The organism is Nocardia sp. Tas62D01, assembly GCF_055232035.1.
This window is the reverse complement of the sequence record NZ_JBUYUZ010000001.1, coordinates 4394471-4452141: the sequence shown is the minus strand read 5'-3', so window position 1 is coordinate 4452141 and position 57671 is coordinate 4394471. Positions and strand designations below refer to the sequence as shown.

The 57671-nt window shown below is 65.4% G+C and carries 22 protein-coding genes and 3 pseudogenes (2 of these 25 running past the window's edge); 16 read left to right on the top strand and 9 right to left on the bottom strand.

What is annotated here, in order from left to right:
* From ACV7NQ_RS21160 to ACV7NQ_RS21150, 3 genes are all read right to left on the bottom strand, one after another.
* Positions 1-1087, bottom strand: partial view of a GAF domain-containing protein gene (locus ACV7NQ_RS21160; RefSeq protein ID WP_463361255.1) — the 5' portion only. It extends 38 nt beyond the left edge of the window; 1087 of the gene's 1125 nt are visible here — the first part of the coding sequence; it begins with the start codon at positions 1085-1087; its stop codon lies beyond the left edge, outside the window.
* A gap of 497 nt (positions 1088-1584) precedes the next feature.
* Positions 1585-2496: an ROK family protein gene (locus tag ACV7NQ_RS21155; protein WP_463361254.1), complete on the bottom strand. Its 912-nt coding sequence runs from the start codon at positions 2494-2496 to the stop codon at positions 1585-1587.
* A 48-nt stretch (positions 2497-2544) separates the two neighbouring features.
* Positions 2545-3003 carry a hypothetical protein gene (locus tag ACV7NQ_RS21150; RefSeq protein WP_463361253.1) on the bottom strand — a complete coding sequence of 153 codons (459 nt, stop codon included), beginning with the start codon at positions 3001-3003 and terminating at the stop codon, positions 2545-2547.
* 264 nt (positions 3004-3267) lie between these two features.
* Here ACV7NQ_RS21150 and ACV7NQ_RS21145 point away from each other — a divergent pair, with 264 nt between their 5' ends.
* Positions 3268-3984: a MerR family transcriptional regulator gene (locus ACV7NQ_RS21145; RefSeq protein ID WP_463361252.1), complete on the top strand. Its 717-nt coding sequence runs from the start codon at positions 3268-3270 to the stop codon at positions 3982-3984.
* Between the two features lie 243 nt (positions 3985-4227).
* Here the strand turns inward: ACV7NQ_RS21145 and ACV7NQ_RS21140 are convergent, their stop codons facing one another.
* Entirely contained in the window at positions 4228-5679 is a 1452-nt protein-coding gene (locus ACV7NQ_RS21140) for a class I adenylate-forming enzyme family protein (protein WP_463361251.1), read from the bottom strand.
* Between the two features lie 967 nt (positions 5680-6646).
* Here ACV7NQ_RS21140 and ACV7NQ_RS21135 point away from each other — a divergent pair.
* On the top strand, positions 6647-7612 hold the full coding sequence (locus tag ACV7NQ_RS21135) for a TauD/TfdA family dioxygenase (protein ID WP_463361250.1): 966 nt from the start codon (positions 6647-6649) through the stop codon (positions 7610-7612).
* Between the two features lie 36 nt (positions 7613-7648).
* On the opposite strand, the pseudogene ACV7NQ_RS21130 reads toward ACV7NQ_RS21135, so the two are convergent.
* Positions 7649-8101 (bottom strand): annotated as a pseudogene (locus ACV7NQ_RS21130) (sugar phosphate nucleotidyltransferase); the annotation flags it as partial.
* A 264-nt stretch (positions 8102-8365) separates the two neighbouring features.
* Here ACV7NQ_RS21130 and ACV7NQ_RS21125 point away from each other — a divergent pair.
* The 3 genes from ACV7NQ_RS21125 to ACV7NQ_RS21115 all read left to right on the top strand — a co-directional run bounded on the left by ACV7NQ_RS21125 (position 8366) and on the right by ACV7NQ_RS21115 (position 11213).
* Entirely contained in the window at positions 8366-8653 is a 288-nt protein-coding gene (locus ACV7NQ_RS21125) for a transposase (RefSeq protein WP_463361249.1), read from the top strand.
* A 312-nt stretch (positions 8654-8965) separates the two neighbouring features.
* Entirely contained in the window at positions 8966-9997 is a 1032-nt protein-coding gene (locus tag ACV7NQ_RS21120) for a phage tail tip lysozyme (RefSeq protein ID WP_463361248.1), read from the top strand.
* Between the two features lie 886 nt (positions 9998-10883).
* The gene (locus ACV7NQ_RS21115; protein ID WP_463361247.1) at positions 10884-11213 is read left to right on the top strand and encodes a hypothetical protein; all 330 of its coding nucleotides are present in this window, start codon (positions 10884-10886) and stop codon (positions 11211-11213) included.
* Positions 11214-11287: 74 nt separating this feature from the next.
* Here the strand turns inward: ACV7NQ_RS21115 and ACV7NQ_RS21110 are convergent, their stop codons facing one another.
* Positions 11288-11440, bottom strand: a complete 153-nt coding sequence (locus ACV7NQ_RS21110; RefSeq protein ID WP_463361246.1) for a hypothetical protein — start codon at positions 11438-11440, stop codon at positions 11288-11290.
* Positions 11437-11610 (bottom strand): hypothetical protein, encoded by a 174-nt coding sequence (locus tag ACV7NQ_RS21105; protein WP_463361245.1) that lies wholly within the window; start codon positions 11608-11610, stop codon positions 11437-11439. Before ACV7NQ_RS21105 ends, ACV7NQ_RS21110 begins: the two co-directional genes overlap by 4 nt.
* Before the next feature lie 495 nt (positions 11611-12105).
* Here ACV7NQ_RS21105 and ACV7NQ_RS21100 point away from each other — a divergent pair, with 495 nt between their 5' ends.
* The 3 genes from ACV7NQ_RS21100 (at position 12106) to ACV7NQ_RS21090 (ending at position 14402) form a co-directional block, all read left to right on the top strand.
* Entirely contained in the window at positions 12106-13335 is a 1230-nt protein-coding gene (locus tag ACV7NQ_RS21100) for a helix-turn-helix domain-containing protein (RefSeq protein WP_463361244.1), read from the top strand.
* Between the two features lie 142 nt (positions 13336-13477).
* The gene (locus ACV7NQ_RS21095) at positions 13478-13888 is read left to right on the top strand and encodes a tyrosine-type recombinase/integrase (protein ID WP_463361243.1); all 411 of its coding nucleotides are present in this window, start codon (positions 13478-13480) and stop codon (positions 13886-13888) included.
* Positions 13791-14402 carry a Uma2 family endonuclease gene (locus ACV7NQ_RS21090; protein ID WP_463361242.1) on the top strand — a complete coding sequence of 204 codons (612 nt, stop codon included), beginning with the start codon at positions 13791-13793 and terminating at the stop codon, positions 14400-14402. Before ACV7NQ_RS21095 ends, ACV7NQ_RS21090 begins: the two co-directional genes overlap by 98 nt.
* A gap of 116 nt (positions 14403-14518) precedes the next feature.
* Here the strand turns inward: ACV7NQ_RS21090 and ACV7NQ_RS21085 are convergent, their stop codons facing one another.
* Positions 14519-14944, bottom strand: coding sequence for a type II toxin-antitoxin system VapC family toxin (locus ACV7NQ_RS21085; protein ID WP_463361241.1), 426 nt, complete (start codon positions 14942-14944; stop codon positions 14519-14521).
* Positions 14932-15159, bottom strand: a complete 228-nt coding sequence (locus tag ACV7NQ_RS21080; protein ID WP_463361240.1) for a ribbon-helix-helix domain-containing protein — start codon at positions 15157-15159, stop codon at positions 14932-14934. The genes ACV7NQ_RS21085 and ACV7NQ_RS21080 overlap by 13 nt, the downstream gene beginning before the upstream one ends.
* A gap of 179 nt (positions 15160-15338) precedes the next feature.
* Between ACV7NQ_RS21080 and ACV7NQ_RS21075 the strand changes: the two genes are divergently transcribed.
* From ACV7NQ_RS21075 to ACV7NQ_RS21040, 8 genes and pseudogenes are all read left to right on the top strand, one after another.
* The gene (locus ACV7NQ_RS21075; RefSeq protein WP_463361239.1) at positions 15339-15545 is read left to right on the top strand and encodes a transposase; all 207 of its coding nucleotides are present in this window, start codon (positions 15339-15341) and stop codon (positions 15543-15545) included.
* 411 nt (positions 15546-15956) lie between these two features.
* The gene (locus ACV7NQ_RS21070) at positions 15957-18215 is read left to right on the top strand and encodes a hypothetical protein (protein ID WP_463361238.1); all 2259 of its coding nucleotides are present in this window, start codon (positions 15957-15959) and stop codon (positions 18213-18215) included.
* Positions 18216-18302: 87 nt separating this feature from the next.
* The gene (locus tag ACV7NQ_RS21065; protein WP_463361237.1) at positions 18303-18494 is read left to right on the top strand and encodes a hypothetical protein; all 192 of its coding nucleotides are present in this window, start codon (positions 18303-18305) and stop codon (positions 18492-18494) included.
* A 453-nt stretch (positions 18495-18947) separates the two neighbouring features.
* Positions 18948-20624: a WXG100 family type VII secretion target gene (locus ACV7NQ_RS21060; protein ID WP_463361236.1), complete on the top strand. Its 1677-nt coding sequence runs from the start codon at positions 18948-18950 to the stop codon at positions 20622-20624.
* The gene (locus ACV7NQ_RS21055) at positions 20621-21616 is read left to right on the top strand and encodes a hypothetical protein (RefSeq protein WP_463361235.1); all 996 of its coding nucleotides are present in this window, start codon (positions 20621-20623) and stop codon (positions 21614-21616) included. Before ACV7NQ_RS21060 ends, ACV7NQ_RS21055 begins: the two co-directional genes overlap by 4 nt.
* Positions 21617-21702: 86 nt before the next feature.
* A pseudogene (locus tag ACV7NQ_RS21050) lies at positions 21703-44118 on the top strand (LuxR C-terminal-related transcriptional regulator); the annotation flags it as partial.
* A 4563-nt stretch (positions 44119-48681) separates the two neighbouring features.
* Positions 48682-50727: pseudogene (locus tag ACV7NQ_RS21045) on the top strand (prolyl oligopeptidase family serine peptidase); the annotation flags it as partial.
* On the top strand, positions 50728-57671 hold the 5' portion of the coding sequence (locus ACV7NQ_RS21040; RefSeq protein ID WP_463365760.1) for a CdiA C-terminal domain-containing protein. The gene runs 388 nt beyond the window's last position; the window shows 6944 of its 7332 coding nt (coding positions 1-6944); its start codon is at positions 50728-50730; its stop codon lies beyond the right edge, outside the window.

Sequence of the window (57671 nt, the reverse complement as noted above, 5' to 3'; positions counted from 1 at the left end):
AATGGCGCAGCTGATCGTCGTAACCGATCGGCGTACGCGTGCGCCGCGACTCGAACGCCTGCCGGTGGGGTTCCAGCATGGGAACGTCGTCGGCGACCCGCACCAGCTGCGCGATCGCCAGCTGCTGGGTCGAATATCCCGGATACGGGTACAGCAGCAGTGACGTCGGCGTATAGCCGCCGCCGTAGTTGAGCACCCGCATCGTGACTCCCGCGGTTTCACCGGCGCGCAGTCGGTCGCTGAGCTCGATCAGCCGAACCCGATCGTCCGGGTGAAATACGTCGACGGGTTGGAACAGATAATCCCACCGCACCCATGGCGCCGGATCGGTGAGCCAGTGCGAGATGCTGGTGTGCGCGAGTTGGACGATGGCCAAGTGGGTCCCGGCCCGGCGGTGGGCTTCGCGCAGCCCGACCTGTTCGAGGGTGGCCCACGATGCGGGCTGGTCGTCGGAGGAGATGTCCTCGATCAGCCACCACGCACCCCGGGTCCGCTCGTCGTCACGGGCGCGGATGGTGAGGCGCCACCTCCCCGCCCGCCCGGAGCCGTGCGGCACCGTGACATCGAATTGCAGCTTGTCTCCCGATTTGGGTTCGTAGAGCAGGTCGAGCACCTCGGCGTGCCGATCGAAGGCCGACATCCGGTGGAACAGCTCCGCAATCGACATCCTGGGCACGTATTCCTCCGGCGAGATGCCGGAGAGCCGGGTGACGCCGCTGGGCTGCTGAATAGTCTGCGAGTGCAGGTCCCAAATCACGCCTACCGCGGGACGCAACTCGGGTACCTGTGCCGCCGCTGGTCCGAGCCACAGCTGGATCGCGTGCACATCGCCGGCCGGCCCGAATACCGGCCGGATCTTCAGCTCGTGCGGAACCGAACGGGTCGGGATCCGCAGATCCACCTCCTCGGCCTGTTCGCGCGCCGCCTGCATGGCTTCGGCCAGGCGCGCGGTGGTGAGACTGTCGTAGATCGCGGGCGTCTTCGCCAGTTGCCGTTGCAGCACACGGGGCCAGCCCGCGAACTCGCGCGGTGCTTCCCCCACCGACGCCACCGACATCGCATCTGGCGTCAACGTTTCAATGGTCACCCATGGGATTACTGCGTCGCTCCGCATCGCGATTGCCTGTACCAGCCGTTCCTCCGGATTCATGACCCAGATAAGCCAAAATCGTGACCTAATCAATGTACCGCTATCCAGCGGTACATTCAACAGGTCGGCACCGGCTCACCTGAATGAAGTCTCGCGATTCGACCGGAGCCGAGCAAACCGAATGTCTGTTTCTTAACATAGCCCTAAGACAAGATGCCGAGCGGCACAGGCGATCTGCCGCCACAGGCAGGCACCAGCCCGCTACGAACTGGCACAGGTTTCGAACCCGGCACAGGTAGGAACCCGAGCCGATCGAGAGGCAATCCCCGACGACTGGCCCAGCTCGGATGCGCGCGACTGCGGTCGAACAGCATTGAGCGTCGCCGACGGAACACCAGGTGGCGGCCCGCGATCGAACGCCTCACCGCGACGGTCCTCGTCACGAACTGCTCTGATAACCGCCGGTTTCCAGCTGACCGTGTCAGGCCGGATGCCTAGTCGCCGAGGCTGGTTGTCGGCCCCTGGGCCATCAGCGCGAGCACACCCGCACCCGCCAGGACGCCGACCGCATCCAACTCCGAGGGGACCACTCGCAGCGCGGTCAGAAAGCCGAGCCGGGCGTGCGTCGCCACGGCCGCAGTGAGCGGCTTCCACAGCGCCGGGCCGGACTGCGCCACGGTGCCGCCGATGACCACCAGATCGATGTCCAGCAGTGGCGCCACCGACGCGATCGCCCGGCCGAGCGCCGTTCCGGCCCGGTTCAGAGCGGATCCGGCAACCTCGTTGCCTGCTAGCGCGGCCTGGGCAACAGCCTCGATGGAGTTTCCACTCCACCCCTGGCGGTGCGCCCAACGCAGGATGGAGTTGCCGCTCGCGACGGCTTCCAGGCAACCGCGACCCCCGCATTCGCAGGGGTCGTCGAAACCGGGAACCAGGACGTGGCCGAAATGCCCCGCATTCCCGGTACGCCCCACCACGACGAAACCACCGACCATGACGCCAGCGCTGATCCGGCGCGAGACCGTCACCGACAGGGCGTCCATGACCTCGTTGGTCGCGCCGAAATTCCGCTCGGCCAAGCCCAGACATACGCCATCGAGAGCGAGTTGCACCGCCGCTACCGGAAAGACCTTCTGCACCGCCGCTACGATAGCGAAACCCGTTCGCCACTCCGGGATCTCGGCCGGAGCCACCACCCCGGCCGACATGTCGATCGGCCCCAACGAGCCGATGCCAACGGCTGTGATCTCTGTATCCTGCGCCACCTCGAGCAACAGATCGCGGCAGGCGGCCCACGCGGCGCCGGAAGGTATGGGAATTCTCCGGATGTCCTCAGCCTCGACATCGTCGGCCACGCGAGTCGCCGCGAACCCCTCGGGACCGATCTCCAAAGCCAGAATTGTCATAAGTCACCCACCGCCAGAAGAGTTTGCACTTACCGTCCGGCCGCCAGTTCAGTGGCCGCTGGTCCCGGCCGACCGCAGCCGGTGCCCGAGCACGATACGCCGCCGGGGCGTCGGGGGCGCAGGTTCGACGCATACCGGCCGAGCACCGTTGCGGATGATGCGCAGTGGCCGTTTGGGATCGATCGGGGTGGCACGGTGCCGGTCCAGGTTCTCAACGACCCTGCCTGCGCTGTCGTAGGCGATGCCGGCCCAAATCATTGCCCGCGGACCGTCGCCACGTGCGGTGAGCGTCTGCGCCAGCTGCCCGCACTTGGCGAACAAGAGGCAGTGGTGGCAGGTCTGTATGGCAGCTCGCCAGGAGTCCGGGGTGCCGACGTCGAGATCCCAATTGTCTGGACCGTCCGCACATGCCGGCCGGTGCGGCGTCTTGGCCGTGGTGGGGATCATCGAAATCTGCGCGGCCGTTTGCGATCCGATCGCGGGCCGACGTGCCTGAATGATGCTCATAGCCGTCTCCGAGACTGCCGAGGGCACACGCCACGCACGGCGTGTCCCGTTGTCGGGCGGGCATCAGGGCTGCTCAACAGTCCCCGGAAACCAGCAGCGAACTGCTGTGCAACGCACGTTAACCCACGAATCGGCGCCCGGCAATAGGTTCCGCCGCTATGTAACGGCACATTGACCAAGTGGTTATGTCGACGTATCGTTGATTAACGGCCCGTTTACTCACGGTCCGCGTTCCTACGGGTAAGTTGTGGTTTCCTGTGAGGTATGGCTGTGCAGCCGGAATACACCATCGATGAATTGGCCCGGGTAGCCGACACCACCGTGCGCAGTGTCCGCGTCTACCACGAGCGCGGTCTCCTGCCGTCGCCTGAGGTGCGTGGGCGGATCGGCTACTACCGGTCGGATCATCTCGAGCGGTTGCAGACGATCAGTCGGCTGCTGAGCCGCGGCATGAAGCTCAACGGGATCCGGGAACTGCTGGAAGCCTGGGATCGCGGGGACGGCCTGGCCGATGTGCTCGGCGTGGCGGCCGAGCAGGCCACCATCGAGACCCCGGGCACGCCGCCACCAGAGGTTGCCGGCACCGAGCGGGGCGAGCACATGGCCGAGCTTCCGGACTACGTGAAGCGGGCCCTCGCCGCCAGTGACGACCCGCTCGAGGCTTACCGCCTGACCAATCCACGCTGCTGCGATCTGGCCACCCGGCTCGTTGACGTCGGACTGCCCGCAACCGCCGCCTTCGAGGTGATCGAGCGGCTGCGCGCCGATTGCGATCGGATTGCCGATCGCTACGCCACCGAACTGTTCTACAGCCTGGCCGGACACAATTACGAGCGATCCGAGCGCACCCCTAAAGACCGCACCAAACTCGAGACCGATCTGGCCATCGCACGGTTGATCGCCACCCGCGCCACTTCGGAACTGATCGACCAGGCCTTCGCCCGGCACTCCGAGCTGCCGGCACCCCCCGACCCGAGCTGACAACCGGCGCCCGCGAGCGCCGGGCCCGGTGAGCAGGCGGTACCCGGGGCAGCGGTGCACACACCGCCGGATCGCCGGCAGAGCTCACAACCCGGCGCTTACCGATCCGTTTCACCCAGATGAAATGCCGTGCTGGACGAGACGATTCGTCCGCCCAGCACGGCATTTGCGACTCTCGTCCAGCGCAACGGAGCTGAGTCCGTCAGGGTAGGGGGATCTACTGACCGAAGATCCAGAAGCCTGTCATGGCTGGGCCTCGAACAGTGTTGCTGCCATGCGACGGCTGGGTTTTCCGTTCGGTAATTGCGGCAGCCGTTCCACGATCCGGATTTGCCCGGGGACTTTGTAGTCGGCGAGGTGGGCGTGGCAGTGCTTCAGGATGTCCCGCGTTGTGGCGTGCGAACCGTTGCGTAGGTGGACGACTGCCGCCACTTCGTCGACCAGGTGTGGGTGCGGTATACGGGTCGCGAGGGAGGATACGACATCGGGATGTTCGCCGAGCACGGCTTCCACCTCGGCCGGCGCGACCGCGTTGCCGCCGCGGTGCACGATTTCGCTGAGCCGCCCCAGGATTCGGAGCTGCCCGCCGGCCTCCCAGCGGGCCACGTCACGGGTCCGGAACCATCCGTCCGCCGTGAAGGCCGCCGCAGTGGCCGTTGGATTACCGAGATATCGACTGAACAGTGCCCTACCGCGCACCTCCAGCTCGCGACCGCCCGCTACCTCCTCGCCGGCCAGCCGGAATTCGACGCCGGTCGGTGTTCCGACCGTGCCCGGAACCCGGTCCCACGACGGCCGATCGGCCGCGGCCTGGTGGCTGGTCTCGGTAAGCTCCAACGCCTCGACGACCGGACAACCCAGCAGCCGTTCCGCGCGCTCGAGCAATGGCGGCGGCAGCGGCGCTGACGCAGTACGCAGGACCCGCATGCCGGGTAACTTCGCGCAGGAAGCTTCCAGCCCCGAAGTGAGATCAGCCAGTTGCGATGGCACCATCGTGAGCCACGTCGGCCGCGCCGAATCCAGTAACGTATGCGACCGCATCGCTTCGGTCACCGTAGGCAATACGACGGTGCACCCGGTCTGCTGGGCTGCCAGCAAGTTCGCGAAGAGACCATGACTATTCGACCACGGCAGCAGTGCGATGGTGCGGTCGTCTGGTTTGAGTGCGAAATGGCCTGTCACCGCGGCGATCCCGGCCGCCACATTGGTCTCGGTGAGTGTGACCGCCTTGGGCGGGCCGGCTGATCCCGATGTGAACAGAATCAGCCGGTCGCGTTCTTCCACCGCAGGATCGGGCATGGATGGGGTCCACCCGGTCTCGGCCGGGGATGAGATCCACTCGATCCCGGTTGGGGGCTCGAACGGATCGTGCCACAGCAGTGTCGTCAGGCCCGTCGGCGCCGGGGTGGTCGCTACCACGACCCGCGGGCAGGCCAAGGCCAGGATCGCCTGTTTCTCCCGAGCACTCAGACGCGGATCCAGCGGAGCGAAAACCGCGCCGACATTCCAGGTAGCGCACAACACGGCCGCGAACGCCGGCGAATTCGGTAGATCGGCGACCACAACGTTTCCCGGCCCGATCCCATTTCTTGCCAAACACCTCGCGACTGTCTCGGTCCAGGCTTCGAGTTGCGCGAACGATAGCAGCGGATCCGAACCAGAGGAAATGAGAAACGATCGGTCGAGTGCGTCCATCAACTGTCCTTCCGATGGCGCGAAGCAACGCACGGAGCCAGCTCTCGCAGGCTCGCAGGGTAAGGCATTCAGCCTATGCCCCACCGGCCGCCGACTCCGGATGACGCTTCCCATTACCGGGAACACCGCCCCGCGGGAGTGGGTCCGCCGATCCGGACTATGTCTAAACGCCGGTAGACGACCCGGCGTGCACACACCGGATCCTGGTCGGCGGCCGAGTCGATCTTGTTCTGCGGCGTCGCCGACATCGACGACCTCGCATACAGTTTCCGCAGCGGCGAAATACTCCATTTAACACTGTGACTGCGCCATTCCCGATATTGGGGATAGCGCTGGGCATGACCGGATCGCTGGCCCGACGTCATACGCAACCAGAATTAAAGATTAAGCAATATGATTACATTGCATCGAAGTGGCCCCTACGTTTACAGCGACCGCAAGGCGCTATTAATACCCCTGTTAAGTAGATTTAACAAGTTGTGAGATCCGTGTCGATGATGAATAAGCTGAGGCGAGGATCCCACTCCCGTTGCGGAGAGCAAGCCACAACGGGAGTGGGGTCACGAGCGGACACAGCCGAGGGTTCCCGATGCTGTCCCCAGCACCTCTCAGCAAGGGGGCGAGAGGTGAGGCATCGGGCCAAAGATATTGCGACCCAAGAACATCCGCATCGTGACATACCCCGGCATCGACTGTGAGGCCCATTTCTTAGTCGTGCCAGATGGTGGACAGTACCTTCGAAACTCAGGCGTGCGAATATCGGCAGTTCCCATCACTGGGAGTATTTCCCGAGCGACGTCGGTAACGCGGGTAACCGCAGCGAGACCACCTGCGCCGAGGTGGCCGCACACGACCTCCCCGCCGCCGACTAGCTCGTTCGTATCCGATGCACCGCTAACTATTGTATCGTTGTATGACGGCACGATATTTGTGACGTATGTGCTTCCCGAACGTAAAGAGGACCAGAATGCCCCCGGCGCTGCCACCATTCCCCACTCACCTCGGTCCCATCACCGGGACGCTAGAGACCAACGGGCAGACCTACCTCGTCACCTACTCGCTAGCCGAATCGGATCTCGATCCGATTCGATGGATCAAGCAGTATCGAGCCCAGTTCCGCGCCGACCTGCGGCGGTACGGCGCCGTGCTGCTGCGACACCTACCGGTGCGTCCCGAGGTTTTCGAGGCAATCGTGGCCACCATCGGCCGAATACCCCAGCTGAACCCGCAGCTCACGACACCCCGACCGCGTGCGCGCGGGAACCCTCATACCTCGACGGAATACCCTGCGGATCAACGTATTCCATTGCACAACAAGGACTCCAATATCGATAATTGGCCGGCGCTGCTGTTCTTCCTGTGTGAGACCGCCGCGGCATCCGGCGGCGAGACACTCCTCGCCGACAGCCGAGCCGTCTTCCAGATGATGCCCGCCAAGATCCGCGGACGGTTCGCACCCGGCGTTTTCTACTCCCACGTCTACCGAACGGACCTGGGTCTCAGCTGGCAGGATGCGTTCCAGACCGACTCGCAAGCCCTGGTGGAGAGCTACTGCCTCCAGCACTCCCACGAGTTCGAGTGGGACGGACCGATCCTGCGAACCCGATACTGTCAGCCGGCCTGGCGCTTCACGCCGGAACCACGATGCCCAGTGTGGTTCAACCAGGCTCACCTGTACCACCCCGCCTCGAGGGACCTACTCCAAGCCCCGCCCACGGCGACCTTGGAGCGGGACTTCCCCGACAACGTCCTGCTCAGTGATGGAACACAAATCTCCGAGGAAGACATCGCCACGATCAACCGGGTCTACGCCGATTGCGCCCTACCCATCTCGTGGCGGCCAGGCGATCTGATGATGGTCGACAATATGCTGACCGCACACGGGCGAATGCCGTATACCGGGAACCATCGAATGCTCGTGCGGATGGCCTGAGTCACGCCGCACCGGGTTGCCGCGCGCGATCATGTCGAGCCGGTGTATGAGCCATGCACGCAACGCCTCGCCGTACTCCTCGCGATCCAACGCGAAATCCACAGCGGCACGCAGATATCCACCGGGATTGCCGATGTCGTGCCTTGTCCCTCGGTTCGCGGCGACGTGCACGGGGTGACCCTCGGATATGTGCAGGGCGACAGATCGGTCAATTGGAGCTCCCCGCCCGCACCGGGCGCCGTCCGGCGCAGCGCGTCGAAAATCGCGCGGTCGAGCAGGTAGCGTCCCGCGGCCGCGGACGTCGGACGGCGCATCCCCCACAGCAGGTTTCTCCACCATACCGTTGACCTGCAACACATTCGGATCGCCCACCTCGGACACCCGCTCGACATCGAATACGCCATACGCGCCCACCTGGTCCTCGGGCACATCGATCGTGCACAACACGCTGCCACCCCGTTGACGCACCCGCGCCATCGTGTCCAGCAATCGAGTGCTGAACCCGCGTTCATCGATACGGGACGGCCGCGCGATCTCGTTGAGATGCGCCACAGGCTGCGGTCCATCCAAGGCGGCACCCTCGGATGCGATTCCCAACGTGGCCACGAACCTGACAACCACACCGGTTGCCACCGCGTCCCAGGCCGACTTTCACCGACCAGCCACAGCGCCGACATCACGTATGTGTGAGGTGCCCGAATCTTCTCGGACGGTGACCCCAAGTAGAGTTGGGGTTTACCGAACGGAGTTGTTGTGGCACAGAAGAAGTCGCACAACACCAACCCGGAGTTTCGGGAGGCGGCGGCCATGGAAGTGGTCGAGAAGTCTCGCGCGATAGCCGATGTGGCGCGCGATTTGAGGGTGTCGGAGCAGACGATCAGGAACTGGGTCAAGACGTATCGGGAGACTCATGCCGGTCTGCTCCACGTAGAGCAGGAAATGCTCGTCGAGCCCGCCGCCGATCACCTCGTCGCACACCTGACAGATCACCTCGGTCTTCCACGGGGTCCATCGGTGCAGTTCCCGGAGGCCGGGTGGTAGGACGGATCTTCCTGCTCGGCGGCGCTGCCCACCTCACACGCTGGACGGTTGGGCGCGGCGTCAGCGATCTGGAGTATCTCCAGTAACCCATCAAGGGAATCAGCGGATTCCGTCTCGATCGCGGCAATCTGGGCCGACACAAATTCTCGTTCCGCTGTACTTCGCGCGTCCACTGTTCCCATTCCTGGGATACGTGCCACCGTGCATTCCCACTGGCGGGAATATGGGTGGCGATATACAGATGGAGCCCGGCTACACTACCGGACAGGTGTCGGCGGAAGGAAGTCCCCCAGTGGTGACGGAAAGTGAATCATGGCTGCCTCGGCCTCAGTGACGTTGCCGCAGCGTGCCGATGCTCCCATCCTGGACGCCTACCGCGCCCACACGCAAGCGGTGCTGCAGGGATTGATGAAGGGACTCGGCGACGGCCCTTTGGAACCCATTACGGTCACGAGTCTGCACGAAATGGGCCCAAATCCCCTTGCTGCCAGCGACATGAAGACGAAATACCACGCTCAGCAGAGCCAGGTCAAGAAATACCAGACCGACTTGAACTCGATGGACACCAACGTCGCCGATATCGCAGCGAAATCGGCTGATGTGATAAACACCGCGCGCACTGAAGTCTCGAATCTGGTGGAGACCATCAAAGGGATTTTGAAAAGCGTTCCGGGCAAGCCCAGCGTACAGCAGCAGCTGAAGGCCATGGACAGCATCGACAAGGCTGTTGGCGAAGCAGCGAAAACAATTGCGGACGCGCACGACCATCTGGCCAAAAGCGCCGGTAACATGACCAACCCGGATCCAGTGACTACCAATTACAGCCCGGTGAATTCAGGGAGTGGAAGGTACCCCAACAGCTCAGGTAACGGCGGCCTTTCTACCGGCACCGCCACAACTGCTCAGCCGATTGCTGCCAGCCATCGAGTACAGGTGAACGAGATTTATCAGTATCTCATAAAGAAGGGATTTACACCGGCGCAAGCAGCAGGCATCTTGGGCAACATGCAGGTTGAATCAGGCTTCAATACCGGTGCCCTGAACTCGAAGGAAGGTGCCATAGGTCTAGTTCAGTGGGAAGGTGGGCGACGACAGAAACTCGAGCAGTTCGCCGCCTCCCAAGGTAAGGCTGTAACCGACTGGCATGTCCAGGTTGATTTCATGATGAGCGAATTGCAAGGCAGTGAATCGGGCGCATACGGACAGATCAAGGCTGCGCAAACGCCCGCCGCTGCGGCGGCAGCCTTTGATCAGTATTACGAAAGAAGCTCTGGTGCTAGCCGAGGCGAACGCGTCGCGAATGCAAATAACATCGCGTCATCCATGAGCAACATCTCCGCTTAGGCCTCGATTTTGCGTGCCGATCGGTCTAGTTTCTGTCGCGGCCGACAAAGCGGCATCCAGAATCCACACCCGTTTGGCTCGTGGCCCTTTGAGCGTCAGGTACAAGGAGTCGATCGCGTCGGCGCAACTGCGCCCAGGACGAAACCCGTAGGAACGAGGCTCGAACCGGGCTTCCCACTCGGGCTCCAACGCGTTGCGGACCCGCGCCTGATGGCACCGATCCATCACAACAGGGACAATCCAGTCGCACGACTCCAACATCCTGGCGAAACTCGGCCTGAGCTCCCGTCTGGAGATCGCCGCCGCGATGTCCGACGGTCACTGACACCGATTCCTCCCGCAGTTGGGAAGTTCGGTGTGCACGGCCTCCGATACCCTCCCTGAGCGGCAAGGAGGATCGTGTGGCAGGCGAATCGAGTGGGCTGAACTTCGAACACCCGCTCGCCCGCGCGTTGGCGGAACCGGCTCCTGTGGGCTGGCATCAGGCGGATGCGGTCTTCGCGGTCACGGTGGCCGCCGAGATCGGTCATGTCGTGTATTCCGTTGGTGAGCAAACGGTGTCGATGACACCATCGGAGGAGATATTCACGATCGTGCGGGAGCAGCGGGCGATCGCGGCGCGGTCCGGTGCGGGACCGTGGTGGCGAATACTGGTGGTGCTGGCCGGTTCCGGCGACATCGAGATCGAGTACGACTACGGCGAGGATCCGTTCCCGCCGGGACAGCTATTCGAGCCGCAGGTGTATCGCGCCGACCTCGAGGCGTATCCGCGCGAGCGGGTGCCGATCTGGCTGGCCGCGTATGTCGATCACGACGGCCGGCAGCTGCGTAGTCCGCAACAGGCGGCGGCGCAGGCGCGCGCGGACCGGTCCGGCCGTGGGCGGTGTTGGCGGAGGACGAGTTCCCGCCGTTGCCCGCGATGTGGGCGCGGTGGGCCACGATCGCCGCGGCGTTCGTGGCCGCCGGGGCCGAGCGTGGCCCGCGGATGCTGCCGTGGACCGGCGTATTCGAATCCAGCGCGCGCAGTGGGGCGACGCTGCATGCGCTCCCGGCCGGGCGCGCGGTGCTGTCGGGCGGTGTGTGGCATGCGCCCTCCTTGACCGCGGTGTACAACGGTGGCGCACCGATGCCGGATCTGTATGCGGGCGCACCGGATTGGGTCGCCGACCCGGTGCTGAACCCGCGCGCCGCATCCGGGCTGCTGTCGTTCTGCTAGTTCGCCTCCCTGTAAACGACGAGAGGGGTACTCGATTGCGAGTACCCCTCTTGTGGCGTAACCGGTCTGATCGGTTACCGGTCGTCGTCGACCGGGACCGCGCGGCCGTCGACTACCTTGAACCGGCCGTGAACCGCCCCGTACTCGTCGACCACCGACCATGTCCCGTCGTGGTGTTCCAGCCATCCGGCCGGGCGTTCGTGGTCGTCCTCAGGCCCGTCCGTCATGCGTCCCCCCGGAGACCGGCTGCGACGCGCTCGGCGAGGTAGAGCAGGGCCGCACGCTTGCGCGGGCACGGTGGTTCGCAGTCCTCGTGGATTGCGACGATGCCGCTGGCGCGCTGCGGTGTGATCGGGTGGATGCGGGGGTTGTCGCAGTGGTCGTCCCAGCGGTTCATCGGGCCGCCCGCCGCGAGGCTGGCAGGACCTTGCCTGCGTCGACGAGGACCTGACGGGCGGCGGCCTTGCGGGGGCATGCGCCGATGTCGCACCCGCGATGGCGTTGCATCACGAGGTGCGCCTGCGCAACCGTGAACGGCTTGTCGGGTGCTTCGTGCGGCCAACCATCTGGCCACATATAGGGCTCCATCCCGTCCTCTCTGACGACCCGCTCGACTACCTCGCCGACAGGTACCTGATTCGGCCGCTTGAGGGCTGGCCATAGGCAGACCGCCAGTGTGATAACCGCTAGCGCGCAGATGAGCGCAATGACAGGCCAGGTGAACGACATAGTGGGTCCGCCTTGGTGTACGTCCGATGTTTGGGGGCACCCGGCGCCGGGGATGTTCACGATCCGACCCGGCGCCGCGTGCTTCCTCAAGCGTCGCGTTGTGTGGTCGGCTTCAGTACCGCTTCCCGTCTCCAGCCGTCTACAAACGGCCTACGATGACGCCATGGGCGAAAGCGGGCACCCTCAGCAGTCCGACTACGCCGCAATCGTTGGCGCTCGACTGCGGGAGGTTCGCGAAGCGGCTGGACTATCACTGTCCGCACTCGCCGCTCAGATCCCGTATGGCCGTGCCACTCTCGGCCACTACGAGACTGGCGTACGCACACCGCCGACCGAAGTCGTGACATGGTACGAGCGCGTCTGCGGGCCGTTCGCCGACCCGGTGACCTCTGTAGCCGCTCTGGGTCGAGCCGACGTCGACAGGCGGTCATTCCTGCGCAAGTCGGTCTACAGCGCCGCATTCAGCGCGTCGGCTCTGGTCTCCCTGTCGGACATGTCACGACTCATCCATATCGACAGCGCCACCCAGGTAGGCATGGCGGAGATACACGCTGTACACGGCATCACCGAGGCATTCCTGCGGCTCGATGAAGTGAGGGGCGGCGGCATAGGCCGGACTGCGATCGCGGAGTTCATCTCCACCGATATCGCGGCCCTGCTGCGGTCGCGGTTCGCCAGTTCCGATGTCCGGGCCGCAGCGTTCTCCGCGGCCGCCGAACTGGCCTACCTGGCTGGGTTCAAAGCCCACGACGCTGGCGCCGATGGTGTGGCGCAGCGGTACTACCTGTCAGCTCTGCGGCTCGCTGAAGAATCCGGGACGCCGGGACAGGACGGCTTTGTGTTCCGCATCCTGGGTCTGCACGCCAACGACGTTCGCCAACCGAAACACAGTGTGGCCCTTGCCGAACGGGCCGTCATGGCAGCGCGCGACAAGGTCAGCCAGGACACCATGTCGTTGTTCTTGGTTGCCCTGGCGCGCTGCTATGCCGAGACCGGTGAGCACCGCACTGCCGTCAACACTCTGCGGCAAGCGGAACCATGGATCATCTCGGAGGTCAGCACCGAACTACCGCGCTGGGCGCGGTTGTTCTGCCCGAATAAGGCCAGCGTTGCCCGGCAGACTTCGAAGGCATTCGGGGCATTGGGGGATCTCGCCGAATCTGAGCGGTACCTGTATCTGTCGCACACCATGTGGCATCCGCAGACGCATACCCGAATTCATGCGCTATCCGCTGCCGAGACTGGACTGATCCGCTGGCGGATGGGCAGGCATGAGGATGCCGCGTCGCTGTGGCGTCCTGCGCTGCCGATTTTGCAGGCGGTGGACTCGGACCGCACGACAAGAGTGTTGAAGAAGGTGCGGCGCGCTGCGCCGGAGTTATTCGTCAATTGAGGCGGCCGGTTCGTCCAACTTGGACGAACCGAGTGGCGAGGACGGTCCGGAGCGCGGCCGGAGCGTCGGAAATTTCCGACATCGAGCTGGCACCAAGCATCTTGGCACCGGGTCAGGGTGGTGGGATCGCGCCCAGGCACACGTGGGAACCGAGCGGGTCCGTATCCACGACCTACGTCACACTACCGCGTCGCTGGCGGTGAACAATGGTGCCTCGGTGCTGGCGCTGGCGAACATGCTGGGCCATTCGGACCCGGGGTTCACGCTCAAGGAGTACGCCGCCTGTTCGATGACAGCATCGACGCGGTGGCCGCGGCGCTCGATGCGGTGCGCGCCGAGACGAAACGTGGGCAAGATGTGGGCAAGACCCCCAATCGATGCCCTACCTGTGGGCAAGAAACTGCCGCCTGAACTGCGAGGGAACGATGGAACCACCTGTAGACCTGCCGGATCACATGACCTGGGAGGGGTTGGAGCGGCTCCCGGCGGAGATCGCCGAACAGATAGAACTGTGGAATGGTCGTGTGGTGTGGGTGCGCCGCGGTCCCGGTGAACATCAGCGATTCACGCGTCGACTGACCAATTCGATCGAACAGCGCGCGCACAAGGCGATGTCGGAGCACGCAGAGACTTGCCGGCTCGCCGACCTCGAGACCAACATCTTCCTGGGGACCAGCGGGAAGTCCGACTTCGTGACACCCGATTTCCTGGTATATCGGTGCCTCGAATCGCCCTACCAAGATGTCCGCGCAAGCGACGTCCTTCTGGTCGGCGAGGTCCTGTCGCCATCCAACACACAGACCGATATCGAAGCGAAGAAGGGCCGCTACGCGGGAGCCGGGATTCCGTGGTACTGGGAAGTCACCTTGGCCCGCGAATCGAGCGCGATTGCGACGATCCGCGCCTACGGCCTCGATATCGGACACACCCACCTCCCCGATGGCGTCCATCCATTCCGCCCGGCCAACTACATCCTCGCCCGCGAATGGACGCACGAGAACCCCGACGGCATCCAGATCGACTCCCCGTTCCCCATCGCCATCCCCTGGACCGAACTCGAGTACTGACGGCCGGGGACGGTGCGGACATCTATTCCGCTCCGAACCTCGATCAGATCGAGCGGTGGCTCGATGAGCTAGGCGCCGGTCTATCGGCGCCGACCGCTGCGGCCGACCACCTCGCGTTACGGCAGCACCGTGAAGCAGTCGGTATGGCGTGGCCGAACCCCAGAGAAGTGCCGACGATCCGTGGTCGCGATATCGGTCAGGTTTCGCCGCTCGGCAAGGGCGATCACCGAGGCGTCCGCGGTCCCCAGCGGCAGATGTCGATACTTGGCGACAAGCTCGGCGATACGAAGCCAATCCGCCGGATGCACAGGCTCGATCGTGAACAGCCCCTCGGCCAGGTCACCGAGGAAGCGCACTTCGGCCTCGGCGCCGAGTCGGCTGCCGATCAGATAGACCGCCTCGGTAATGACCAAGGTGGGTACCACAAGCAGCCCGCGATGGGTTTGAAGAAGTTCCAGACATGCCTGGTGGTGCGCGTCATCCGCGTCGACGTAGGCGTAAAGCGGTCCGGCGTCGACAACGAGGGCGGCTATCGGTCCCACTCCTGGCTCAGGATGTCGTCGATTCGGCTCGAGACTTCCGAACGCCCACTGTGTCCCGCGCCGGCTGCCGCAAACCGTCGCTCCCCGGCTGGCGCGGATAGGTACTGCGCGATCGCCTGACGAGTCAACTCGGCGATCGTCATCCCTCGCCGTTGTGCCTCGTGGCGCAGACGCTCATCGAGGTCATCCGGTAACTTCACCGTCGTCCGCCGCATGGTATGCCAGCATACCCCCTGTCCGCACCGAACGCCCACACACCGTGCTCATGCCGCGCCCGGCGCCGAGACCACGACGAAGCGGCCTGCGCGCGGCCTCGAGATTGTCACCGAACTAGAGAGGACGGAACGCTCGTAGATTTCACACAGGTGCGCGACGATACGGACCCGCACCTTGCGTGGGTTCATTCGGAAAGGTTTGCGCCGGTTGCCCGTTGGCCGCCCAATGCACCGGCTCCAGCAAATGCCGCAGCGTGACCATCGGCCCCCACGAGGCTCGACTCACCCGTGCCCGCGTCACCCGAACCGACCCGGCCTGGCGGACCGAATACACAGCGACCCCGCCCGAAAGTGGAACGCAAGATCGGCCACCTCATGCGACGTAAACACTCATCCGCCACCAGCACGGCGTCTTTGTCCCCGAGGTGTTCGATCACGAACTCCCGCAGATCATCTCGCACACCGTCACTCACGATGTGACATAACACCGCCGCCCGATCTCACATCGAAGACATCGTCGACCGGGTTGCCCTACCAGCAGCACGACCCGCAGCGCATTGAACGTTGTAGCGGCGTAGCGGCGTATTGTAGTGCAGCACAACAAATTCCAGCCCACCCTATCCCGGCGCCGTGAAAATCCAAGAGGTTTCTAGCAGATGAATAGCAGGTTTCTGAAAGAAGTTGCCACGCAACTGTAGTTGCGTCATGCTGAGGTCATGGCCACACGGTCGAAGAGCCGGCCGGTCCGGCTGGGGCGGGGATCAGCGGATCCGCTGGGCTGCTGTGGGCAGCCTCTGATGTTGCTGCGTCGGCTCGGCGCGGGCCCTTGGCGGCGCCGGGTGGGCTGGATTCTGGTCATCATTTTCGTACTGTTCGTCTTTCCCGGCCTCATCGGTGCGGTGGCCAGCGCGCAACTCGAGGCCGCCACGACCGGCGCCAGCGTCTCCGAGTTCGACGGGCTCAGCTGGATGAAAATCCGAGACTCGGCGGGAGTTCCGCTGGCGAACTACGTATTCGCGACCAACCACGGCGGGATATTCAATCCGGGCGCGACGATCCTCTGGGCGATCCTCGGCTTCGAATTCGTCGGCTACATGGCCATCGTGACGACCGCAATCTGGCTGATCGGCAACGCCTTGAGTTTTCAGTGGCTGAACATGTTCGGCTCGGCGTTGACCGGGGTCGCCGACCGGCTGACCGGTCAGATCGCGACGCCGATCCTGCTGGTCACCGCGGCCACGATCGGCGCATTGTGCGTCGCCTGGTTCTGGCTGCGTGGTTATCACGCCAAAGCGGTGCTGCAGATCGTCACGATGTTGGGGGTGGCGGTGCTGGGTCCGGTGTTCCTGGCCCAGCCGCTGGCCGATGTGCTGTCCTCGGATGGATTGCTCGCGCAGGGCAGGAATCTGGGCCTTGCGGTCGCGGCGGGCTTGAACGGCAACAACAATCCGAACCCCACCCAGTTGGTCACGACCATGCAGCAGGACCTGGCCGACAACTTCGCGCGACACCCCATGCAGGTATGGAACTTCGGGCATGTGATCGACGACCAACCGGCGTGCCGGTCGGTGTGGTCTGCGGGCATGGCCGCCGGTGACGAGGATCGAGTGCGCAAAGGTTTGCAGACCTGCGGTGACTCCGCCGCCCACGCCAAGGCCGAGAATCCCAGCATGGGCCAGGTCGGCACCGGATTGATGTTGCTGATCTGCGGTGGCATTCTGTTGGTTTTCGCGGCGGTCCTCGGAGTCAGGGTCATCAAGGCCGCCCTGGACACGATCTACCACGGATTCATGTCGATATTCGGTTTCGCCGCAGGCGGATTCGTCTACGGTCCGACACAGACCTTTCTGGTCCGCAATCTCGTCGACAGCGTCGTCGCGGCCGGCCGGATGGCGGCATACACCATCTTCCTCGGCGTCTATGTGCTGTTCATGGGCAATCTGTTCCAGCAGGCCAGCGGACAGACCATGGCGGTGATCGTGATCGCGGGCACCATCGAGATCGTCGCCATCTTCCAGCTCAAACGCCTGAGCCGCAGCCTCAGTCGCGGCAACGACTGGATCGCCAACCGGTTCGCGCTGGCGATCCAGGGCACCCGCCCGGCGCCCGCGACCAGCGGCGGCACCGCCTTGGGGATGGGTACCGCGCATACCGGCGGCAGTATGTCGGGTTCCGGGCTCATTACCGGCCTCGCCGCACTCAACACCGCCAACACCTCACCGGTGCTGGCCTGGTTGGCGTTGAAGACGAATAGACCGCTGGATCCCAATGCGCGACTGCGGAAAGAGGCCGAGATGGTCAACATGCGCATCGCGGCCTCTCACATGACGCTCGAGCAGCAGGAGGAACTACGCGCCGCCAGACATGTCATGGACGCCAAGGCGACGTCGCGCGCGGACGCGTACGGCGGAATCGGCACCCCGGTCGGCAACGCCCATGCCTGGGATGGGCTCGGCGATATGGAAGCCAGCTTCCAAGCCAAGATGGGCTCGCTGACTCGGCTCGGTGTCGACACTAGAAGCATCTCCAATATTTCCACGGCCCTCGCTCTTCAGCGGGCAAACACACCGCCGAACGTCTTCGAATATCTGCCCCGGGCAAAAGCACACGCGGCGTTGGAATCGGCTGCGGCGGAGAATCGTCGGGGCTCGGCCATCGCCCCCGAGTTGCGCGGCCAAGCGCATGTCGCGGCCTTCAACTTCCGCAACAACGCACCCTCGCCCGCGCCCGGCGCCGCTATCGACCACGTACTCGTCAACCATGCCACCGCCGCCTGGCGGGCGGGTACTCCGCTCGATGTGGCAATCAGTCCGGATCGGTGGCGGGCCGCCGATAAGGCGACGCTGCAACGCGTCGGAAAGAACCTCGCCAACGATTATTTCGATGCGTTGGAACCGTGGGTATACACCCCGAATGATGCGAATCTTGCCAGGGCCATGGCAATGCTCGAACATGCGCACAACTTCGATGGCCTCACCGACGGCCTGACCAATGATCCGTGGGCCGGCCTACGGGCACGCAACCTTGCGACGCAACCCGGCGATCCCTTCGCATAACCCCGAGTAGGTTGAAGGCCCTCGGCGCGGGAAAATAGGAACAAGTGGGCCCGCAGTAATCGCGCGGGCGCATCGGTTCGATCCCGAATGATCACGAGGCTGATCGTGCAGGACACGGCACCCATCACGTTCCAGGAACTGCGCGCCCTCGACGGAGTCCATCCGCTCCGCGCGGCCAACTACCTCGTCACCGGCGAGTGGACCCACGAACACTCGGAGGGCATCGGCATCGAATTCCCGTTCCCCATCCACATTCCGTGGCTCGAACTCGCGTACTGACCACCAGACCTGGCTTGGCACCGGACCTTTCCGATCCGGCGCCCGTGCACCCGGTGTGCGGGAGCCGCGCGCAATCAGCACACGAAGAGGCCGAGCAGCGGTTGCGGGAACGCCAAGGCGCGTCATGACATTGCGGCTGCCATCTGGTTTGCCTGTGTGAGCGGTGGGGTTGGCGGCGGGGCATTTCCGCAGGCGGATGAGGACGAGCTGGACAGATTGATGCGTGTCTTTGCTGATGCGGCGGTGGAGTATGACGGGCTTGCTTCGGTGTTGGGGGGTTCGGTGACCTTCCGTCCGACATCGCGGCTGGGAGGCGACTACCACGGCCATGAGGGGTATCCCCCGAACCGTCTGGCGCGGGCCGCTTCTTCCCAGCCCTGAGAACCGACAACGGGGTTGCAGCTCTACGATTGATGGACTCCGCGGTAACGAAGAGGTGACAGGGGTCTCGCTGTGGGTGATTCCTTGTACGTCGATACCGGCTACCTCGAGGCAGTCGGCAAGAGGGTTGAGGAGCTCGCGCGGGACGCCATGGCCGCGGTGACCCGGATGGGCCGGGCGATGGAAGAGATCGGCCCGTGCTGGAGTAACGACGAACCGGGTCAGGTGTTCGCGAAAAATTACGTGCCGGGGGCGAGAGCCGTCGTCGACGGCGGAAATGCTCTCGCGCAGGGTCTCGAAGCCACCGGCCGCAACTTGAGGGCCACGGCGGCGGCCTTCGTCGCGCAGGACAACGCCAGCGCCCAGGCTATAAAGAACCACAACCAGTTTTCGCTCCCGCCCTCGAATAACACCGGCCCGGGGACCATCACGCACTACCCGCCGGGAGGCGGCGTGCCGGTGGTCACCCCCGCTACGCCGGGCACCCAGACGCATCAGGGAACCCGCGGCCCAGGTGGAGGCGGCCCAGGTGGAGGCGGAACACGACCGGGTGCAGCGCAGCCGGGCGTGACTGCGACGCCGCAGCCGGCTCGCGGCGGTGCCGGACAAGGCGCATCGGCCGCGCCTTCGTCCGGTTCCGGCGGTCGGGGTCAGGGAAGCAGCCAGGGACAACAGCAGGGCTCGGGCCCCGGGGCGGTGCAGTCCGGACAGCGGGCGGGAAAGCCGCCCGCCCGCCCCGATGCCCGAGGCGGCGGCACGGACAAGGGCGCCGGGAAACGGGCGGGCTGGGGCATGCAGGACGCCGCGGCGGCGAACGGGAACGGTTCGGGTGCCGGGAAATCCGGTCAGGGTGCGGGCACTGGCGGCGGTCCGTCGTCGCAGGACTCCGCGCCGCAGCAGTCGCCTTCGTCTCCTCGTCCCAGCTCGCGCCCCGGCGAGGAAGAAGAGAAGGACGGCAAGAAGGACAAGAAGAACGCCGCGGCGGCCAAACTGGCTGCGGCCGAAGCTGAGAAGGCCCTCGCCGAGGCGATCCGGCGCATGACCCGCCGTGGCGTCCTCCCGATCGGCTGGGACCTGCCGGACGTGCCGGACTGGGTGTGGGCGGAGATCGGTGCGGCCGTCGAGGAGGTGCTGAAACTCTATCCGTGGCTGGATGTCCGAGGCGCGGGCGTCGCGGAGCTCGAGGACGGGGAGTGGCTGCGGGTCACCTGGGACCGGGCCGACGACGCGGACGGCCCGAAGCTATACACGCTGGCGGTGCTCGTGGCCGCGGCGGCCGCGCGCGACCCGGAACGCTACCTCGACATCGTCACGGCGGCAGCGGAATCCGGTGAGCTGACAGCCGATTCGCAGCAGCGGCCGATCTATTCGACGGTGATTCGCGGGCTCGGCCACGCGATGGACGTCGAGGGCCGCTTCCGCGCCCGACCGCGCACCCAGCGCACGCTGATCTCCGCGTACGTGGGCGTGGACACGAAGACGGCGACCCTGAGCGGTGTCATCCGTGGGTTCCGGCAGTGGCGAGACGAGTTGAGCGGTTGCTGTTTCCGCGACGGACGCTTCGACCCGGGTGCCGCGCTCGCGGAGGCCTTCCTCGACGTGTGGCTGCACGGCGACAAGGCGACCCGGCCGGCGACGGTGCTGCACGAGCTGATGGTCGATACGGCCCTGCCTAAAGAGCCGGTGCCGCACGTGGAATCCCCCGCGCGCACGCAGCGGGGCGGCCCTGATGGGGGTGCGGCGTCGTGAGGCTGGGGACACCCCCTGACGACGTCGCGATTCGGGAGCGGTTCGACGACGAGCTGATCCGTGCCGTCACCGGGGGGCCGTTGATGGTGACCGGTGCTTTCGGTCCCCGCACTGATCTCGCCTTGACCGAAGTCGCGTTGAGGCGCCCCGCTCTCGACGTTCCGGCGGTGATCCGGGCGGGCCGCGCGTACACACGGGAGAACTACGGCGACCCGGGAGCACCCACGATCCCGAAGTGGCTGCCGATCCTGTGCTACCGGGCCGCGACGGCGGTCGCGGCCGCCATAGTGGGCCGGTACTCGGTGCGGCTCGCCGATCCCGAGGCCGCCGAAGGGGAGACCGACGGCGAATCGGACCGGACCGCGCGCCGCGATTGCTACCGGTCGTGGTTGGAGCTGGAACCCACCGATCTGGCGGGCATTTCGTCCTGGCTGCGGGATAACGGTCCCCGCTTGACTACATGGCGGGAGCAGGAGCCGCCGCGCGCGGTCGAGTCCTGGCGGCTGACCGAGGAGGAGCACGCCCGGGTCTTCGACCACGACATCGTCGCGGAGGTGTTCCCGGACGTGCCGCTGCAGGACGAGCCGGTGGCGATGTTCGGCGCGGCCCCGTCGCGGGCGAAGGAGGCCGCGGCGATCGATGCCGCGATTCTCGCGGGTTTCCATCCGCGTTGGTGGCATGCGACAGCGGGCGGCGATCCGGTCGCGATGGCCGCCGTGGGCGTCGACACGGCGGGCTGGTTCGGCATGGCGATGGCGCACGCCGGGCGAGTTCGCGCCGATGTCGTAGTGGCCGCCGACGTCGCGGGTAGTGCCTATCCGAAACTGCTTGAGGCGCAGGGCTTTCGAGTGGAGATCGACAGGTATGTGATGCCGGAGCCATTGGCGCGCTTCGATGTCGGTCTGCGCATGGCGTGCGCATACGGTGATTGGGCGGCGGCGCTTGCCCTTTCGGAGGAATCGGCAGCCACCAGGGATGCGGTGGCGCGGTGACATTGCGACTGCCTCCTGATTTGCCAGGGTGGGCGGTGGAGTTGGCGGCGGGGCATTTCCCGCAGGCCGATGAGGACAAGTTCGACATGTTGATGCATATCTTCGCTGATACGGCGGTGGAGTATGACGCGTTGGCGTCGGCGTTGGAGGGTGAGTCGACAGGGTTGGGGGCGAGCGGGTCGGCGGACTCGATTCGGAAGGCGGTGAAGTCGATGAGCGAGCAGGCGGCGCAGTTGCGGTCGGAGGCGGCGGCGTTGCGGAGTTTGTCGGAGGAGTGTCGGCAGGCGCGGGATTCGTTCCTCGAGGCGAAGGCCCAGGTGATTTTGTTGTTGCTGGAGTTTGTGGCCTCGGTGGTGGTGATGGGCGCGATTGTGGCGTTGCAGCCGGAGACGGCTCCGATGGTGATGGCGAAGGAAGCGGCGACCGAGACGGGGTTGCGGGCGGCGGCGCGGAAGTTGTTGGCGCGGTTGGGGGCGCGGGGTGTGGAGGGCGCGGTGGAGCGTCGGGGGTTGTTGGGTTGGTTGGCCACGCACGGCAAGGCGTTGGTGTGGGTGGGTATGCCGGTGTTCGGTGCGGCGCAGGGGGGTGTGACGACGTGGGCGGCGGAGAAGTACACCCAGGATCAGACGGGGGATCCGATGGTGGATGGAAAGAGTATTTGGGCGGCGGCGTTGGGTGGTGGTGTTGCAGGTCTGCTGGGGCATGGGATGGCCAAGCTGACCAGAGGCCCGATGGAGTCCCTGGACAAGTGGGCCGCGAACAAATACGAGTCGGCGGCGGCGCGGAAGGCGGTGGGTTTGGGGGCGGGTTTGGGGATTGCGGCGGTGACGGGTGGTGCGGGTGGTGCTGGGGCGGGGGCGGTGTCGGACTATGTGTTGTACGGGCATGTGAAGACGGCGGATGTCATTGGTGGGGCGGTCGCTGGCACGGGTATGGCGTTCGCCGGGTCGGCGGTGCACTTGATGCAGCGTTTGGGTAAGCCGTTGCCGGGCGTGGCGGCGGGTGGGCGGGAGACGGTTATTACCGCGCCGGTGGATTTGGGTGTGCCGCGTATCAGTGCCGGGTCGGATGTGCGTGCGCCGATGGCGGAGGAGATCGCGGCGTTGAAGGGGCGCGCGACGGTGAGCGGCGTGGCCGAGGAGACGGCTCCGTCGGAGGGTGAGTTGGCCGCGGCGGCCCGGGTCGCCGCGGACACTCCCGAGGGGGTGTTGACGCCGGTGACCGAGGAGCAGGTTGTCGCGGGGGCGACACCAGAGGTCAAGGTCGATGAGCGGGTCAAGGTCGCCGCCGAGCAGGTGCAGCCGGCCGAGCAGGTGAAAGCCGCGACTGCGGGCAAAGACGGGGAAGTTGTGCCTGGCTCGACCGCGGACGGCAAGAAGCCGGTCGAAGTGCCGGTCGTGCAGGCCCCGAAGGACTCCGGCAAGCCGCCACAGGTGCAAGCAGCCCTCGGTGACGGTCAGAAGGGCGCTGGTGGGGCTGCCGAAAACCGATTGGCGGCGGCGGTCGTGCTGCCGGACGGCGAACTCGTTCCCGGTCAGGGTGGACCGCGTGGGCCCGTCATCTCCGAACCGCGGCAGGCCGTGGGGGGGTCGGTCGCCGAGCAGAACAGTCACAGCACGGGCGGCGACAGCGGTCCCGGCACGAGCGGCCAGAACGGTCACGGCAACGGCAACGGCACCGGCCCGCACGGGGAGAACGGCTCGACGGGGTCGGTCGATGATCTGCCGCGAAAGGTAGTCCCTTCGGCGGGTCATGACAGGCCGGGCGGCGGTGGTCCCGCTGTGCCCGGGGAGCACGAGCTGATCGATCCGAATGAGGGGACGGTCAAGGGTGGGGATGGTGCGTCGGCGGATGCCGGAGTGGCGGACCCGTTGGGTGGTGCCGCCACGTTGGATGCGCAGCGGTTGTGTTACGCGTATGACGCCCTGGACAGTCGTATGGGGTCGATGTCGAATGAGCAGTTGCAGCGCATGTATCGCCGCGGCGGCGACGACGAGCGTGTGTTGGCGGTCATGGAGGTGGTACGGCGCGCGACCCGGACGGACAAAGAAACCGAGGGCCTAGTGATGACCTGGCAGCAGGTGATGGGGGCCAGACACTTGCAGCACGCGCCGGCGAACATGGATCCGGGTCAGGGTAAGACGGCGTTGTTCTTGGCGCACAATTTGTTGCAGGTGCCGGAGAGGGGGGCGGTGAAGTTCATCACATCCGCGCCGGATTTGGCCGATCGTGAATTCGAGTTGTACCGGCGGGCGGGGGCGGGTCTCGGTATCGATGTGTATCGGATGGACCCGGACAAGGCGTTGCCTCCGCCGGTGGAGGGGCGTGGGGCGATTTATGTCGGGACGATGGCGGATATCGCGCATGGCATCAATAGTGGTCATCTGGTGCCGGGTGACTATTTGTGTATTGATGAGATCGATGCGGTGGTGAAGTGGGATGAGGGTGTGTTCATCCGGGCCAAGGGTAGTGGGGAGCGCGCGCCGGATGAGGTGCAGGCGTATGTGGATTCGGTGCGGGATTTCTTCTACCATTCGGTGAAGACGGGGGCGTTGACCGAGGGGGATTTCGGTCGGGTACCGGATCGGTGGACGGGTCCGGCGCGGTTGCGGCCGGAGTCGGTGGGCAAGGCGCGGGCGTTGCTGGATCAGTGGTTCTCTCGCCCGGAGAACCGGGGGCTACAAAAGGCGGCGGAGCCGTTTTTGAAGGAGGCGATCCGGCAGGGCCGGTCGATGGACGCCGAGGACTTGCATCGATTGACGATGTCCGCGGCCGCGGAGTGGGACTACCGGGAGGAGGACGACTACCTGATTCATGATGAGAAGGTGCGGATCATCGCACAGTCGAATCATGCGGTGCAGTTCGACCCCGAAACCGCGATGGAGTCGCGGTGGAGTGGGGGTTTGGCGCAGGCGATCGAGGCCAAGCACCGACTGGTGATCCGCAGCGACGCGGACGTGATCGCGCAGACCACCACCGCCGAGGTGCTGGCCATGCACGAGACGGTCACCGGGGCGTCGGGCACCGCGGACGGTGCCAACGACGTGCTGCAGAAGAACGGGATGGCCAAGGCGTTCAAAATTGAGCGGACCTCGCTGTCGGAGCTGCATGTCGGCGACGACATAGTCTGTGTCAGCCGGGCCGCGAAACTCGATGCGATCGCGCGCGACGTCAAGGCCGCGATCGACGAGGGCCGCCCGATCCTGATCATTTGCGAACGCAACAGCGAGGTCGCGATCATCGCGGCGAAGCTGCGCCTGTTGGAGGTGGATCCCAAGGCGGTCACGGCGGTGGATGCGCGTACACAGTGTGAGAAGGGGGTGGAGTTCAAACAGTATTGGAAGGATGTGACCGCGGAGGCGGGTAAGCCGCGCGTGGCGGAGGCGGGTAAGCCGGACGTGGCGGGGAAGGGGAAGGTGTTGGTGGCGTCGCGGATCGCGGCGCGGGGCACGGATATCAAGATCGATGCGGAGGTGGAGGCCAAGCGCGGGTTGAAGGTGATGGTGACGGGTCGGTCGGCGTTGTCGGGTGATTTGGACAAGCAGGCTTATACCCGTGCAGGGCGGACGGGTCCGGTGCGGGTGGTGTTGGGGAATGGTGACGACCGGATCGAGTTCCGGTCCCAGCGCGGGGACGCGGTGTTCTACCTCTCGCCCGAGGATGATCTGTTCGCTCACAGCAACGACCCGCGTACCCGGCATGTCGTGTCCTACTACCGGGAAGCCGTCGGCGAGCACGCGGCGCACGCGACGACCGCGACCGAGGTGCGGCAGGTGCGAGCGGAACAGTTGATGCGGAACCTGGTGGCCCCGTTGCAAGCGGTGGCCACCCAATCCCGCGCCGTCACCCCGCCCCCGTCCGCGCCGACCGCGGTCACGTCCAACCCGAACAACCCGAACGCGCCTCCCACCGCCGCCCACCACAACCCGGGTGATGATTCGGGTGGTCCGCCGCCGGGTTCGCCGATCGTGTCCGACGCCGATCGGCGGCCGTCGACCCGGGACTCGAGCCCGCAGGGTCGGCTTGATGCGACTGTGGCGGTGGCGCAGTCGCGTGCGGTGATCGCCGAGAGGCTCGCGACCGCGTTGGGGGTGGCCCACAGCGAGGTCCGGCCCGAACTGGAGTTGCTGCTCGGCCGAACCGGCGACCCCGCCTGGGTGTTGCAGGCCGCGAACGTGATCGGACCGCCGCTGAGCGAACTGGTCGCGCTGGTCGAACAACACCGTGCCCTGCTCTCGCAGGCCCAGAACGCCGACATCATCGCGATGTACGAGCTACACGGCAAATGCGACCAGATGGCCGCGCAGATTCAAGCCGCCCGTCAAGCCGGCCTCCCGCTCGACCAGATCACCGGCGAGGCGACGCGCGCAGGGGACCCGCAGTCCGCCCCGTATGCGCACCTGGCGCGCGCCGACTATTACGCGTTGATGGGCGAGGCCCGCAGCGATGCGCTGTCGACCGTATCGGTCGCCGATCCGTCCGAGCAGGCGACGTGGGGACGGGCCGCCCAGGGCGTGCCTGCACGGATGGGCGCGGGTGCCGAGGGCTACGCCGCAGTCGCCGAAAGGCTGTGGGGCAGCCGCAATCCCACGGAGAAGCAGCGCCGCGACAACCACGGCCGCGGCATGACACTGCGAGTGAAATACCAGGACGGGGTGGACTCCGAGACTGGCGCGCATGTGGTGTTCGTGGTCAACCACCACGGGGAACTGCTGTGCATCGACCACAGCCGCCGAACCGTCGAACCGTTCCTGCCCGATGTGAACGTCGAGCACTACGACGGCATTGAATACCACCCCGAGGACACCCCCGACAGCACCCCCGACGAACCGCTGTCGGCTGCGATGGCTGCGCCGACCCCGGTTCCCCGCGCCACCGACAGCGTGTTGTCGGCGCCTCGGGGTGCGAGCCCGGTGTTGGTGAGTCATGACAACCGCACGGGGCAAGGCGATTCCGATCGACGGTCGGCGGGACCGGCCCCTGACTGGAACGCCCGTGTGCGCGCGGTTCTCGTTGCCGAGTGCCACGACGCGTTGGCCGCGGCGCAGGAAACGCGGGAGCATCGGCGTGACGTGCACTCTGCCGCTGAACGCCATTACCTCGAATTGGTGGCCGTGCTGCGGTGTTTCGACGAGGTGGTCGACGCGCCATCGGAATCCGGGCCGGTGCTGCCGCCGGGGCTGGACTCGCTGATTCTGGACTACGCCGACATCCTGTTCCGACGGCGAGCATCGCGCCACGGTCTGGGCCGCGCCTGCGAAGGATTGGTGGTTGTCGACGAGCTCCTCGCGGCGGAGCATCACCCGATCCTGGACGAGGTTGGCCACACGGAAGCCGGCTCCGCGGGGTCTGCTCGGCGCGCACGTCTGCTTGCGCTCGAGGAGTCGCTGCGGCTATACCGGCAAGTGGATGAGGTGGTGAAGACCACCGCGGGTGATGTCGCTCGCGAACTGCCTGCCGATCGCCGGGTCGAATCGGCGGGTGACCTGTCGGCGTTGATCCCCGTTCATCGCGCCGTCGCGACAACCTCAGGTGCGCCCGCAGGTGCCCGCTCGGGGAGGCCGAAGGCGACGATCTCGCGATTCGAAAGCCGCGAAGGGATCACGCCGGAGCGTTCGGCGTTCCTCGACCGGACCGAGGACACCTTGCGCTCCGGGGAACGTGCGACCCGAGTGGTGCATCGCACCCCGGAGTTCGTCATCGAGGAAGTGGAGTTCCACGACGGCACCCTCTACCGCGAGACGTATCTGGGTCCGGGGCCGGACACGGGTGAAGGATTGGCCCTGAGGTCATACCTGGCGACGCACGTGGACGAAGCGATCGGGGCGCCGGTTTTGCGTGCCTATCGTTCCGATGTCAACGTGCTCTATCGGGACTACCTGCCCATGGATCGTCGGGCGGACTCGACCCTTGGTTTCATGGTGCCGAGCAGCTACGTCGGCTCGCGTACGGGCATCCTGCGCGGCTTGGCCGACGCGGTGACCGACGTTGCCCGCAACCCCTGGGACTGGTACGTCGGTCCCGATGGTGAAGTGATCGGAGGTCCTGCTCGATCTGCGCGGCAGGGGGCCGACAATCCGTTCGCCGCGCGCTTCGTTGTTCGCGACCGCGAGGGCGGCGAGCGGTGGATCGATCACGACGTTCCCCGTCGGGAGATCGTCGCGGCCAGGCAGCGGCTCGGCCGGCTGCGACCTCTTTTCTACACCGCGAGTGAGCTGGACATATTCGATCACTGGATGCGGCGGCTCGAAAGAATCCAGCTGCACGCCGAGCACACGTCGGAAGAGGTGATGGACCGCACTGGCCTCACCAAGGAGGCGCAGCAGAAGGCCCGCCTCGTCGCCGAGCTGGAACTCGAGTTTGCGCACCTGACGTTCGAGGGCGTGGGCTTCGTCGATGCGCCGGTCGAGGCGATCCGTCAACTGACCACGGCCCTCCGTCGGATGCTGCGAGACTATCCGCCGACCAATATCCGCGTAATCCGGCTCAACTTCCTGGACGACGGAATCACCGGTACAGCGCGGTACCGGCGAGCGGAGGCCACCGAGCCGCCGTCGATGGGGCGCACGAGCAGCATCACGATCAACTTCGCCTACGCGGCGAAGCTGGGGTTGTACGCGACCGTCATGCACCACGATTACCTGGACGGGTACCAACCGCGCGGAACAGGGGAACCCGTTCACGACACCGTCGTCCACGACTACCCGCATGCGCTGGACCACGCGGCCGGGCTCCGCTACAGCAAGACCGTTGTCGGGGCGCTGCGACGGGCATGGCAGAAGTTGCACGACGCCGGCTTGGTTCACGAGAGCTTTCGAGCCTGGCTCGCGCGACTTCCGGTGTACGCGTTCACCGACGCGACGAAACGGCGACTCCAGCCGGAGGAAACGGTGGCGGTCGGATTCCAGGATTTCGTGTTCAACGGCGGTGTCGGCTCGCCGCAGTGGGTGATTCACGAGTACCTCAGGACAGGGGTGGAGCCGGATGTCCCCGCCGACCTGCCGGTGCGGCTCCCCCCGAATCCCGACCAGAAAGCTCAGGCCAAGGCTCTCCGTGTGCGCCTCGCCGAACAACTCGCGAACACCGAAGGGGCGTTGCGTTCAGCCGTCGGCCAAGACCGGCGACGCTTCGCCGAACGTCAAGCCCGCCTGCGGGCGGACCTCGACCGAATCGACACGCTGATCCGCGCCCGGGGCCGGGAGAAGCTCGTCAAGCAGGCGAGTCTCCTCGACGACGCCATCCGCCGACGTGTCGCGCACGCCGCGCTTCACGCGCACGCCGACGAGCAGGTCGACGCCGCGGGCACACCCCGCGTGGTGCTGGACGCGGCCGAGGAGATCGAGAAGATCGACGCGACGCTGACGCGCCGTCTGAATGATGGCGCCTACGCCGATTGGCGGTCAAACGATTTCGTGCGTACCACGCGTCGGCGGGCCGACGTGATGCTGCGCGAGTTCAACGAGGCGTGGCGCGATCTCGCACAGGCGGAGAACCCGGCAGCCGAGGCCGATCGGCTCGCCGACGGGCTTCGCGCGCGGCTTGCCGTGGTGCGGGCGCAGTTGGAGTTCGACCCCGTCACGGCCGAGGCGCGCTCCGAGCCCGGCGAAGGTGGTGAGCCGTTGGACGATCCGCTCGTCCAGGTGACGGAGGTTCTACCGGGGCAGACTCAGGTCGAAGCACCGGTCGCCCAGTCACACCAGCAGCGTGGCGAAGAAAGCCCTGTCACCGCTGAGGCAGGCACGAATGACAGCGCGGAGCATGACCGCGGCCCGGACAGCCATCCTTTTCGAGTTCTCGCCGATCCGGGGATGTCCGGCGACCGAGAGGTCGACTCGGGATACTGGGGCCACTACGGCGCGGCGGGTGTGCTGGTCCGGCATGTGGATGCGGCCGGTGTGGAGCGATTCCTGATCTGCCAGTCGAAACTCGGTTACTCCCAAGGCAACTGGCAGCTTCCAGGTGGGGCCCTGCATTCACTGGAAGAACCGGCCAACGGCGCCGCCCGCGAGATGACCGAAGAACTCGGCGCGAGTGCGGAGTACCTGAGCGGCCTGGCGCACGCGGGCACTCATGTGATCGCCGGGCCGCGTGACTGGAAGTACCACGCCATGGCTGCCGACGCTCCGCGGCAGTTCGACCCGGTGGTCGACGGCAAGGAAACGGTCGCGGCTCGCTGGGTAACCCCCGCCGAACTGCGCGCCATGGCCGCCAACAGGGAGTTGCATTCAGCCCTCGCCAGGAACGTCCACGCGGTGCTCGACCTGTTCGAGCCCACCGCGGTAAGCCAGACCGAACCAGATGATCCGACGATCATCGACCCGACGGTCGTCGACGATGAGGCCGCGCAGCCGGAACTACCGGAGCCGCGGTTGGCCCTCCGCCCAATTGATCAGGCGATGCTCGACGCGTACACACAGCTATACGAGCTCGGGAGCAAGGGCCCCGCGCCGGGCCTGAGCCCGGAAGCCGAGGCCGCCTGGAGAGCCGAACAAGGGCGGCTCAACGACGACTTCTTCGCCGCATACCCGCAGGCACTCGAGCCCAGCGTATCGGGCCCGCTGGTGCAGTACCGTGCCCTGCACGCGGAGATGCGGACATTGGCCGACGAACTCGGCCTAAGCGTCACCGAACTTCGTGCGCGCATGGACAGCGAGCTGTCCGATTTGGTCGACGGCAAGTCCCTGGCGGTCCGGATCTCCACGGAGGCACTGTTCGGCGTGCTCGCCGACGGCCGATTCAAGACCCAGTTCGAGACGGGCTTGGGCGGCGGCGCCAAAAGCCATGTGGCACAAATGGAGAACCGGTGGTTCGGCAACCCCGAGGACATGGATCCGCGGCTGCGGCCGGTGTACGGGTATGTGCAGGTCGGCGGCGAACGTCCGGCTGGGCTGTCCGACGCCAGTATCAAGCTGCCCGTCGACAGCGACACACTGTGCACCGAACGACTCGCGATGTACGGCCGGATCGACATCGTGCTCAAGGACCACGTTCGTGAACGGGCCACATTCTGCGTCGGCGATTCGCTCGTCTACTCCGGCAGCATGTTCGGCGGAAAAATGGCACGGACCATTCCTTCACCCATCCTCGACCCGCAACCGGACTCCTTCGGCGTTGCCGCCCTTTCCACTTCCACCCCGAGCGATCACCCGCTGCGCGGTATCGGACGGGACTACAACGGACAGTCCTTCCGGCAGCACCAGTTCGTCGAGTGCCAGATCCACGGCGGTGTCACCCTCGCCGACATCGACCACATCAACCTCCCCGAAGTCCCCGGACCGGAACTGCGCGCCGCGCTGGATCGCGCCGGTGTGGCGTGGCGAGTTCTCGACAGCCATGCCATCGCCCGCAGCGGCGACCCCGAGATCATCGCCGCAGAGCTGCGACGGCTCGAGGAAGACCTCGCCGTGGTCGAAGCGGTGATTGACTACACCCGAGCACTGCTCGAGATAACGACCCGGCGGGAGGGCGGGACACCATCCGCCAAGAGGACCCGCGAACGTCTGATCGAACGCGACAAGGTCGACCTGCGCAACGCCGAGCAAATGAAGATCCGGATCGTTGAGGAACTCGCGGCCTTCACTGCGGAGGATCTGGCATCGGTCAGTGTCCAGCACCAGGCGCCACAGACGCCGCCGAGCAGCACACACAACACTGCCCCTGGACAACAGCAGCCTCTTGGCGACATCGCCACCGTCGCAGATCTCGGCAGTCCGGAAACCACGTCGGTACAAACTGTCGCCCAGGGAGATTCGCTTCCCGGGCCGGATCATTCCACCGCGTCCGGATTGGCTGTCCCCGAGGCCACTGGGGAGAAGGCCGATGGGCGCGATGAGCAGCAGTCCCTCTTCGACCTCGGCCAGCCGCGCGACGTGTCCAATGACGGTGAAGAAGCGACAACTTCCGCGCGGACAGCCGCTGCCGTGCAAAGCGCTGATCAACTCGGATCGATGCGAACCGAGGACCGGACAACCGACCAGGAGTCCGCGCCGACAGATTTGGATCAGGTGCAGACCGAGACGGAAATCCCCAAGCGGACGGTGTCAGGCAACAGTGGCGGTATCAGCCCATTCCAAATAATAGATAACATTGGCGATCCTGGAGAGGGGCTAGTCGGAGGCTACGGGCCTGCTGGGTTATACGGAGCATCTGCCGTCATGCTGAGGTGTGTTGGCGCTGATGGTGTCCCGCGTTACTTTCTAGTGAAAATGGGGGAAGGCTACTCACAAGGAAATTGGCAGCTTCCTGGCGGGGGGAGAGGTTCGAATGAGACGCCCGCAAATGCTGCTGCTCGCGAACTTGCCGAGGAAGTCAGCGCATCACAGAACTATTTGGACCAGTTGACGCTGAGCGGTCAGCATGTGTTCACGCACCCTGACCACGATTGGACCTACATAACTTATACGGCGGACGCACCCTATCAGCTGGATCCAATAGTCGACAGATGGGAAACTGTCGATGCAGGGTGGTTTACCTATGAAGAGATGCTCCGCTTGGACCTGCACAGCTCGCTAGGGAGCAGCCTTCCCGAGATTATGAGGGCTCATCCACCAGTCGGGCTATCACCGGATGAATACCCAGACTTCACACAGTCGGCCGAGTTCATCGACCTGAATGTAAGCGTTGGCGAGCCCGAACCGACACTCGACCGTCTTTACCCGAAACCGTTCGAGGTACCCGATGCAGAATCTCAGGTGGAAACACCGATGCCCACCGGGCAATCGGAACTTATTTCATCGCCAATCGATTCAACAGGGGCTGTGCATGTCGAGCAGGCGGAGGTGCTCACCCACAAAGATGTCTTCTGGATCAGGGCCTATTCAGCCCTAGGGAATGATTTCAACGATCCGATTCGGAGTGATTGGGCCGACGAGCGGATACTTTCGGAGATAGAAGACATCAACACTGCACTCTCCAAGTTGCCAAATTATGAGGGACCAGTTGTACGCCTCACGAACCTTCCGCCTGAAATTCTAGATAAGTACAGGAAGGGAAACAAGGTAGTTGAAGCTGCCTTCACTTCAGCCACTCGCGATATTTCCAGGATACCTATTGGTGCCGCCGAAAAAGCAAACGTCGAGATGCGAATTATAAGTAAAACCGGAAAGGATATATCGAGAATATCCGACAAGCCGCGAGAGCTTGAGATTCTATTTCGCACGGGAACCGAATTCTTTGTCACAGAGCGCTACTACGACCCCATATCAAAACGCACTGTAATCGAGATGACCGAGCTCTCCACCGTCGGGCAGGCAGGCGGGCAGCAGGCCGCGCAGCCACATCCGTGGACAAAAGCGTCAGCCGACGAAACTAATCAGCACCCTGCCCACAGCAAGGAACAACACCCGCCGGTGGCGGTTGCACCGCAGGACGCGATGAGTGCCCGCGGAACCGGTGATGACGTTCCTCTCAGTGAACCAGCGCCCCCACACACCGAAGACGCAACCCCGAACGCGGAACAATCCGGACCGAGCAGTGAAACCGATTCGGCTGCAAAAGGTCCCGACTCCAGGACCGCCGTCCAGCGGGTCGAGGACTGCGCCATCCGAGTCGCCCGCATCGTACGAGCACTCGGCAACGATCACGCACCCGAACCCGACGAAAACGACCCCGCCTGGCACGCCGAGGACAACTGGCGCGCCGTCGAAACCGGCATCCTCGCCCAACTCACCGAACTCGACCACCAACCCACCACCACAACCGACGGCACCGACCCCCTCGCCACCATCGCCGAAAACATCCGCAACAAAAAAGACGGCGCCGACACCGCCGTCATCATCGTCGACGACGGCGCCAACGCCCACGGCTACGTCATCACCAACATCGACGGCAACGTCATTGTCTTCGACACCCTCATCGATGGCGAAGGCCCCCGCGTACGCAACTACGACGGAGACGAAAACGGCGACAACACATGGCAACCCACCTACCACCACATAGACCGAGCCTTCGTCGCCTACGTCACAAACGACAACGGAGCTCTCACCGCCCTCCACGAACCACTACCCGACAACGTCGACCGAGCACACCCACCACACAAGATCACCGGATCACCTGTCGACAGCCACAGCGACGAGCAATCACCCGATCCGAACGAGGCGGATGCGCGCCCGGCGTATCTCGGGACCGCGCTGCCCGTGGACAAGGGCTTCACCGACGAACAGCAGGACCTGGCCAACGAAGCCCTGCGCGCGGGTGGGTTCGCCGACGCGGACATGTTGCAGCGTCCCGCCGACCACCATTTCGCGGACTCCGCAAGCCGCCGCGCGACCGAGAACGCCGAGTGGTGGCACTCGCTGACCGACCCCGCCCGGCCTGGTGAGCTGAGCACCACGCAGCAGGCGCTGATCCAGGTCTATCCGCACCAGATCGGCAACGCCGACGGCATTCTCGCTGCGATCCGCGACCAATCGAACCGGCTGTCGATCAGCCGCGATCTGGCGGAGTTCATCGCCCGCAGGCCACCCGACAGGAAAATCCTCAACTGGTTCCGGACCGAGCTCACCGAGGCGGAGTCGAAGCAGTTCGGCAACCTGATCCATACCCGGAATCACCTGGCACAGTTGGACCGCCAAGCCAGGGAGATACCCGGCAGCCCGCCCGTGCACGTCCTGTCCTACGACTCGACCGCCTTCAACGGCAAGGGGAAGGTCGTAGTCGCCCTCGGCAACGTGGACACCGCGCAGACGGTGAACTGGCATGTGCCGGGTACCAATACGACGTCGGACTCGCTGGCCTACCAGTTCAAGCCGCTGCGCAACCTCTATGAGGAGACGCTGCGGGTAGATCCCTCGCGGGAGCTGGCATCGATCATCTGGATCGGATATGACGCACCGACCGGGCCCCTGAGCACCGGTTACCTGAAGGCCGCCTTCCGCGGCCGCGCGAGAACGGGCGGCAACCGGTTGCTGCGCGATATCGCGGCGCTCCACGCCACCAGACAGTTCGCCGGAACCGCCGACCCGGATCAGCTGATCAACCGGCTCTACGGGCACAGCTACGGCGCGGTCACCACCTGCTACGCGGGCAGGTTCGGCAGGCTGGCGGGTCTGGTCGCATCGATCACCGTCTCCGGCGCGCCTGGGACGGGCTCGGTGCGCAGTGCCGCGGAGTTCGGTATCGGCGCAGAGAACTTCTTCGTCGCTGCCTCGTGGCGTGATCTGGTGACCATGTTCGGTGCTGACCGGCCCGGCGCGTGGAGCCGCATCAGCCGGAGGCTCGGCCTCGGCATGGATCCTGCTTCCGAAGAGTTCGGCGGCAGACGAATCGGCGCCGAGTATCCGGACTCGCCGGACTTCGCCGGTGTCGAGGCCGTGCATCAGGGTTATCTGCATCGCGACCCGGCGACCGGACTACCCACCGAAACGCTGGCCAATGTCGCGCAGATCACCGCGGGCCGCGGCGACACCCTCGTCTCGGTGGATCGCCGTCAACCGGGCCGCAGGATCGGCTCGCCGCCCGTTGATTCCGAGCGCGGGCGATACGACGACGGCAGCCGCAAATCGTCGCCCCACCCCGCCTTCCGGGAGAAACAGCTGCCGGCCGCGCTGGCTTCGGTCATCGCCGGGCACCATCTCGATGCCGTGACCGACTTGCTTCTGGGCCAATACAATTCGCTCGGAGACGACCAGGCTCGGGCCGGGTTCCTCGCGAGCGTCGACAAGTTGTCGTCCGTGTGGCGGATGGTCGGCGACTACCGCAGCGATCCCTACACGATCGACCGGCTGCTGACTCTTCTCCCGGCCACGGAGCGTGACCTGGTGCGGCGATGGCTGGACGCCGTGTTGATGCCGCAACTCGCCGGCCACGATCGTCCGAGTGGTCCCGACGTCGAACCGCGGTTGCTGGAGGTGGCCGGGCGGATGGCCGAGCTGTCCGGGACCCTCCGGGCGACCGACGCCGACCCGGTCCTGACGGTGTGCGTGGCCCATGCCCTGTTCCCCGGTCTGGTCGACGGCCTTGTCGACCGGCTGCTCGAGCCAGGCGTCGCCGCCGATCTGCGACCGCATCTCACCGGAGATCCGAACGCACCGCCCATTACAGCGGAGGTGACCGACGCCGCGAGGGACGTGGCCGCTGCATTCGCGGCCGGACAGCCGCGATGGCAGCCGATGGTGTATCCGCGCGTGGCACGGGAGATGGCGCGCGACGCCGCGCGGGATCTCGGCGACGAGCGTGCGGGTGAGGTGGCGCTGCTGACGTCGGAGTTGGTCAACCATGTCATGTCGCACACCGATGGCGGCGGCGCGGTTGCCGTCCTCCCCGAGCCGGACGGCATATGGGTCGAAGTGGTCGCCGACGGCTCGTTGTGGACCGGCGACCCCCACGCGCGGGACGGAATGGAGCCTGACTGGGTTCCGCGGATGTTGCGCGAATACTGTGGTGACGAGAACTGGGGTATCAGCGTTCTCGACGGCACCGACGGGGGCTATACGGTCTGGTTCCGTATCGGACGGGATTCGGCCGCCTCCGCAGGCGCGCACGCGGAGGATCGGGTAGTGACGCCGTCGCGTGCCGAACTGCCGGATGTCTCCGCGGCCGTCCCGCTCGACCGGGCGCTCCAGATCGCGTACGCCAAGCGTCGTGCCCAGGGGATCGCGCGCGACATCTATCTCACCGACGCAATGCAGTCCTTGCCCGGCGAATTCGGCTCGCTTCGGCACCAAGTAACCGAGACAAAGGGACACTATCAGCGCGGAAGGACGAACGAGCCGCTCCAGTCGTACGAATTCGACAACGACGCCCCCACCGAGACGATGATGTTGGTCGCGTTGGAGGGACCAGTCGAAGACGCGAATTCCACGTACGGCGGTAGGGCGGAATGGCAACTGCACTGGTCGTATCCGGGCCGGACCGTCGCGACGTTCGGCGTCGATCTCGAGGAATGGGCGCAGGGCCAGGGATTCGGCAGCACCTATCTGCCGATGATGGAAGTGTATCTGAGCGACGGTGGCGTCGACGTCGTCTACGGGTACGCTTCCGTCAACCCGGGCCACGAGAACTCCCCGCGCGTCGGCCGGGTCACCTGGGCACAGGCCGATTTCCACTGGGATATACGCCCGTCCCACCTGCCGGCGACGGTGCGCAATATCCTCGCCCGCGTCGCCGAAATGTCCCCGCAGGTGTCGGACCGAGACCGGGTGGTGCTCGAGCGGATCGCGGCAGCGTTCCGCGGTCCGGTCTCCGGTTACTGGACGCCGAAGCAGATCGTGGAGTTGGAGGGTTTCGACGACCCGGACCTCGGTCGGCACTTCATGGAGGGCCTGGACTGGTGGTTCCAGCGCGAATACTCCCAGCGCACCCTGCCGTCGCACCCGCCGGACGAGAACGCCAGCCCGGGCGGCACACCCACCCCCGAGACCAACGAAGAGTGGGAGCGCGAGAACGCCTGCGCCGTCGCCCTGGCTCGGGCCGGGTACGACGTGGAGCAGAACCCCACCGCTCCCGGCGTGACCGACCCGTTCCGCATCGAGGGACGGTATCTCGCGTTCCACCTCGCCCAATCCGACGACCTGGTGGCGATTCGCGACGCACTGCGGCGGGTGATGTCCCAAGGGCGGTACGGCGGCGAACCTGTCACGAACACCCGCATCGTCGTAGACCTGTCCCGCACCGGAATCGACCCGGACGCGTTGCGGGACTTATTGGCCCGATGGCCTCTTCCCGAACTTCACGAGGTCATCGCCGTCCTGCCCGACGGCAGCATCGGGCACGTGTATCCGATGGCGCCCTCGGACTTCGACGCCCCCGCGGAGCTGACAGAGGAGGAAATTCGGGCGCTCAGTGACTACACCAACAAGCATTTCTTCCCGCTCATCAACACGACTCTGCGTGGTCAGCGCCTTCCGGACCGGCAGGTATTGGATCTGATTGCCCGTATCGACTCGGCGCTGCTGAAACTGCCCCCCCACGTAGGACTCGTCTATCGCCGGGTCGATCCGGCCGGCCCCTACGGCGAGGAGTTTTCCGATGAGGGCTACACGAGCACGACCCGCCGCCCGAGCAGTGCCGGAGACGGATGGGACACACATCGGTACGTGTCCCGAACGGGCCGCGACATCTCGCCGTACTCCGTCGCTCCCTCTCAATTGGAGGTGCTGTTCGGCCGCCGAGCCAAGTTCGACAAGATCGGCGAATACGTCGGCTGGGACGGCAAGAAATACGTCTGCGGGATCGAGGTTGGCAAGCGCCCCGACAAGATACTGCTGAGCCCCGAGGCGGCGAGCGTCATCCGCAAGGCACTCTTCGGTGGGGGCGATCCGGTAGCGCTGAATCCCTCCGCCGGAAGTACGCCTGCCGACGTCAGGGTGTGGCCCGCGCAGCCGGCTGCCGACAAACCGACGCCGACGACCGATCGGGCGGACGCGGCATCGGGCTCGGAGCTGACCGGTCGCGCCCTTTCACTGCTGCCGAACATCTTCGATGCTCCGCGCACGTTCGACGCGATCCGCGTCGCGTTGCCGGAGGGTCTGTCGTTCACCGACGCCATAGTGTTGTGGAAGGAATCGCATCGGCGAAACGGGTCCGATGTTCCCAACCTCTCACGCGAGAGCCTCGACGCTTTGGTCGACCGTGTGTGGCGCAACCGCCATGCCCTCCGGAGCCGGCTCGACTTGCACCGCCTCCAATATGGAATCGACCATGATCCCAGCGCGACCTGGCCGCGCCTGATGTGGATGCGGGACCGCGCAGTCGTGGTGACGCGGACGGATCAGCCGTCGGCAGTGGTGCCGTTCGGCAGCGTCGCGGATCTCGCGCCCGGCGGTGTGGAGTGTGTCGTCATTCCCCGTGCGAAGCGCAGGTCGTTGTCGTCATCGGCGGAGACGCCGAGGGCCGAGATTCCGAAGGCCAAGGTGCGGGTGTTCGTCCACGCCACCACGGCACACGCGCTCGATGCCGTCGGGCCATACCTCACAGATGTCGTGGTCGATCAGCGTGACCGGTTCCCGGGCGTACGGTATGTCGCCATGGCGGGACCGGCCATGGACGGTGCCGCGAACCTTGTCGTGGGGGTGGATGACCTCGAGGCCGCTGAGCGCGTTGCCGAGGAGTTGGGGCTATTCCTGTTCGAGCCTGGCGTGCCCGGCGGTACTCGGCCGATCGCGGACTGCATCAGCATCGTCGAAGTCGCTGCCGCCGATGAGGGCACGGTATACCCGGTCGTGACCGCGCAGGCGTTGTGGACAGCGCTCGAAGCGACCCTGAACGCTGGTGGCGACCTGGCCGCTTTCCGCGGGCAGGTCGACGCGCGGCTGGCAGAGTCAGGCATCGACCCCGTCGATCCGGCGCGGCGTCTGAAGAGGAAGCCACGCCGTACACCGTGGGCTCGGGGCTCGGCGAGCACCCAGCAGGCGTCGATATCGCCAGACGGCGGCACGTACAGTTCCATGCCGCAAAAGACGCCGTGGTCGACAGGGGACACTGCGCGGAAAACCGCGGAAGTGTGGGCGCATTTCGCGAACAATTCCGAGCACTGTGTGGTCGGTACAGCAGAACTTGTCGCGAACCTCACCGGAGACGAGAGCATCCGGGAGCGCGCGGTCCAGCGGATCGGCAAGGGAGCCTTGCGGGTTCGGGTAATGCAGCGAATCTTCGGCGCTGCGTTGCACCGAGGCGGCTGGGACTCGGTGAGTCGACGCGACGCGTCGAAGACGGAGCAGGAGCGGACGATCGAGGGGTGGATGGCCGAGCGTCCGGGGTCGATAGTCGCGCTGGTTTTGCAACGTCCGGGTCCGGTCGGGCGCAACGAGGTGGCGAATCACACGATGGCGTTGCACAACCGCAGCGAGAGGGTGGGTGAGCCTGATGTGTGGGTGTCGTTCCACACCGATACCGCGGAACGGCTTCGGGAATGGGAGCCGTTGACGGATTGCTTGCGGCGGCTTGGTGACGAGTACGGCCTGGATCTGGACGGCCTTGGCCCGTTCGTGGGTATGGCATTCATCGACGGCAAGCCTGATCAGCGGCTGGGTGACAGCGTTGCGGCCCGGCTGCACTCGTGGCGGGAAGGCCGCAGAGTCCGCGGCCTGATCGGCTCCGCCGGGGCGCTGGGATCGCCGGCGCCGGACAGCCCCGATCCAGGTGCGTCGGACGGCGTCGGCGATGACGAACTCGATCCGAGCGCGCAGCCCGGGCAGCCATCCGGTCAGGATGGGGATGACCGTACGCGTACCGAAAATGACCAGGCGCGTAGGGATTTGGCGACAGTAACGAGGGTAGATCCCCGAAAGTCGCATCCGGAGAATGTGTCGGAGGCACGCAGTGCCATTCGCGCGTTGCTGGCGGATTCGCCGGTCGAGGGGCATATCGCGGCGACCGAAGCGCTGGTCGAGGCACTGCTGTGGACATCGCACGGCCGTATAGAGGTGCGGTACACGGTTTCCGGGGAGACAGTCCGGGTGGAGGTAACCGAGAAGTTCACCGAAAGGTTCGAGGAGGGAGCCGGGTCACTTCTTCCGGTACGGGATAAGCCCGACAAGCCGTCGACAGAACCAGGTCGACTGACCAAGTTGTTCGACGAGCTCACGACAACATGGGGCTCCACGTTCAGCAATCTGGGCGAACACGCTCGGACCGGAAACCGGGGGACAAGGCAGAGGTGGTTCAAGCTCTCCGCAACTGAAGGACAGCATGATCCGCCGGGGGTGACGTCCGATCCCAACGAGGATATGACGTTCTCGCAGGGCGAGGTGAAACAGGGAGTCGGGATCTCTCGGCACACGATTCATCGGTTGCTGAGCAGTGTCGATTGGCCGGATTCGGTACCGCATGACGACACCGCGCCCTCGCTGGACAATATCGAGCTCTCGCTGACGGAGTTGGTCACCAACGTGCACGTGCACAAGGCGGGGAACGCGCATGTGCGGATTTGGCTGCACGGGGACGAAGTGCTGGTGGCGGTCCTCGACGACAGTCCGCTTTTCCCGGAGTGGAAGCCGCAGAGCAACTTCGGCACCCCTGAGCAGAGCCCGGCGGAGTTCGACCTCAAAAGCTACCTCGAAGCCACCGATTTGACCAAGGTGGACGAAACTGGGCGATCCGAGAATATGGGGGGGCGTGGTTACGGACTGCTGGACGCTCTAGCGCAGCGGTGGGGTGTGACCGTCGTCGCGGCACGCAAGATGGTGTGGTTCGTGGCCCGGAGGCCAGATCCGCCCGCCGGTGGCGAGAACAGTTCCGACACACCGGGCGCCGGATCGCCAGCTCCGCAGTCCGTTCGGGACCCGAGCGCGGACCAGGCATCGCAAGCTCGGGCGCAGACAGCGCCATCGGAGCCCGATGAGCCCCGGCACCCGACAACACAGCTCGACACCGCCGGTGCCGCTACCACACCGAAGTCCGCTCCGGCCAGCGCGCAATCCGATGCGCCGCAGACTGACCTGGAAAGATCCGAACAACTTCGGGGTCGGTACGGGCGGGAAATTCTCGACTATGTGCTCGGTCAGCTGGGGGGTATCCGTTCCTCGGACGTACAGTTACCGCAACCACTTGTTCTGTTCGCGCAGGCGGTCAATCGCGCTGTGTTCGAGAATGCCGACGCACAGCGCTGGGCGTTTGCCGAGGGCGAGAACGTCGGCGAGGCGCTGCGTCGCATGGCGCGGAATACCCTGGAGCGTCGCTTGAATGCGCTCAGCCCGGCCCAGCGCAACGTCATTACGGAGGCGATAGCCGCCGTGCGTGGCGACCGGGACATTGCGAACACGCTTCCGGCGGAGCCTGCGGATCCGAACCCTGAATCTGCGAGCCACGCTCTGACCAAGCGCGAGACCGAGGTGCTCGCCCTGGTTGCCGAAGGCAGGTCGAACCCTGAAATCGGCACAGCACTCGGCATATCGGCGAGCACGGTAATGACCCACCTCGTCAATATCCATCACAAGCTCGGAGTCAGCGGCCGAGCGGGCATGGCAGTAACAGCCGCGCGCGCGGACATCCTCCCCGAACAAGCCCCCACCGGCAGCCGAGCCTCGCTAACCGAACGCGAACGAGAAGTCCTCGCGCTGGTCGCCGAAGGCAAATCGAGCCCCGAAATCGGCACCTCACTCGGCATATCGGTGAACACCGTGGAGACCCACCTCGCCAGCGCCCACCGCAAACTCGGGGTCAGCGGCCGAGCGGGCATGGCAGTAACAGCGGTACGCGCAGACATCCTTCCCGAACAAACCCCCACTAGCACCCAAGCCTTGCTGACCGACCGCGAAAAAGAAGTCCTCGCGCTGGTCGCCGAAGGCAAATCGAATCCCGAAATCGGTGCCACACTGGGCATATCGCCGCGGACGGTGCAGGCATACCTTGCCCGCGTCCACAGCAAGCTCGGCATCGGTGGTCGAGCGAGGATGGCCGAGGCCGCAGCAAACGCAGGCCTGCTTCCCAATGACGATCTGTTGTCCGATCGCGAGGTCGAAGTGCTCGGCCTGGCAGCGAGCGGGAAGACGGACAATGCTATCGCGGAGACGCTGGGAATACCCGAAGCCAGCGCGAGTGATCATCTGACAAACGTCCTGCACAAGCTCGGCGCTCGTGATCGCGCGGTGCTGGTTGAAGCCACGTGGCACAGCGACAACGAGATTCCCCGCACCCCTGACGGAATCACCCGATTCCGTCAGCGGGCCGGACTCATCACAAACTTCCTCTCCGGCCTCGGGATCGCGAAATCCGCCCCGGTGCGACTGGCGCTGGCACAGCTGACCGAATCGGAATTGCAGCAGCTCCTTGCTCAGTTGGACGCCGCCCAGCGAACGCTCATCGAGGAGTCCACCCGGTCGGCGGCGGCGGATGGCACCCTTACCCTCGCTCAGCTCGACGCGGTCCGCACCTTGGGCGACCTCGTCGGCGCGCGACGGCAGCCGAGTCCCGGTGAACCGAGCAACCGCGAAATCGAGGTGCTCAGCCTGGTCGCGGAAGGCATGTCGAACACGGCGATCGGCAAGGCGCTCGAACTGTCGAATGCCACCGTGAAGGTCTTCCTTGCCCGCATCGGCGAGAAGCTCGGTATCACCGACCGGGCCGGCATGTCGGTGGCGGCAATACGTGCGGGCAAACTTCCACTCGCGGGAACACCCAGCCGCAGTGCGAACAAGTTGACCGATCGCGAGACCGAAATCCTCGGCATGGCCGCGGACGGCATGTCCAACAAAGAGATCGCTGTGGTGCTGGTGCTGTCGGAGCTGATCGTGAAGGACGCCTTGGCGCGTTCCAGCGGCAAGCTCGGCATCGGTACTCGCGCGGGCATGGCGGTTGCGGCGATACGCGCGGGCAAACTCTCCGGCGACGATCCCGCGGGCGCGGCCCGACCCGCTGGCGGAAGATTGACCGAGCGCGAGACCGAAATCCTCGGCCTGCGCGCCCAGGGCATGACGCACGCGGAAATCGCGGAGTCCCTGCAAATCGCGGCGACGACCGTCGGCACCCATATCGACCGCATGGTCCGCAAGCTCGGCTTCAGTACTCGGGGCGCGCTCGAGCTTGCGGCGCGCGACGGGACCATCGATCTGGAACCCGATGTCCGGGCCAACCAGACCGATCCGTCCCCCGCGCAGCCGTCGAGCACCACCGGCGCGTCCGAAAATGATTCCGGCACAAGGAGTTCTGGCACATCAGCTGCTCCCGCCGCCAGTGGCACGACACCTTCCGATAGCGCATCCCGTCCCGGCGGAGCCGTCGGCGGTCCGCCCGTCGGTCCGGAACTGCAGTTCTACAGCGACGTCGATCCCGCGGTCGATCACGGATTCTTCGACCGGCGCAGGGGCCAGGCGCCCTGGGTGCTCAACAACTTCGGTCCAGTCAATCCCGGCCGGGAGAAACCGAACAGTGAGCGAACTTCGGGCACAACGCCGGAGACCGCACCGAGCGCACAACAGAGTGACGGCTTATTTCACGGCGCAGAACCCTACGGTAGGCCCTCGCCCTATGCCACCCCGAGCAGCGCGGGAGATCGGAACCAGGAGATCCCCGCCGTCTGCGATCCTGCGGGCGGTGCGGTGCCTGGTGACCCGGCTGGCGCCGAAGAGGTGCTGGCCCTGTCGCCGGAGCATGAGGTCCGCCTGACTCCCTCTATGCGAGAACTCGAAGCGCGGGGGATGGACATAAAACAGGTTATTAACGACCTGCCGAAAATATATAATTTCCTCCAACGGTCGGAGTTCGATCCTCATGTCAACCACGATGCTGTTATCGTGCTCGGCAGCCCGGACATCGGCAGCGCGGCTGTCGCCGCAAATCTCGTTCACGAACATAAACTCGATATACCCGTGGTGTTTTCCGGCTATCGTGGCGAGGCCGCCATATTCCGATTGGCCGCGGAGAAGCTCGGACTGAACCCTGATCAAATCATCGAAGAACCGTTAGCCCAACGCACAGTAGAAAATGTAAACAGATCCATAGAACTGCTGAAAGAGCTCGGTTACGACCCCAGCAAGGTCATTCTTGTCTGCGCACCTCACCACAAGGCACGCGCAAAGGCCATAATTGCGAAGCAGCAGCCGGACGTCCAGCATGTCAGTGTGGTCTCTTCTCCCGTTTCCTGGGAGAACTACATCGAATACGGGTTACGACGTAATCCCTTCCGGAAACCCGACCCAGTCGAAGTCGTAGTGGCGATCCTGGTTGAAATAAAGGGGCTGCAGGAATTACCCCATAAGGGCGTCACGGTAGAAGTAGAAATACCGGACGAAGTATTGGCGGCGTATGACCGCTTGAGTCAGATATTCCAGCTACCGTTGCGGGCGTGGCTGGCTGACCTGATCGCTTACCACCATGCACGGGAGGCTATGAGGGCCGCGGTCGCTCGTCTGCGCGAGCTGGACCGTGCGCAGAACGACAACAGACATCCGGCGGACGACGGGCCCGGCCGAGAGGAACAGGCTGTGCGCGAGGCGGCGCAGTCGGTGATCGACCGCTGTCTCGAACTGGAGCGCAGAGTCGGCGAGTTCGCCGACCGGTTGGTGCCGGAGGGGCTTTCGCCGTCGCAACGCCAGCACTTGCTAGGCTTAGCCGCGGCGGTGGTGGAGTGGAATGCCGCGCGCGACGACATTGCCGAGGCAGCGGAGTCGGGGTCGCAGTCGCAGCAGGCGACGCAGCGCCAGCACGATGCCACCCGACAGGTTCACTCGGCCGCTCGGCAGCTCGCCGCCCATCCCAAGCTGCGCCCGCTCGCCGAGCTGAGCGGCCCGTGGGGGCCAGTCCCCCTTGCGGACAACGCCAACCCGGCAACCCCCGACGATCAACCGCCCGATCCGTCCCCCGCGCAGCCGTCGAGCACCACCGGCGCGTCCGAAAATGATTCCGGCACAAGGAGTTCTGGCACATCAGCTGCTCCCGCCGCCAGTGGCACGACACCTTCCGATAGCGCATCCCGTCCCGGCGGAGCCGTCGGCGGTCCGCCCGTCGGTCCGGAACTGCAGTTCTACAGCGACGTCGATCCCGCGGTCGATCACGGATTCTTCGACCGGCGCAGGGGCCAGGCGCCCTGGGTGCTCAACAACTTCGGTCCAGTCAATCCCGGCCGGGAGAAACCGAACAGTGAGCGAACTTCGGGCACAACGCCGGAGACCGCACCGAGCGCACAACAGAGTGACGGCTTATTTCACGGCGCAGAACCCTACGGTAGGCCCTCGCCCTATGCCACCCCGAGCAGCGTCGACCGCTTGCGGGCGCTGCGCGAGGTGGTCGCCGAGGAACATGCCACGGAACATGCCGATATGCTCGCCCTGCTGGATGAGCTGCTCTTCGTTGAGAACAACCCGAATGCGCCGATCCCCGCTGCCCGGCTCAGGTTGCTGCGGCATTTCGCCGACGCCGTGGACGACTGGCTTCGGACGGCCGGGCAGGCGCTTGCCGCGGAGGCGGAAATCCGACAGGTCCAACCCACCGCAGCCCAGCGGACCCGGATGGGAGCCGAGGCGGAGGACCGCTTCCATGAAGCTGTTCGTCGCCTTGCGGAGGCCGCGGCCAAGCTGAGTGCAGTACCAGCCGAAACGCGCGTGCGTGCCGACGGCACGGGTCTGTTGCAAGGCGTCGACCTCGATGTCCTGCATATGGTCTCGGAGCGGATCGCCGCGGAACTGGCCCCGGCCGCGGAAGCCATGGATGCCGCGGGTCCGAACAGCGCCGCGTTGGACGAAGCGTCGGTGCGATATCTAGGGCTGCGAGATAACTTCGCGGCGCTCAAGGCCCTGATCGCAGTCATGGAGCAACCGGGAACCCTGATCGGCCGGGACGAGCTGGCGGCACTGGTCGAGAACTTCCTCGCGACAGCATCGTGGATCGCGAACTGGATAAACATTCTCAACACCGACCGGACCGGGAGCACCCGCACCAGAGCCGAGCTGGACCAGCGGCTGGCGGATGCGCTGGAAGATTACCTGGCCGCCGACCTCAGAGTCCATGAGCTGGCCGCGGCTTTGGCAGCGTTCGGCCTACCGCGTCCTCAGGTGTCGGCACCGTCGGATCCCATTCCACAACAGCAGACTTGGCCCGAACCGCAATCCGCGACGGCACCCGCGCCCGAGCAGGTTCCGCAGTTTCAAACGCCGCAGCAGGTTCGATTCCTGGCCGACGGGGGCGCTCCGGATTTCGAGGGACGGTCGCGATATGGGCACGAAGTCTGGGCTGAGGTGGTCAGTCGGCTGACCGACGATGAGCGTGCGGTGTTGCGCCCCTTCGCATCGCTCGATCGATCCGATCGCGAAATCGCCGCCATGGTCAATGCCGCGCTGCGCGGAGAACTTGAACTCACCCCGGAGTTGGCCCGGATCATCGACATCATCGACGACGTCCTGGGTCGCCGCCCGCTGCAGGAGTCGATCGTGGTGACCTACGGCACCGCCGAGAGTCCGCTGGACATGACCAACAATCCGACGGGAACCGTCCAGCGACTGCCCGAATTCGTGCGAGCGGTGATCGGGGAGATCCCCGTAATGCAAGGAACTCGCTTCCACCTCGAGCTGACCGTCCCTGCGGGCACTCCCGCGTTGTTCTTGAACGGATTGTCGCCCACTCCGACTTCCATTCCTGGCCTCCTACTGGCACGCGGCTTGCACTACCGCATCGATAGCGTCGAAGACTTGGGCAACGGTGGCTATTGGGCGATCCATGCGACGGTGGTACCCGAGCCTGAACACGTTGCACAACATCAGGTCTGGCCCGATCCGGCCCGCCGGGTTGCCCCGGGGACTCTCACCCCGGGGCTCGGCGGGTCGAACCCTGGGGACCAGGCGACCTTCCACTACTCCGGCCCGCACAATGATCCCTACGCGCCGCAGCCGGACCGATCGACCGTGCTGCGGCGGAAATTGGCGGCTAGCGAGGCTCGCCGCGATCAGGCGAGGGCAGCGCTTGCCGAGCTAGGCGAGGCGTTCGAGATAAATCCGGTTGAGTTGGTGGGGAATTCGCCGACGTTGGCCCAATTGCGTGGTGACCGCGACGGGATGCGAACGGAGCTGGCCGATCTGGCCGAGGCCCACCAGCTGCTCGAGCCCGGGAACCGGGGGAAGCTGACCGGGCAACGGGTGGAGGACATACTGCTCGCGGCCAGTGCAGAACCCGTGGCGCAGCGATCGCCGGAGACCGTTCGGCTGATCGAGCTGGCCGAGGAATATCCGCTGGTGCATGCACTCATCGAAGCAGTCGATGAATACGATCAGTGGGATCGGCAGGCCCGCAAACTAGGCGGGGCCGTCCGCGCCTACGAGGAGCGTGCAGAGGCCCGGTCGGAACGCGACCGTATCGCCGCGCGGTTGGGGGAAAATCCGGAGGAGCTGGGCCCGCGCGATTCGCGTCTGGCGCAATTGCGTCGTGAGCGTGACGAGTTGACGGACACGCTTGGCGAGTATCTGGGCGAGTCGCACGGGAGGTGGCCGGAAAATCTACTGGCCGGGGACAAAGGGCCGGTGATCGCGCAACAGGCACAGCGGATGCTGGACGTCGACGATCTGGTTGAGCACGCCGACTGGTACAACAAGGCGCACGAGAACGCGAAACGGCTGGACGAGCAGGCCCACCAGGGATACCTCGATCCCGGCGAATTCGCCACCAGCCCAACCGGCCCTGCCGACACTGCGCCGCATTCCCACGAAGACCGCCCAGCCACCCACGCGGTGGTCGACGCACGCACCGAGTCGACCGGTGCCGCGCGGTCGGAAGCGGGTGACGACGATTCACCATTGAAGACGCCGTGGAGCAGCAGCGCCCACGACACGCCACCTGGCGATGATCGGCAGGATGACCGCTCCGCGCGGCCGCCCGCGCAGGGGGAGCCGGACGACCGCCGGTCCAGCAAGCCGAAGAACCCCTGGGCCGCAGCACGCGAGCCGGCGCAAGCACAGGACCCGCCGCCCAGCAAACACAACCCGACATCACCCCCCACGCCACACGACGCCGCGACTACCGAGTCCGCGGCCGGAATCATTGTGCCGCAACCAGACACCGGCAGCGCTGATCCGGCAGCTGTCGAGACCTCGACGGCGCAGCCACTGCCCGCGCACGCACCCCTGGACGATGCTCCCAAGACACGTGACAACCCCGAGCAGCGTGGTGATCATCCGGAGACACGAGACGCTCCCACCGAGGGCGACAACCCACGCGTCCACGACGATCCCCAACTACCGCAGAAAGCACAGCGCGGCCACCTTATCGGCATCGGGGACATCGACGACCCATGGGGAGAAGTGCAGTCGGCCACCAACGCTGGTGCGTTCGGGCTTCCGGACGGTGCAGTCGCGTACGGCTTCCGCAAGGGCCTAACGCCGTGGAGCTGGAAGGGGAAGTCGCCTGAGGCTGGGGACGGGGCTAGGCCGGCGGAAGAAGCGAAAAGTGGCATTGCGCCCGACAATCATGCGGGCGCGGCACTCGCGGCGGAAGCTGCTGAAGCCGGCGAGGACGCTGCAACACCGACGTCGTCTGATACCGCGTCCGAGGAAGCGGAATTCAACGCCTTCGGCGATCACGGTTGGGCGCGGGGAGACAATCCACAGCCGGACGACCGCCCTCCCCGTTCGAAACATCCTGAACCCGTTGCCTCGCAAGTCGATTCAGCCGATCCCGAGATGTCGGCGCACCTGCCTCACCAGCCGATGGCCGGCGCGCAGGTCGGGGGCGACGATCCTCATCTGTGGCTCGAGGAGGAAGTCTCAGGTGATAGACAGCTGGCCTGGGTGCAGGTGCACAACGAACGCACGGTCGCCGAGTTCGCGGCCTCCCCGGAATTCGCCGCACTCGAGGAGCGGATTCTCGGCATGCTCAGCCACCAAGACCGCGTCGCTCAACCAGAGCGTTACGGTGATTGGTTCTACGATTTCCGCCGCGACGCCGAACACCCGAAGGGGATATGGCGGCGTATCACTGTCACGGATTATCGCGACGGCGCCCGCGCATGGGAGGTCCTGCTCGATCTGGACGCATTGACCGAGGCAGAGGGCGAGAACTGGGTGTGGGGGCGGGCGAAGGTGCTGCGTGCCGGGCAGCACCGCGCCTTGATCAGCCTGTCACACGGCGGCGGTGATTACAATGAGGTGCGCGAATTCGATATCCTGACAAAACAGCGCATCCCCCCCGAAGAAGGTGGCTTTTACCTTCGATTGGCGAAGAATCGGTTTGCGTGGGGCCGGACCGATAATAACACTGATGAGAACACCGTCTATGTCGGAACGGATTTCGGACCAGGCACTCTTACCAAGGCAGGTTATCCCCGCATCGCCAAGCGCTGGCGGCGGGGCACACCGCTGAACGAAGCAGAAACGCTGCTCGAGGGCGAGGTCACCGATGGGGTGGTGGCGGCTGGGTACGAGGTGAAGCCCGGTATGGATCCGCAGCAGGTCGTACGGTATGTGGAGTTCTACAACCGTGAGTACTACGTGCTGCTTCCCGACGGTTCGACGCAGCTGCTCGAGGTTCCGCTGGACGCGCAGGCGACGTGGTCGCGGAATCGGTTGATGGTGGAACTCAAGAGCCCGTGGGCTGTCGGAGGCCGCGAGTACCCGACCGGTTGCCTGCTGACAGCGGATTTCGATGCGTTCCTTGCCGGCAACCGTGACTTCGAGGTGCTGTTCACCCCCGATGCACATACCGTTCTGCATGACTACGCGTGGACGGAGAATCACCTGCTGCTGACATTGCTGTCCGATGTCCAGACCAGGGTCGAAATTCTCACTCCCGGCGCTGATGGCTGGACTCGCCGGTCGCTCGGCGGTGTGCCGGAGATGGCGACGGCAACGGTGATCGGTGTAGACCCACTGACGGCCGGCGATGAATTCCTGCTGTCGGTCAGCGGATTCACCACACCGACCAGCGTTCTGGCCGGCTCGGTGGATGGCGAGGTCAGCGTGGTCGAGCAGGCGCCGGCGGCCTTCGATGCGACCGACATGGTCACCGAGCAGTTCTTCGCCACCTCGTACGACGGCACCCGAATCCCGTATTTCGTCACCCGGAAACGTGGCGTGACCGGTCCGGCCATCCTGCACGGCTATGGCGGCTTCGAAGACTCGCAGACGCCTTGCTATCTCGGTGCGGAGGGAATGGCCTGGCTCGTGGACGGCGGAATCTCTGTGGTGGCCAACATCCGCGGTGGCGGCGAGTACGGGCCGAAATGGCATACCAGTGTCGTGAAGGAGAACCGGCACAAGGTGTTCGAGGATTTCGCCGCGGTAGCGAAGGATCTAATCGAGCGCGGTATCACCACACCCGCGCAGCTGGGTGCGATTGGCCAGAGCAACGGTGGACTGTTGATGGGTGGGATGCTTACGCGCTTTCCGGAACTGTTCGGTGCTCTGGTGGCCGAGGTCCCCCTCGTGGACATGCGGCGCTTCCACCTGCTGCGCGCGGGCGCAAGCTGGGTCGCCGAATACGGTGACCCCGAGATCCCAGAGGAGGCTGCCCACCTCATCTCCCCATATCACGAGACCAACGCCGACCGGGATTATCCCCCGATCCTATTTCGGACCTCCGCAAACGACGACCGCGTACACCCCGGCCACGCCCGGAAAATGGCAGCACTGCTGGAGGACCAGGGTCATGAGGTCTGGTTCTACGAAAGCGCGGAAGGCGGGCACGAGGACACCGCCGACAACCGGCAGAGCGCATTCGAAACCGCACTGGTATACGCCTATTTCCGGCACAAGCTCATGGACGGTTCCGGCCGACCCGGACATCGCCGTCCCGCTGGTCCCACCTCTCCACCGACCGCCGCCTATCACGATCGCGGGGCGATCGGCCGACCGCGGGGCGCAGGCGTGGAACCCCGCCCGGTAGATGAGAACCCCGGAGTTGACGAGGCGTCGCTCGAGCCGGAGCAGGTGCGGTCTGGTCCGGGTGGGCGGCCGGACAAGAGAATCTCCAGTGATCCCGATGGGAACGACTCAGTGCGTGACCGGTTCGAGGCGGCGGTGACGGAACGAATGGCGATGGTACGCAATCCGAAGGTTGCCGCCGATCTCGCGGAGTTGCGATTGGCGCGCGAGGAGATCCAGCCCGAAGGTGACGACCACCGGCCATCCGATCCGCAGGAACCCGCAGGCCCGCAACCGGATTCCGCTCGCACCCGGCCCACACGCCACCCCGATCCGGACGCACAGCCGGAGGGGCGGCGCGCGAAACAGACGAACGCGGACGAAGTCATGAACCGCCAGCTGCGACTCGAGAACGAGTCGGCGCAGATCTTGGCCAGGGCGGGCTACCGGATCGAGCAGAATCCCAGTGTCGAGGGTCGTGCGAACCCTGACTATCGCATCGAGGGCCGGATCTTCGACCACTACGCGCCGATTACCCACCGACTGGACAACGTCGTCGTCAGACTGTCGGAGAAGGTGGGTGAGGGGCAGGCCGACCGGATCGTGGTGAACCTGGCCAACAGCCACGTCACCCCGGACGAGTTGGGTGCCCGGCTACGCCGCCCGCCGACGACCCGTGGCCTCATGGAGGTCATTGCGATCGACAAACAGGGCACTGTGATTCACCTCTACCCGCCCGATCTGGCGGCCGGGGACCCGGTGCGTCCCACGGAAAAACACGCGCCACAAGCGGGCAGCCGCCCCGCGCGTGAAACCAGTTCGGCCGTAAGCAGTTCCGACGCGAATGCGGCAGCCGTTGAGCCCGGCGACAAGCAACCGGCCGCCACCGGCAGCACTCCCGGTTCCGCTGCTCACGAGCCCGGCGAGACAACCGGGAATGCTACTCCCGCTGCCGGCGATCCCCCCAGTAACAACTCTGCCGTTGCGGATCCGTCAGAGCGCGATATCACTACCGCATGGCCGGCGAGTGGACCTGGGGTTATCAGAAACCCGACACCACCACCACCGACACCGTTGCCACCGAACAAGGTACGGATCAACCGCCGCACCGTTGGCAAAGTGCTGGTAAGCAGAGGACCGGACAGCAAGGCACCCGGATTCGCCAAGTTCCCGGCCGAGTGGGTCGATGACCTGGACGCCTTTATGCGCATCATCACCGAAGCAGGGGAACGCGCCCTCCGGAACAATGCCGTCGCCGATAATCCCGATCGACCGGATCGTCAATGGTTGCTGCACGCCGAGCACGAGGGTGTCAAGTTCGTCCTCGAACTGGATGCCGGGGGCCGCGTGCAGTACATGTGTCCGGAGAGCGGTCCCGGCGTCACGTACAACCCTCCGGGTATCGAGACGAGCGAAAACAATTCCGGCACAAAGAGTTCCGGCACATCCGGCACTTCGACCGACATCGCCCAGGTCGCCGCCGCATTGTTCCTGGCCGACACTGTGCTCCAGCGAGCGACCGAGGCAACGCCGGCGGCGAGTGTCGATGTCGGCGATTGGCTCGGGACAGTGGCCGACGAGCCCGCCAACCCGGAACCAGCAGTGGTTGAGCATCTCCTGCCGGAACCGCCGGTGCCGGATATGCCCGAGATGCCGGTGCCTCGCAATGCCGGGGAGGACTTGACACTGATTCTGGCGGTTCGTGCCAGCCATCGGGTGGCATTCTTCCGCGCCGTCGCGCAGCTCGACAGTGCGAGCCAGCACCAGTGCATCTACCTGCGATACGTCCTTGGCCAGTCAGTCGACGACGTTGTGCGTGCGGTGCAGGGCAACAGGAGGCAGGTGGAAGAAACCCTGCGCCGGGGTGTTCAGAATTTGGCCAAGAAGCTTCGCCCAATAGTGGCCGAAAACCTGCCGGGCGAGGCCGCGGGCGGCAGGTCGAACCCTGGGGACCAGGCGACCTTCCACTACTCCGGCCCGCACAATGATCCCTACGCGCCGCAGCCGGACCGATCGACCGTGCTGCGGCGGAAATTGGCGGCTAGCGAGGCTCGCCGCGATCAGGCGAGGGCAGCGCTTGCCGAGCTAGGCGAGGCGTTCGAGATAAATCCGGTTGAGTTGGTGGGGAATTCGCCGACGTTGGCCCAATTGCGTGGTGACCGCGACGGGATGCGAACGGAGCTGGCCGATCTGGCCGAGGCCCACCAGCTGCTCGAGCCCGGGAACCGGGGGAAGCTGACCGGGCAACGGGTGGAGGACATACTGCTCGCGGCCAGTGCAGAACCCGTGGCGCAGCGATCGCCGGAGACCGTTCGGCTGATCGAGCTGGCCGAGGAATATCCGCTGGTGCATGCACTCATCGAAGCAGTCGATGAATACGATCAGTGGGATCGGCAGGCCCGCAAACTAGGCGGGGCCGTCCGCGCCTACGAGGAGCGTGCAGAGGCCCGGTCGGAACGCGACCGTATCGCCGCGCGGTTGGGGGAAAATCCGGAGGAGCTGGGCCCGCGCGATTCGCGTCTGGCGCAATTGCGTCGTGAGCGTGACGAGTTGACGGACACGCTTGGCGAGTATCTGGGCGAGTCGCACGGGAGGTGGCCGGAAAATCTACTGGCCGGGGACAAAGGGCCGGTGATCGCGCAACAGGCACAGCGGATGCTGGACGTCGACGATCTGGTTGAGCACGCCGACTGGTACAACAAGGCGCACGAGAACGCGAAACGGCTGGACGAGCAGGCCCACCAGGGATACCTCGATCCCGGCGAATTCGCCACCAGCCCAACCGGCCCTGCCGACACTGCGCCGCATTCCCACGAAGACCGCCCAGCCACCCACGCGGTGGTCGACGCACGCACCGAGTCGACCGGTGCCGCGCGGTCGGAAGCGGGTGACGACGATTCACCATTGAAGACGCCGTGGAGCAGCAGCGCCCACGACACGCCACCTGGCGATGATCGGCAGGATGACCGCTCCGCGCGGCCGCCCGCGCAGGGGGAGCCGGACGACCGCCGGTCCAGCAAGCCGAAGAACCCCTGGGCCGCAGCACGCGAGCCGGCGCAAGCACAGGACCCGCCGCCCAGCACCGACTCACCGCACAAAGACGACAGACCGACACCGGACGACGGCACACAATCAGCTCCTCCCGGACCTCCGCAGAGCGACGCCGAGCGCTACAAAGATGCCACCGAAGACGTTCACTCGACCGCTCAGCAGCTCGCCACCGATCCCGTGTTGCGCCCGCTCGCCGTGCTGAGCGGCCCGTGGGGGCGGGTCACCACATCCGACGGCGGCATGGAGACCCAGCGGGACTCGGTCGGTCGCCGAGACCGCCTGACCTGGTCCGGGCGCGGAACTCCCAGCGGCAGCAGTCTGATAGTGCCCTCCGGCTTGATCGTGCCCCCCGACCCGACCAGCAAACTGATAGTGCCCGCTGCCTATGTAATACCCGCCGATCCGACTCTCGAAGAGCTCATGGAAGAGCTGCTTCCGTACAAGAAAAGCTTCTGGTACTTCTGGAGCCTCGAGAGGGCACGGGAGGGGGAGCTATCCGGCCTGGCGTGGCTCGAAAGCGAGGAGCGAAAAGACTGGATGAGGAGGCGGGCGACTCTACGAACCCCGCTTTATAAGGCCCTCGGCGTAGCCATACGGTTGACACTCGCAGCCGAGATATGGCTGAAGGCGCCCAATGCAACGCCCGGACCGTTGCTGCTGAAGCAACGACGGGTCATTCCGGGCCGTGGGGAGATCGATGTCTGGAAGTACCGGACCATGCCGTATGGCACGCCGGTAGGCGAGTCATCTCCCGCCAATGCGGACCTGAAACCGCCCTTCGCGCAGTACATTTCGGCGTGGTCCGGGGATGAGCTGCCTCAGACCGACCAGATTCGCGACGGCTACCTGTCCTTCGTCGGGGGACGAGTGGTGCGCGCACAAGGTCACAACCTCATGGTGGCGGGGCGTTATGCAGAGGGCTACAACCTCATGGGGGTGGAGCACGATCCTGTCCTCACTCCGCAAGAGTACGCATTGTGGCTAAGTCTGAACGGCGGCGATGGGCTAAACGGCCACGATGGGCTGTACGGCCAGGATGCATTGTGGGGCGTGCACTATCCCGCCTCGCGAGACTTTCCGTCGCAGTCGCCCGAGTTCCTGCGCCACCGCTACCTGACCTACGTCATCTTCACCAAGATCGCCTGCAAACGGTGGGAACAGCAATACTTGGATTTGGTCGTCGGTCCGTACCTACGCCGCACGGGTGTAGTAGCTAGCCGGGTATTGCTCCACGATCTATCCCATTACCTGCCGAAGTCATGCCGCTCCACAGCGGAGCAGCTCGGCATGTGGGTACTCAGAGGTCTGGGTCGAAAGGTCGGGGCCGAGATCAAGGAGCACCTGGATAACTGCGCGGCATGCCGAAACACCGCTGCCGCTCTCCCGGGGGTGGACAGCAGCCTGGGCGGCCGCAAGCTGATTGTTCCGCCCGGCCCCGCCGGGGACGGCGCCACCGAGCACCACCCTGCCCAACCGACCTGGGCTCCACATACGACTGGCACGCACACACCTGACCAACCAGCCGGCGACGGCATAACAGAGGCAGCGCTCGCGCCGCCATCGGCACACCAGCCGACGCCCGAACCCAGTTCCGACGGTGCCCGGCCCGCAGCCATGATCGGGGGCGGCGACGTCTCCAGCCCCGACAAACCCTTGCGCGCCAAGGAGAGTGCACCCGCTAGCGAAAAGTCGATTTCCGAGGCGCCTGTGCAAGACGTGCCGCCCGTGGACAACACGCCCTCGAATCAGCAGGCCGACCACCTCGCGCCGGAGCCGGTCGAGGTGGACGACCCCGAAAGACTGCGTGCCGTTCTGGAATCCACGGAGTATGCGCTGGTGCAGGTCGATGGCCCGATCTGCGACTTCTACGCGCACCTGTCGCGGGCAGAGCTCGCCGACCGGCTCTGCGGGCGCCTGACGGAGGAGGGTTTCGACCTCCCGCGGGAGGTCGTCGAAGCGCGGGATCCAATGGCGGTGTTGAGATTTGCGCATCGGCTCGACCGAGTGCCGAAGCTCCGGATCGTGGAGCTGCTCACCGAGCTGGAGGTCGAAGCCGCACGGTCCGCCGAGCCGACGCCGGGCGCGCGAGCGTTACTCGAGGTGCTCGAGCGCAGTGGGCGTCCGGTGGTGTTGGTCGGTCCCATCTCGGAGCGGGCGATTCGCGAGTATATGGACAGGCGCGGCCTGGGTGACCTTATTGCCAAAGTGTCCGGTCGACGGGGCATGGATCGAGCCTTTTTCCAGCCGAACTCCTTGCCGTTGGGGTGGGCCCTCGCCAACCTCGGCCTCCGCCAAACCGCCTCGGAGAGGCAGGGGTGCATCGTGATCGGCAATGCGATCACCGCCGCGAACAGTGTCGGCCTGCGGTCCATCGGGTACGCCGCCGAGCCGAGCAAAGCCGAGGCGCTCGCTCGCGCGGGCGCCGATGCCGTCGTCACCGACCTGCATCGGATAGCCGAGTGCGTCTCGGCGACCGACGGTGCGGGGCTGTCAGCGCGTTCGCCGGGATGGGCGTTGGTGCGGGCCGCCCAAGGAGGCGACGAGGAGGCGTTTGGATGGCTGCGCGAGCGTTATCGGGACAAGGTGCATCAGTTCTTGACGCGTCAGTGGCTGCCGGAGAAGGACCTCCGGGTGGAGGACATCATGGCACGGACGTTCCGGCGTGCCGCCCGTGACATCGCGACGCTGCAGGTGGGGCGGGCGGCTATCGAGGCATGGCTTTTCCGTATCTCTAGAGACATTGAATCGGAACACAGCGAGTTCATCGCAATCCGAAAACGGCTCCACACCGCTTTCCGGGCCGATGTGGGTTTCTCGACGTCCGCTCAGTTGGGACGGGCGTTGGCCGAAGCCGACGAACTGGCGCTGGAGGGTGGCCTCGGACAACTGTCCCGGAACCACCGGCGGGTGCTCATGCTGCGATTCCGGGACGGGCGGTCGACAGCCGACATCGCGGAATGGACGGACCTCGGTGACAATGCTGAGGTCCGGGCCCTGCAACGCGACGCTCTGCGCCGGTTGGCCGAATTCCTCGCGGGTACAGGTGTGGAGGTTTCTGCGGAGCAGCCGCCCGCCCGCTCGCCGCGGCCGCGACCGCGGCGGGCCGTGACCGGGTTTGTTCACGGCGATATTCGTCCGGGTCGGGAGTACCGGTATCTCGGTGGCGAGTCCGGGGTGGTGATGACCCCGGATGAGGGGAACGAGTTGCTCCGGCGGTCTCAACTCCCGGGTGCCGTGGAGATGTCGGGTTTCCACAACGTGAGTATCCGAGTCGGCGACAAGGTTGTGCGGTATGAGAAGCCGCGCGCGGGGGACAGCCCGAATCTCCAGGTCTACAAGAACGAGAACCAGGTGCTGGCGGTGGCGGGCCGGTATGTCGATCGGATTCCCCGGGTGCTGGGCGAGTTCGAGTGGACGCTGTCAGATGGTCGGCGGGTGAAATATTCCGTTCAGCGGTACATCGAGGGCCGTAGGCCGACGCTCGATGAGTTCGCACGCCTGGTGCCGGCCGAGGCGAGGGTTGTCCGCAACCAGCTCAGTGAGATGCCGCTGTCGGAATTGCCTGCACCATCCGTGCTTTTGGCCACTGGCGACGATACGCGGGGATTCCTCCTACGTCTCATCGAGGCCGATGAGCGGGTTTTCGAGTTGCACAAGGAAGAGCTGGCCGAGATATTCGCCGCGGTGGGCTTGCTCCACGACGGACCCATGGCGTCGGTGCGCGCGGCCGCAGATACCTTAGCGCCGAGACGATTCGAGCTGGTGCACGCCGATATCACGGACGCGAA

Coding starts and splice junctions, on each gene's coding strand:
- ACV7NQ_RS21155 (WP_463361254.1), bottom strand. CDS start 2,496: ATGACAATTCTGGCTTTGGAGATCGGTCCCGAGGGGTTCGCGGCGACT.
- ACV7NQ_RS21150 (WP_463361253.1), bottom strand. CDS start 3,003: ATGAGCATCATTCAGGCACGTCGGCCCGCGATCGGATCGCAAACGGCC.
- ACV7NQ_RS21145 (WP_463361252.1), top strand. CDS start 3,268: ATGGCTGTGCAGCCGGAATACACCATCGATGAATTGGCCCGGGTAGCC.
- ACV7NQ_RS21140 (WP_463361251.1), bottom strand. CDS start 5,679: ATGGACGCACTCGACCGATCGTTTCTCATTTCCTCTGGTTCGGATCCG.
- ACV7NQ_RS21135 (WP_463361250.1), top strand. CDS start 6,647: ATGCCCCCGGCGCTGCCACCATTCCCCACTCACCTCGGTCCCATCACC.
- ACV7NQ_RS21120 (WP_463361248.1), top strand. CDS start 8,966: ATGGCTGCCTCGGCCTCAGTGACGTTGCCGCAGCGTGCCGATGCTCCC.
- ACV7NQ_RS21110 (WP_463361246.1), bottom strand. CDS start 11,440: ATGACGGACGGGCCTGAGGACGACCACGAACGCCCGGCCGGATGGCTG.
- ACV7NQ_RS21105 (WP_463361245.1), bottom strand. CDS start 11,610: ATGAACCGCTGGGACGACCACTGCGACAACCCCCGCATCCACCCGATC.
- ACV7NQ_RS21100 (WP_463361244.1), top strand. CDS start 12,106: ATGGGCGAAAGCGGGCACCCTCAGCAGTCCGACTACGCCGCAATCGTT.
- ACV7NQ_RS21090 (WP_463361242.1), top strand. CDS start 13,791: ATGACCTGGGAGGGGTTGGAGCGGCTCCCGGCGGAGATCGCCGAACAG.
- ACV7NQ_RS21080 (WP_463361240.1), bottom strand. CDS start 15,159: ATGCGGCGGACGACGGTGAAGTTACCGGATGACCTCGATGAGCGTCTG.
- ACV7NQ_RS21070 (WP_463361238.1), top strand. CDS start 15,957: ATGTTGCTGCGTCGGCTCGGCGCGGGCCCTTGGCGGCGCCGGGTGGGC.
- ACV7NQ_RS21065 (WP_463361237.1), top strand. CDS start 18,303: ATGATCACGAGGCTGATCGTGCAGGACACGGCACCCATCACGTTCCAG.